Origin of the sequence: Bradyrhizobium sp. (assembly GCF_035935975.1) — a bacterium.
Lineage (GTDB): Bacteria > Pseudomonadota > Alphaproteobacteria > Rhizobiales > Xanthobacteraceae > Bradyrhizobium.
The window spans coordinates 55,182-112,574 of the sequence record NZ_DASYWN010000015.1 but is presented as its reverse complement, the minus strand read 5'-3'; the positions used below and the strand labels follow the sequence as shown (position 1 = coordinate 112,574).

The window sequence follows — 57,393 nt, the reverse complement described above, 5'->3', positions numbered from 1 at the left end:
TTTGGCATGGGCGTCTCCTTTTGTGGTCGCGTCCGGTGTGTCGATCACCTTTTCTGTTGCATCGAGGCAATCGCATGGATCGTCCTCGACGAAATCCCGCGGCACCAGTCGTATCGCCGCCAGTAGAGCCAACCTAGACGTCCTGCGCGGATATATCTTTCAACAACGCGTCCGGTATTGCCCATAAGCACGACCTGCGGCCCACGGAGGGCGCGTGCGTTTGCGCGATCACCCGATCCACAGCAGGGTCGACGCCACAGCGGCACACTCGCGCACCGTTCATCACGGCACATCGAGACCATAGCGGACGGTCGCGGTGATCGTCGTTCGGAGACTGCCGGAGGTTGTGGGACGAGCGAGCAAGCCGTGCGGTTTTCGCCTCACCCCTCAAACGCGAACAGCTCGATCGGGTCGCTGAAGCCGCGCACCTCGTATTTGCCGACGCGCGCCAGCTCGAATTTCGGCTGCACCAGCTCGGCGAAGTCGCGCGACAGCAGCACGGGCCGCCCCACCTGCTTGGTCAACGCTTCGAGGCGGGAGGCCATGTTGACGGCGGGGCCGATCACGGTGAAGTCGAGCCGGCTCGACGATCCGATATTGCCGTACATGACGTCGCCGACATGGACGCCGATGCCGTAGTTCAGCGGCGCGCGGCCGGTGCCGCTGTTGCGCGCGTTCAACGCGGCCATGGCCTCGCGCGCCTCGGTCACGGCATGCAGCAGGCTCTCGCAGGCATCGGGCCGGCTCAGCGGGAAGATCGCGAGCAGGCCGTCGCCGATGAATTTCAGGATCTCGCCGCCATGGCGCGCGATCGGCTCCGACATCGCGTCGAAATAATCGTTGAGCAGGTCGATGACGTCGTCGCGCGGCCAGTTGTCGGAGATCTTCGTGAAATCGCGCAGATCGCAAATCATGATCGCCGCGCGCACCGTGGTGCCGGTGCCGCGCCGCGTGGCGCCGGCCAGGATCAGCTCGCCGGCATGGGCGCCGACATAGGTCTCGAGCAGCGTTCGTGCCAGGCGGTTCTTGATGCGGATCTCGCTGACCAGCGCCAGCACCGGCAAGACCTTCTTGAGGGCGATGACATGGGCGTCGTCGAAGCCGCCGGGCCGGTCGGTCGCGAAGGTGACGAGATGGCGCTTGCCGAGCGTGTGGTAGAGCGGCCAGGCGACATAGTCGGTGAGGCCCATCTGGCGCATCTCGTCGTAGAGCGCGTGCTTGCGGCCGAGCGCGGGATCGCGCTCGAGGTTCTCGCGCACCTCGGTGGCGCCGTCCTGCATTTCGTTGGCGGGACTACCGATATATTCGGAGCGGCCCTGCACATCGAAGTCGATCCGCGAGATCTCGGCCTCGCGCATGCCGTCGGACCACATGAAGCGCGCGCCCAGCCATTGCGGGTGCTGGATCCGGACGTGAAGCGTCGACCGCTTCAGCGGAATGCCGGCCTCCTGGAGACGGACGCACATCTGCGCAAAGATATTGTCAATGAAGCGCTCGTCACGCGTGCCGTTGGTCAGCCAGTCGACGACGCCGTCGGACAGCGTGGCGGAGGGGATCTTCTCTGGCGCGTTCATATCTGGCCTTCGGCGGCAGTCTGCATCAGGCCAGATATCGTGCGCCGGCCCGGCCGCGTCAACCTAGCCAGTTGCACTGATTATAGGATCGCCCGATCAGGACGATTGCCTAGCCGATGAGCTGGATCGACGCCAGCACGGCCACCCCGGAGCCGAACGCCAGCCTTGAGGGCTCGGTCAGCTCGACCTGCAGCGTGCAGCCGCCGGGAACGACAAATTCCTCGCTATTGAGTCGAATGCCGCAATCATCGGACACCGCGTAGACGAGATGCGTGCCGGCGGACAGCGGACGCTCGCCGGGTTCCTTCAGCGCCGACAGATCGATCTCCGCTGCGTCGCGCCGGGCCATCAAATTCACGACCTCGACCGGACCCGCCTCAAGCGCAGTGACGATCTCCATCTCGCCGGTGAAGCGCACGGTCGTGAACGGCTCGCGCTCGTCGAATTCCTGCCCCGGCGCCTTCAGCACCAGCCCGCGTCCCTTGATGACCGTCTGGAGGCGGTCGATGCCGGGCATGTAGGAGAACGGACCCGGCGCGACGATCGGGGTCGAGGCAAAGCGCCAGAGCAGGCTCTCCCAATCCTTTGACGTTGCGCCGGTACGGTAGGCGCCCGCGATATCGGTAAAAATGCCGCCGCCGTTCTTCCAGGGCGAGCGGGTATAGTCTTCGGATGTCAGCAGCGTGGTTTTCATGTGTCGCGAGCGTCCCGTGGATCACCCGCACATCCTTAATCGTCTCACGCCTTCGCGTCGAGGTTCAGCCGGGTGCTCAGCTCGTTGACGAGCGCATCCACGAACTGGTTCTGATAGGCCGAGATGCCGTTGAAATAGACGGGGCCGCCGGCCTGCACCAGCAGGCCGCCGCCGGAAATGGTTGCGTCGGTGCTGCCGCCGGCCGATTTGGTGTCGAGCTGGCCCATGGCGTCGTCGAGCTGCGCGGCGGTCTTGTCGTCCATCTCGCCATTGGCCTGGAGCGTGGCTAGCAGGGACTGATAGGCACTGCTGAGGTCGGCGCCCGTTCCGGTCTCCGCCGTCGCGGAGAACGTGCCGTTGGTCTTGCCGTCGTAGCTCTTGTAGGTCAGCGTCTCCGTGGTGCTGCCGTCGCTGTTGGCGTGGCTGTCGAGCATCAACTCGAAGGCGCTGCCATAGGCGCCCGTCGTCAGCATGTTCGGATCGTTCGGATTCTTGTTCCTGCTCGCGCCGGATTTGTCGGAGCCTGCGGTCCAGTTCGGCGAGACGGTGTAGCTGACGCTGGTCACGGATTCATTCCTGGGGTCATTGCGAGGAAATATTCAGCAATTCCTGTGCCAGCGATGGTCCGTCGATTGTCATCGGCTTTCTCGCGCGATGTCGTCCCAACGTCGTGCCACGCTGCAAAAATTGCCCGGCAGTTTGATCCCATCGCAGGATGGAGCGGGGCTTGCGCGCGTTCGTAGCCCGGATGGAGCACAGCGTAATCCGGGGAGGTCTATCCGCGAGGTGAGAACCCCGGATTGCGCTGTGCTCCATCCGGGCTACACACCTCTCACTCGCCCTTCCCACCCTTCAGCTTCGGCAGCGTCTCGACGATCTTCTGCTTGCCGTCGATGATCTCGGCGAGGAAGCTGGCGCGGTCGATGTCGCCGTTCTGGTCCCAGCTCGCTTCCATCAACATGCCGGGCGCCTTGTCGGGTGTCAGGGTCCGGCCCTTCATCGCCGCGCCGAAGGCCTTGCTGTCGAACTTGCCGATCTGCTCCGTGACGTATTTGACGAGATAGACCGCGGTGTAGCCCTTGATGCCGTTGTGGTCGGGCCGGTATTTGAACCGCTCGCTGAATTTCTTGGTGAACGCCTCGATCGCCGGCACCGGCGCGTCGGCGGAAAGCCCGACATGACCGCGCACGCCGTTGGCCGCGGGGCCGGCGAGCTCGACCACCTTCTGGCTGAGCAGCGTGGTCTCGCCGAACAGCGGCGTCGACAGGCCCTGCCGCTTCGCCTCGATCAGGAAGCGGGCGCTCTCCTCCTCGTTGGTGTAGACGAACACCGCGTCGGCCTTGGCGCCCTTGAGCTTGATGACGTCGGAGCCGAAATCGACCTGGCCCTGCTCGGTGGAGATGTCAGCCGCGATCTCGATATTGCGCGTCTTCATCTCCTTCACGAAGTTGTCGTGGCCACCCTTGCCGAAATCATTGTTGACCCAGAGGACCGCGACGTTCTTCACCTTCAACTTGTCGTGCAGGTAGTTGGCGATCTTCGGCATCGAGAATTGCTGGCCGAAGGCGGTGCGGAACACCCAGGGGTTGCCCTGCGTGGTGATGTCGGCAGCCTCGGCGCCGACGATCTGCGGGATCTCGGCTTGTTGCGTCAGTGCCATGTTGACCTTGACCGAGCCGGAATAGATCGGGCCGAGGACGACATAGGGATCTTTGTCCAGGACCTTCTGCACCTGTGCGCGCGAGATGCCGGGATTGCTCTGGGTGTCGAGATGCTCGGTCCGGATCTTGCGGCCCAGAATGCCGCCGGCGGCGTTGATCTCGTCGACGGCGAGCGCGACGCCGTCGCGCCAGTTGGTGCCCGAGACTGCACCGGGTCCGGACAGCTCGATGACGTCGGGGATGTAGACGGTGCTCTGCGCCTGCGCGGCGCTCGCGCCCAAGAGCGTCGTGATCGCGATCGCGACCGTCCCCGCAAGATGCCTCATGATGTCCTCCCCTGTGCTTTGTTTTTATGATGCGTCGAGGCCGAGCAGTTTCGCCGGCGTTCGCCAGAGCAGGCGATGCCGATCGCCCGGATCCGGAAACAGTTTTGGCAGCAGCGCCAGCAGCGGCCCGTAATCCAGCCGTTCGGGGGCGCGCAGGAACGGATAGTCCGAGCCCCAGACGCAGCGGTCGAGCGTGAAGGCGTCGACCAGCGCGGCGATGAACGGCCAAGTGTCCTCGTAAGGATACACCTGCTGCGAGAACTTGTAATAGCCGGACAGCTTGACGTGCGCGTCGCGCTCCCGGCCGACCGCCAGCAGCGCCTGAAAGGCCTTGCCCCGCAAGCCCTGCGCGACCGACGGCCGGCCGCAATGATCGAACACCAGACGCACATCTGATTTTTCAATCAGCGGCAGCAGGTCGAGCAAATGGTCCTGCTCGACCTGGATCTGGAGGAACAGGCCGAGGCTGGTCAGCTTCTCCAGCAGCGGCGCCGCCTTGAGATAGTAGCCGGCGCCGTGGAACGGCACATTGAAGGCGACCCCGATCACACCCGCCGCCTTGAGGCGTTCGAGCGCGGCGATGTCGACGTCATTCTCGACGACGGCGACACCCCTGAAGCGGCCGCCGCCCTGCCTCAGCGTGTCGAGCAGGATGCGGCTGTCGCTGCCATAACCGGTGTTGGTGGCAATGACGAGCGCGTGACTGACATCGAAGGCGTCGAACACGCGGATGAGCTGCGCCGCGGGCGCGATCTCCTGGCCGCTCGGCCGATACGGCGTGTCGGGACCATAGGGAAAACGCACGGGATCGATGGCGTGGATGTGGCAATCGACCTTGGGGCCCGCCGGCAATGTCATGGCGAAAAACTCCCAGGCTCGCGCGTCAGAACGTCGCTTCGATGGCCTTGATCAACTCAGGCGTCACGTCGGGCATCACGCCGAACCAGGCCTTGAAGGCAAGCCGGGCCTGGTTGAGCAAGAGGCCGAGCCCGTTCACGGTGACGCAGCCGCGCGCGCGGGCTTCGGCCAGGAACGGCGTCTCCAGCGGCGTATAGATCAGGTCGGCGGTGAGCGTTTCCGGCCTCAATCGCGACAGGTCGATCTCCAGCGCGCCTTTGCCGACCATGCCGCGATCGGTGCAATTGACGAGCAGCGCGACATCGCCGAGCGCGGCGCCGCGGTCGCCCCAGGCCACGGTGCTGACGGCGGAGCCGAAATCCCGCGCGAGCGCCTGCGCCTTCTCCGCCGTGCGGTTGGCGATGCGGATCTCGCGCGCGCCGTTTTCGAGCAGTGCCACCACGACCGCGCGCGAGGCGCCGCCCGCGCCCAGCAGCAGGATTGGCCCGGCATCGCCGCGCCAGTCGGCCCTGGCGTCGCGCAGGCTCTGCACAAAGCCATTGCCGTCATTGTTGAAGCCGGACAGCGTGCCGTCCGCCTCGACGACGATGGTGTTGACGGCGCCGATGCGCTTTGCGGTCTCGCTGACGCGGTCGAGCATCGGCATCGCCGTCTGCTTGTGCGGCATGGTGACGTTGCAACCCCGGAACCCGAGCGCGATCAGCCCGTCCAGCGCATCCTCCAGCCGCTCCGGCTTCACCGCGAGCGGCACATAAGTACCGCGGATTCCGTGGGCCTTCAGCCAGCAATTGTGAATGACAGGCGAGCGCGAATGCGCAACCGGCATGCCGATGACACCCGCCAAGCCAAAACCATCTTGCGACATGCTGCGTTTCCCGTCCCGACCAGCGCCATTCGACGCGCGACCATGTTATTTGGTCATTTGTCCAAGACAATTAGAGGGAATGGCTAACGGGTGCAATCTGAATCTTGGGGGCATGCGAGACAGCGGGAGTCGACGTCGTTATTTCGAGGTCAATGCCGCCACGGGCCGCCAGGCAGCATCAGGCGCGGACGCGGCCAGCTGCCGGCAGCGTTCACGCATCAGCGCGGCCGGGCGATCGTGGCCGCGTTGCTTCAACACGGCGTCGAAATCGGCAAGCGCCGCGGCAAACCGGCGCGCGCGATAATTGGCGAGGCCGCGCTCGTAATCGACGATCCAGCTCGCCGCGACCGTTCCTTCATCCATGACTCCGATCAGCTCATGGACCGACAGCCCCTCCTCCCGTCCATATACCGCGATGCTGTCGACCTCGCGTGTGACGACGGCGCCGCGCGCCAGACGTTCGGTCGTGTCGCCGATCAGGATCTGCGTGCCATAGGACTTGTTGGCGCCTTCGAGCCGGCTTGCGACATTCACGGCATCGCCGATCACGGTGTAGTTCAACCGCAGTTCCGAACCGATATTGCCGACCAGCATGCGGCCGGAATTGATGCCGATCCGGATCTGGAGCGGCTCGCCCAGATCGTCGGTCAGACCCGACTCCGCGATCGCCCTGCGGCAGGCGAGTGCCGCGCGACAGCATCGGGCAGCGTGATCCTCTTGCGGCTGCGGCGCGCCCCAGAACGCCATCACGGCGTCGCCGATGAACTTGTCGATGGTCCCGCCATTGGCGACGATGATTTCCGAAGTCACGTCGAGATAGCGCGACAGCAGCGGCACGACACGGTCGCCGAGCCGCTCGGACAGTCCGGTGAAACCGGCGATGTCGATGAACATCACGCTGAGCTCCTGGACGCTGCCGCCGGGCCTTGCCTCCACGCCCTGGCGCAGCAGGGCGCGGACGAGATCGGCCGGGATGAACTTGCGGAAGGCGGAGAGGCCAGCCGCCATCTCGGCGATCGCGCCTGACAGGCTCGCGATCTCCTTGAGGCGCGAAGGATGGCGGCGCACCCGCTCGAGCGCAAAGGCTTCGACATGGCGGAGCTCTCCGACGACGCGCGAAAGCGGCGCGGCGATGACCGAGCGCGCCAGCATCGCCGACGCCAATGCCGCGAGCACGGCGCCGACGGCAAGTCCGAAAATCAGGTGCCGCAGCGTCGTCTCGACCGGACCGAGAAACTCGGCCTCCGGAATCACCGTTGCCAGCGACCAGCCGGGAAACGGCAATGGCGCGAGCGCGACTTCATAAGCCGCGCCTTGCGAGGTGAGCCGGCTTCGCCAGGCCTCCTTGCGGCCGGCCCCACCGGCTTTCGCGAGCGCCGTCTGCGCGAGCGGCAACAACGCGGTGTCGCCCTTCGCAGGATGCAGCTCGTCGGCATCCATGTCAGGTGCGGCGACGAGCTCACCACCGTCATCGATGATGAAGGCCGTTCCGGTGCGCCCGACCTCGAGCTGCGAGAGGAAGCGCGCAAGCCTCGTATATTCGATGATGACGGCGAGAACGCCTTGCCGCTCCTGATAGACGTCAATCGGACCCGCCAGGGCAATCGACGGCCGCTCGCCGGTTGGATGCTCCATGACCCTGAACCATCGCGGATCGTCCGCGGTCAGACCGGCCTTGAACCAGGCCTGGTCGGCGACGTGGAATCCGGTCGGCTCGAAGCGGCGATTAGCGAATTCGATATCGCCGGGCACCACGTCATACTCATCGACACGGCGCTGGCCCGGATGATCGGTCAGCGAAATCTCCATCATCTCCAGCCGGCGATCACCGAGCTTGTGCGCGGCGAAGAACGAGCCGTCGGGCCAGCCGAAGGCGACCCAGGAGATCGTCGCCTGTGACTGCAATTGCGACAGGAACACGAATTCACGCTTGTCGGCTTCGCGGGTGTCGAGCACGTTCTGGAGGAACAGGGTGCGGATCGCGGTGTGCGCCGCACGCGCCTCGTCAACGATGGCAGCGACCTCCTTGCGGACCGCCGCCACGATCTGCTCGTTGATCGTGGAGGCGAGCTGTCGGCTGGTCGCCTCCGCCGTCCGCCACCACAACAGGCTGGAGAAGGCTGCGGTCAGCAGGATCGCGGCCAGGACCAGCGCGGAAATGGCGAGGCGGATGCTGACCGTCAGCCTCGCGATCGCCTGAAGCCGCTGCCCGTGATCGACGTTCATCGTGTTCCCGCCTTCGGACCATGCACGGTTCCTGACAATGCTCTACGCGGCCCGCCATCGTTCGTTACGTCTGGCAGGCCCGGTGCGCGACCGCCAATGCCCTGCCGCTAACGTCTTCATAGCGCCAAGGCATTGGATTTGGCGGGCGGCTTGCCCGCTAATCCCGCCCGTGCGCACAACCAACGGTCTCACGGACTCGTGAGCAGCCCGACGGTAACGCGGGTTGCGGTCGAGCCGAACGAGACAATGCGCGTTTCGCTTGCCAAGCGATGCCATCTCAAAAGGAGAACTCGATGTCTGCCAAACTTGCCGTCACCACACTCGCTCTCGCCGGCGCCATGTCGACCGCCCTCGCGACACTGGCCATGGCGGCGCCGCTCACCAAGGCTGAGGCCGACGCGGCCGTCGCCGCCAAGAAGGAGAAATGCTTCGGCGTCGCGCTGAAGGGCCAGAACGACTGCGCGGCGGGACCCGGCACGACCTGCCAGGGCACCTCGACCACCGACTTCCAGGGCAACGCCTGGAAATTCGTGCAAGGCGGAACCTGCACCAGCATCGATCTGCCGGGTGGCAAGAAGGGCTCGCTCAAGCCGGTCTGAGGATCCGAACCAGCACATCGCCAACAGGGAAAGCGGAGGAGCAACATGAACGCAGCGATCGGGCCTGCCCCATCCACACGCTTGCCCCTCCGCTTTCCGGTACCGGTCGGCGGCGTCGCCGGCACCAGCTTCAAGCACGAGCACCTCGCGGCCATCCTCGCCGACGGCCCGGGGCGCGGCTTCTTCGAGGTTCATGCCGAAAATTACATGGGCGCGGGCGGACAGCCACATCGCGCGCTGGAAGCGATCCGCCGCGACCACGCACTCTCACTACACGGCGTCTGCATGTCGATCGGCGGACCGCAGCCGCTCGACAAGGCTCACCTTGCGCGCTTCCGCGGCCTGGTGGCCCGCTACCAGCCGGCAATGGTGTCCGAGCACCTTGCCTGGTCGACGCACGAGACGAGCTTCTTCAACGACCTGCTGCCGCTGCCTTACACCGAGGTGACGCTGCGGCACGTCTGCGATCACGTCGACCAGATGCAGGAAGCGATCCGGCGCCCGATCCTGCTGGAAAACCCGTCGACCTATCTCGCCTTCACCGAGACGACGATGAGCGAGACCGCCTTCATCCGCAGCGTCGCTGCGCGCACCGGATGCGGCCTGCTGCTCGACATCAACAACGTGTTCGTGTCCGCGGCCAATCACGGATTTTCGGCACTCGACTATCTCGCCGATTTTCCGTTGTCTCACATCGGCGAGATTCATCTGGCCGGGCACGACGAGCAGGCCGACGACGACGGCGAGCCGCTTCTGATCGACAGCCATGACCGCCCGGTCGCGGACGCCGTGTGGAAGCTCTACGAAATCGTCATCGAACGCCGCGGCCCCGTGCCAACGCTGATCGAGTGGGACTCCAGGATCCCGGATTGGCCGGTCCTGCAAGCGGAAGCCGCCGCTGCACAGGCGATTCTCGATCGCCGGACCATCGCCGCACGGACGGGAGACCGTCATGCCGCCTGAGCCGGTCTGCTTTGCCGCGGCCTTCGCGCCGGCCCTGCTTGATCCGAAGCGCACCACGCCGCCGGTCGTGACCGGGCCGAACGGCAAGGCGGCCGGCAGGCGCTACGATGTCTATCGCAACAATGTCACGGTGAGCCTGATCGACGCGCTCGCCGCAATCTATCCGACGGTGCAGCGCCTTACCGGCACCGACTTCTTTCGCGCGATGGCACGATTCCATGTTCGCGAGAGCCCGCCGACATCGCCGCTGTTGTTCGACTATGGCCGCGGCTTCCCGGGCTTCATCGCATGCTACGAGCACGCACGGAGCATTCCCTGGCTCGCAGACATCGCCCGGATCGAGCGAACCTGGCTCGACGCCTACCACGCGCGAGATGCCGCGCCGCTGGCCCCCGCGCAGCTCGCCGCGGTCGCGCCGGAACGATTGGCCGGTCTCGTTTTCACCCCACACCCGGCAACGCAAATCGTGCGCTCGGAATTTTCGGCCGTGACGATCTATGCCGCCAACCGCGATGGCGCTGCCGTGGGCCGGATCGATGCCTCGACGCCTGAAGACGCCCTGATCACGCGTCCGGAGTTCGATATCGTCGTGCGGCATCTGCCTCCCGGCGGCGCGGTCTTCGCCACCTGCCTGAGGGACGGGCGACCGCTCGGCGCAGCGGCCGCGGCGGCGCTGGACGCAGCTCCCGATTTCGACATCGCCACCAACATCGCCGGCCTGATCGAGGCCGGCGCATTCACCTCGATTGCCTTTGGAGATGCATGATGATCACGGACCAACGCATGTCGGCGGATGGAAGCCTTCCGCCACTCGGGCTCCTCGTCGACAAGGCCAATCATCTGGTGCAGACGATTGCCGCCCCTTCGCTGGTCCAGCTCGTGCTGCGCGTGGCCCTGGCCGTGCCGTTCTGGCGGTCCGGCATCCTGAAATGGGGCGGCTTCCTCAAGCTGAACGACACCGCGGTGACGCTGTTCACCGACGAATTCATGCTGCACCTGCCGGGGGGCCCCTATCACTATCCCGCGCCGGTGGTGATGGCCTTCCTGTCGGGGTGCGGCGAGATCATGTTCCCGATCCTGCTGATCCTGGGGCTCGGGACGCGGTTCGCTGCGCTTGGGCTGCTGTTCATGACGGTGATCGTCGAGCTCACCGTGCCCGATGGCTGGCCGGTGCATGTCACCTGGGCAGCGATGGCCCTCGGCATCATGGCCTACGGGCCGGGGCGCGTCTCGCTCGATTATTTCGTCGGCCGCATGCTGTCGCACGAACGATAGACGCGCGCGATTTCGTGCATCCACAGGCACGACCGTCATCCCGAGGTGCGCGCTCTTGCGCGCCTCGAAGGATGACGTCAGTGGAAGGGGTCAGCGCCTTTGTGCGCCTCACATCCCGCTCAAACCGCTATCGACCGCAAGCGTCTGCGCGGTGACGTAGACGCTTTCGTCCGACAGGAAGAACAGCACGGCGTAGGCGATCTCCCAGGCTGTCGCCTGGCGGCCGAAGGGGACGTGGCCCTTGCCGCGGTTGGGGCGGCCGGCGCCGGCTTCGCGGCCGTTGGGGGTGTCGACGAGGCCGGGATAGACGAGATTGGCGCGGATGCCGCGGCGCGAGCCGAGATGGGCGATGTTGCGCATCAGGCCGCCGAGCGCGGCTTTCGAGGAGTCATACACCGCCATCTGCGATCCTGCTTTCAGCGCGGCGATGGACGAGATGAAGACGATGGCGCCGCCATTGTCGAATTTCGGCATCGCGGCGCGGCAGCACAGCATCGGGCCGCGGACGTTGACGTCGTAGATCCTGTTCCACTCCTCGGGGCTGACATTGTCGAGCCCGGTCTTTCCAAAAGTGCCGATGTTCAGCACCATGCCGTCGAGACCGCCCATGGCGCGGTGCGCCTCGTCGATCATGCGGACGACGTCGGCTTCGCGCGTGACGTCGGCGGCAATGGCAAAGGCCTCGCCGCCTTCATCGGTGATGCGGTTGACGGTCTGCTGCGCGGAAGTGTGGTTGAGATCGGCCACAGCAACCTTCGCGCCCTCGCGGGCACAGAGGATGCTCATGGCGCGGCCGTTGCCGATCGGATCGGTGGCGGCGTCGAACACGCGCTGGCCGCCGCCGACGATCAGGATGCGTCGGCCCTTCAGGCGTCCCCTGCCCGGCGCTTCGCCCAAGGACTCTGCGCTGGGTGGACGGACGTAGCGTTCGGGCTTGCTGTCGGTATCCGTCATCTCGCCCGCCTACTTCTTGCCGCCGTCATAGACCTTCATGCCGGCGGCGGGATCGAGATCGGTCTCGGTCGCCTCGGTCAGGCGCGCCATCATCATGTAGAAGCCGAGCGCGACGATGGATTCTACGATCTCCTGGTCGCTGAAATGCTTTCGTACGGCGGAGAAGATGGCCTCGGGGACGCGGACATTCTCGACCACCTCGCGGCCGAACTTCAGCAGCGCGCGCTCGGCCTCGTTCAGCGCGGCGGCATCGTAGTCGCGGCCTTCCACCGCATCGACCTGTCCTTGCGTGCAGCCGACGCCGAGCGCGATCGGCACGTGCTGGCGCCATTCATAGGCGCCGCCTTCGAGCTGGGCGGCCTGCAGGATCAAAAGCTCGCGGTTGACGGCCGAGAGCTTCTGCTTGTGCAGGATCGAATTGCCGAGCCGCATCGCCGGGATCATGTTGGCCTCGGCATGGGCCATCATGCGGAAGATGTTGAGCTTGACCGGCATGCGGTCGAACGAGGCGCGGATGTCGCCGCTCGTCGTCTCCGGATCAATCAGGGGCAGCCTTGCCACGATTCTCTCCCTTGGTTTTTCGTTTCTTGTTGTCGTCGTCATTGCCCGCCGCGATCAGCGACAGGAAGAAGGACAGATAGCGGTCGATCGCCTCGATCACCTTCGGCCGCGGCGAGGGCACGGCGCCCATCACGTAATGCTCGAGGCGGATATAGATGAGGCCGGCGGCGAACAGCCGCGCGGTCTCGCGCGGATCCGGCGTGGAGACGAGACCGGCGAGCGCAAAGCCGCGAAAATAGTCCGTCATCAGGCTTTGCTCGCGCGCGTAAAAATGGTCGGCGAACTTGGCGCGGATGCCGGGCACGCGGTTGCGCTCGGCGGTGATGACCTTCTGGAACTGGTGCTCGCGCGGGTCGGACCATTGCTCGACGAGGTCAAGCGCAAACTGGCGGCAGAACGCCGCGGGCTGGCGCGCGAGCTGCTTGTAGCGCGGCTCCTCCAGCCGGCTCGCCGAACTTGCGGGACCGTGCTCGGCCACGATCGCTTCCAGGATCGCGGCCTTGCCGGAGAAATGATTGTAGAGGCTGCTCTCGCGGATGCCGACGCGGCGCGCGAGCTCGCGCATCGAGGCGCCGCCATAGCCGCTCTGCGCGAACAGATCGAGCGCCTCGGTGAGGATGCGCTCGCGGGTGGTGGGCGCGGCCACTTCTGCCGCGCTTGTGATGTGGACAGCCATGTGGCTTGACTAACGAACGATCGTTCGCTAGTCAACCGTACGAACGATCGTTCGTTTCGCCAGTGTGGCGGCAACGGTCGCCGGCCGCAAGCTCGCTTGCGCCCTGTTCTCGCGTTCAACTCCGCTCCTTCGAGAAGCGGAGAGCAAATCTGGGGAGACGACCTCATGGCGCGCTTTGCCCGCCTTCGCTTTGCCGCGGCCTGTGTTCTGCCGCTGCTCGCAGCTCACGCCGTTCAGGCCCAAAGCGCAAAATACGATTCCGGCGCCGACGACAAGATCATCAAGATCGGCACCACCGCGCCGCTGAGCGGCCCGGTCTCGGCCTTCGCGCAGATCGCGAAATCGGCGGAGGCTTACTTTCGCAAGGTGAACGACGACGGCGGCGTCAACGGCCGGCGTATCCAGATGATCATTGCGGACGATGCCTACAGCCCGCCGAAGACGGTGGAGCAGACGCGCAAGCTGGTCGAGAGCGACGAGGTGCTGCTGATCTTCGGCGGTGTCGGCACGCCCACCAACAGCGCCGTGCACAAATATCTCAACGACCGCAAGGTGCCGCAGCTCTTTCTCGGCTCGGGCGCCGCGAAGTGGGACGATCCGAAGAACTTTCCATGGACCGTCGGCTGGCAGCCGACCTATCGCGACGAGGCGATCGCCTACGCCAGGTTCATCAAGGCGAGCCACGCCAATGCGAAGATCGGCGTGCTCTACCAGAACGACGACCTCGGCAAGGACTATCTGAAGGCGCTGGAGGAAGGGCTCGGCGGCACTGAGGCGATCGTCGCGCGCGCCGCTTATGAAACTTCTGCGCCGACCGTCGACACCCAGATCCTGCAATTGAAGACCGCCGGTGCCGACGTGGTGCTGGTGGCGGCGACGCCGAAATTTGCCGCGCAAGCGATCCGCAAGATCGGCGAGATCGGCTGGAAGCCGACGACCATCATCTCCAACGTCTCGGCCTCGATCAGCGGCGTGCTGGAACCCGCAGGCAGGGACAATTCCACCGGCGTCATCTCCAGCCAGTATCTGAAGGACGCCACCGATCCCGCGAACAAGGATGACCCCGGCTACAAGGAATGGGTCGCCTTCATGGACAAGTATCTCCCCGACGCCAACAAGAGCGACTGGCTCAACGTCTATGGCTACACCATCGCGCAGACGCTGGTGACGGTGCTGAAGGCCGCCGGCAACGACCTCACCCGCGCCAATGTGATGAAGCGGGCGACGACGCTGAGGGACGTGCATCTGCCGATGCTGATCAACGGCACCACGGTGAACAATTCGCCGGAGCGCTACACGCCGATGACGAGCCTCCAGTTGATCCGCTTCGACGGCACGCGCTGGGTGCCGTTCGGCGACCTCCTGAAGAACTAAAGCATGCGGCAGGTGAGGATCGGCAGCATGCGGGTGGATCTCGTCAGCGAGATCCCTTCGCTTGCCTTCGACAAGAAGTGGCTGTTCGCCAACGTTACCGACGAGGTGATCGCGGAGAACCGGAGCTGGCTCGATCATCGCTACATCGAGCCGGAGACCGGCCGATTCATCCTCAGCCACCACTCCTATCTCGTCCGCACGCCACGATGGACCGCCATCGTCGACACCTGCTGCGGCAATCACAAGCACCGGCCGCGCGTGCCGGTGTGGAACGGCCTCGACCAGCCCTATCTCGAAAACATGCGGGCGCTGGGCGTTGCGCCGGAAGAAGTCGACTTCGTGATGTGCACGCATCTGCATGTCGATCACGTCGGCTGGAACACGCGCCTCCTCGACGGCCGCTGGGTGCCGACCTTCCCCAATGCGCGCTATCTGATGGGGCGCGAGGAGTACCGGCACTTCGAAGCCGCGCACAATGCGGCGCCGAAGAGCCCGGTGAACCACGGCTCGTTCGAGGATTCCGTGCTGCCTGTCGTCGCGGCCGGGCTCGCCGAACTGGTCGAGACCGACCATCGCCTGTTCGACGACCGCGATGCGGCCTTGCGCTTCGCGCCGGCGCCGGGCCACACCGCCGGCAACATGCAGATCCATCTCAATGGCGGCCATGATCACGCTGTCATGTCGGGCGACGTGATCCATCATCCGATCCAGTGCGCGGCGCCGTGGCTGTCGAATGCCGCCGATGTCGATCCGGCAGCGGCAATCGCGACGCGAATGGCGCTGCTGGAAGAGCTCGCGGATACGCCGAGCTATCTGCTCACCGGCCATTTTCCGGCACCGACCGCGGGCCGCGTGATCCGCCACGGCGACGCCTACAGATTTCGTTTCGAAGATTAAGGGAATGCCATCATGATGCTGCGTACCGTCACGCTTTCATTGCTTGCATTGTTCTCAGCCGCGCTGCCGAGCCGGGCCGAAGATCCCGCCGCCTACCCCACGCACAAGATCCGGATGCTACTGCCTTATGCAGCCGGCGGCGGCGGCGACGTGGTCGGGCGGCTGCTCGCCGACAGGATGGGCAAGACGCTCGGGCAAAGCATCTACATCGAGAACCACACCGGCGCGGCCGGCACGCTCGGCACGCAGATGGTCGCGACGTCGCCGAATGACGGCTACACCATCACCGTCGGCGGCATGACCACGCATGTGCTGGCGCCGGCGATCTATCCGAAGCTGCCTTACGATTCGATCAAGGATTTCACGACGATCGGCCGCGTCGGAGTCTCCGCGATCATCCTGGTGGCGACCAAGGATTTTGCCGCCAACGACATCAAGGGCCTCATCGCGCTCGCCAGGAAGGGCGAGCCGATCCAGTATGGAAGCTGGGGCATCGGCTCGACCGGGCAGTTCTGCGCCGAGATCCTGATGCAGCAGACCGGCATCAAGATCGAGCACGTCCCGTTCAACGGCATTGCGAAACTGGCCGGCGACCTGCTCGGGGGCCACATCTCGCTGGCGACGCTCGACGTCGCGACCGCGACGCCGCTGGTGAAGGACGGCTCGATCAAGGCGCTGGCCGCCTGCGGCGAGCGCTCGCCGAGCCTGCCCGATGTCGCAAGCTACAAGGAGCAAGGCGTGCCGTTCGACCGCAGCCTGTCCTGGGCGATGTATGCGCCCGCGGGCCTCGCGCCGCCGATCGCAGAGAAATTGTCCGCGGCGCTGAAGGACGCGCTTGGCGATGCCGTGGTGAAGGAGAAGCTGCTGGGCCTCGGAATCACGCCGCAATTCGTGCCCGGCGACGAGCAGCGCGACATCAACGCCCGCGACATCGCGGCCTGGAAACAGGTTGCCAAGGACGCAGGCATCGAAGTGAAGTGATCAGGATGACAACGGGAGCGCGGGCATGAGCCGCATCTTCGGCGCGGTGCGCCAGAACGGATATGTGGTGCGGGACATCCAGGCCGCGATGACGCACTGGATCGAGGTGATGGGCGTCGGTCCCTGGTACTACATGGACCGCGTCAAGACCGACTGGTTCCGCCATCGCGGCCAGGACTCCGCGGTCGAGATGAGCATTGCGCTGGCCAATACCGGCGATCTCCAGATCGAGCTGATCCAGCAGCGCAACGACGCGCCGTCGCTGTACAAGGAATTTCTCGACGCCGGCCACGAAGGCCTGCAGCACATGTCCTACTGGAGCCACGACTACCAGGCGCTCTACGACAAGGCGATCGGGCTCGGCTACAGGATCGGCCATGAGGGCCAGATCGGCGGCGACAAGGGACGCTTTGCCTATTTCGACACGCAGGCCCATCCCGGAACCATCATCGAGATCTCCGACATCAGCGGCACCAAGGGACCTTTCTTCGAAAAAGTCCGACAGGCGGCGTTGAGCTGGGACGGATCGCGACCGATCCGTGAGGTCGTCACAAAACCGTAGGCGCTGTCGCCCGCGGGGTTCACCTCGCTGCTGGCGCGGTAACCGACAATCCGTGTAACATTCGCCTCGCGTCCGAACCTGCAGCGAGGCAAGCATGTCCAGCACTGACAAGGTTTTCGCCGGCTCGATCCCAAAACTCTACGACGAATATCTGGTCCCGATGATCTTCTCCGTTTATGCGGAGGACATCGCAAGACGGGTCGCGGCGCGCTCGCCCTCCACGCTGCTCGAGATCGCGGCCGGCACCGGCGCAGTGACGCGCGCCGTGGCGGCGGCGCTGCCGCGTGGCGTCCGTTATGTCGCGACCGACCTCAACGAGCCGATGCTGGCGGTCGCGGCGCAGCGCCAGAAGGACGATGATCGCATCACTTGGCGCCAGGCGGACGGCATGGCCCTGCCGTTCGGCGACGCCGAGTTCGACGTGGTCTGCTGCCAGTTCGGCGTGATGTTCTTCCCGGACCGCGTGAAAGCGTATAGCGAGGTGCAGCGCGTCCTGAAGCCGGACGGCACGTTCGTCTTCAACGTCTGGGACCGCATCGAGAACAATGTGGTCGCGCATGAAGCGACGATTGCGCTCGGCAAGATGTTTCCAGACGATCCACCCCGCTTCATGATCCGCACGCCGCACGGCTATCACGACAAGGCGCTGATCCGGTCAGACCTCGAACGCGCAGGCTTCCGCGACATTGCGATTGAAACGCGCGCCGAGATCAGCCACGCGCCGTCGGCCGACCATGCCGCGACCGCGCTCTGCCAGGGCACGCCGCTGCGCAACGAGATCGAGGCCAGGGATGCGAGCAAGCTGCAGGCTGCAACGGATCTCGTTGCCGAGGCACTGCGGGCGAGCCATGGCTCCGGCGCGTGCGACGGCAAGATCCAGGCGATCGTGATCGAGGCGCGCCGGTAGTCAGCCCGGCGCGCGGGCCGCATGCCTTACCAGAAGCTCCGCTGCATCGGCTGCGCCGGCTGGTAATACTGATACTGGCCGCGGCGGCGCGGATTGGCGGGCTGCACGTACGGATCGCGCTGCTGCTGGAAGAAGCCGAAGCCGTTGCCACCCCAGCCGTTTCCGCCCCAACCCTCGTCGCTCGCCATTTCCATCGGCGGCGGCGCGGTCGGCTTGCGCGTGATGAAGCCGCCCTGCGGATGGTTGCTCAGCACGGCGACGAACTCGGTGCGGTAGTTGGTTTCGGCGCTCAGCGGCTCGTCCGAGATGATGATCGACGAGCGCGGCAATGCGGTCGGCCCGATGCGATCCCACACCTCCTGCGGGATGGTGATGCGGTCGAGCGCGTCCTTGGCCTCGTCGCCGTTCTCGATCGTGACCACGCTCCAGCGCAGGCCGGTGTCGGTCTTCGCCATCGCCGTGAAGATATGGGTGCCGAGCGGCTGGTCGGGATTGCGGATGGTGACGGGCACCTCGATGCTGGTGTCGAACACCTCGCCGCCGCCATCCGGCGCCGGCTTGTGCGTGTTCCGCCGCACATAGAGCTTCTGCGTCGCGCGGCTGATGTAGACCGAGACCGGCTCGAGCGCGAGCTTCGCATCGGTCGCAGCCGTCACCGCTTCGGCCTTCTTGGCCGCGGCCACCTTGGCGGCTTCCTTCGTCGCAGCGACGGCGTCGCGCTTCGGCTGCGCGGCGGCCTTGGCGGCATCGAGCTGGGTGGCCGCATCGGCGGCCTTGGTGGCGGCCTTCTGCTTCTGGTCTTCGGCCTGAGCGCGCGCCTGATCGGTCTTGGCATTCGCGAGCTTCTTGTCGGCGAAGGCGAGCTCGGCATCGGCCTTGGCCTTCTGCTGTTCCAGCTTGCGCAGCGATGCCGGCAGCGACGCGGCGTCCTTCGCCGCCGCGGCCGCAGCTTTCTTGGCCTCGGCGGCGGCCTGGGTCGCTTCCTCGGCCTCGGCGGAGAGCTTGTCGGCCCGGCTTGGCACGGCCGCGATGGCTTCGCGCTTCGGGACGAACAGCGACGGATGGGAGAAATCGATTGGCGCAGCGTCGTTCGGCGAGATGATCACCCGCATTCCGATCTGGGTCTTGTCGAACAGGCCCTCGGCGAAATTGAACGGCATGCGCACGCAGCCATGCGAGGCGGCATAGCCGGGCAGCGGTCCGCCATGCAGCGCGATGCCGTTCCAGGTGATGCGCTGCATGTTCGGCATCCAGGCATCGTCATACATGGTCGAGTGGTGGTCCTTGTCCTTCTCGACGACGGCGAAGACGCCGGCTGGCGTCTCGCGCCCGGTGGTGCCGGTCGAAACCGGCGCGCGCAGGATCCAGCCGTCGGCATCGTAGAACGTGACCTGCTGGCTCTTGATCGACACGATTGCCATGATCGGCTCGCCGGCCTCGCGCGGCGCCACCGCCTCGACTGGCTGGCGCGCCTGCTTGGCGGCGTCGGCACTGCCGGTCAGCGCCGTCAGGACAACGACGGTCGCAAGCGCAACAAGTCCGGTAGGCCGCCAACGCCGCATCGCCGTGGTGGATTGCGCCGTCGTCATCAGGTCTTTCATGCCATACCCCGGTCCAGTACCAGTCCTCGGTCAGATTGCGATCTTTGGATTAAGAAATCACAGCCACCTTGCGTTCCCTATCCGGCAATATTCGGGACGATCCGGCAGCAAACCTCTCATATACGAGGGCACGCGCAGGCGGAAGGTGGCCCTGGGCCGGGGCTGGCCTGGGGCTGGCGGCAGATCGCTGCGGCACAATGTCCGGCTAACGGGCGTGGCGCCCAAACAACAGCGTCATTGCAGCGCCGAACAGGCCGAAGATCGCGAAAAACATCAGCGGCAGGGCGCGCAAGGCCGCCTGCCCGACCGGCTCATGCTCCACGACCAGCAGGACGCAGAATACCGCAAGGCTCAGGAGCACGCATATGACGGCGGCGGCAAGACCCAGCTTGCGCGTGACGAAAGCAAAGTCGGTGGTGGTCATGACGGGATCCGGGGCGAAGATGAACAGACCTACGCTAGGCCCGCCGGGGAATAAGGCGATGTGACTGACATCACAGAGAGTTGTGTCACGCGCCCGTAATGTCAGGCCTACCCTGGCGCGGCATATCGGAGCGCGAGCGGATGTCCCACACACTCTCCCAGATTGCTTCGGTCGTGGCCGGACTCGCGCTGCTCGTGAACGGCTTCATCCTCTTCCCCGGGAGCTGGACGAAGGGCCTGGCCAAGGGCATCGCCGTGTCGATCTCACTGGCCGTGTTCTCGACCGTCCTGATCGCCCTGGTCCGCAATTACGGTTCCTGAACGGTTCAGGACGCGACTCCGACCGCCTTGCTGTCGACGGCCGCCTGGATTTCCGCCTCGCTCAAGCCGGCCTCGCGCAGCACCTCGCGCGAATGCTCGCCGAGGCGCGGCGCCATGCGATGGATGCCGGCCGGGCTCTCGGAGAACTTCGTCGCCGGGCGCGCCTGCCTGATACGTCCCTCCGAGGGATGATCGATATCGGCAAAGAGTTCGACGGCGGCGAGATGCGGCTGCTCGCCGATCTCGGTGAGGCGGGCGAAGGCGGTGTGCGGTACGTCCAGGCGCAGCAGCAGTTCCTCCCACTCCGCCGTGGTGCGGGTCGGTCCGATCTCGCTCATGCGGTCGTAGATCCTGTCGATGTTCTGCGAGCGCAGCACCGGATCGCGCACGCCGAGCTCGTCACTCAATTCGGGGCGGCCGACCGCCTCGAAGAAGGCGCACCAATTGTCCCCTGAGTAAGGCAGCATGGTCAGCCAGCCGTCCTTGGTCTGGACCGGGCGCCGGTTCTTCATTCGCTTGTAGCCGGTCGGGCCGATCGGCGGATCGAAGGCGTGGCCGCCGAGCATCTCGATGCTGTTGAAGCCCGCGATCGTCTCCAGCATCGGCACCTCGACCATCTGGCCCTGTCCGGTGCGCTCGCGCCGGAACAGCGCCGCCGACACCGCGCCGACCATCGCCATGGCGCAGATCTTGTCGCCGATCAGGCTCGGCACGAACTCCGGTTTCTCGTCCGATCCGATCGATGATGCGAGGCCCGAGGCGGCCTGGATGATCTCGTCGAAGGCGGGACGCTTCGCCCACGGACCGTCCTGGCCGAAGCCGGTGGCCGCAGCATAGATCAGGCGCGGATTGAGTTTCGCGCAGGCCTCGTAGCCGAAGCCGAGCCGCGCCATCGCGGCGGGGCGCACATTGGTGACGAGCGCATCGACCGTCGGGATCAGCCTTGCCAGCGCCGCCTTGCCGTCCGGATGTTTCAGGTCGAGCGCGAGGCTGCGCTTGTTGCGATTGACCGCCATGAACTGGCCGCTCATGCCGCGGTTGCGGAACACGCCGGTGTAGCGCCAGGTGTCGCCTGCGGGCGGCTCGACCTTGATGACGTCGGCGCCCCAGTCGCCGAGCATCTGCGCGGCATAGGGGCCGAACAGCACGCTCGTCAGATCGAGCACGCGGATACCGCTGAGGGGGCCGGTGGGTGTCATCGTCGTTTCACTTGCGGCTGGAGGAAGTGATCATTGCGGGACGCGAGAGGCGGGCAAGGCTCGCGCCCTGCCCGCCCGCATGGAGCGATCCTATTCGCTGATCACGTCGCCGAACAGCTCCCAGGATTTGCCGTTGAAGCGCGCCATCTGCAACTGGCGGATCGGCGTCACCTGCTCGGCCGAGGTGTTGAGCTTGATGCCCGGCAGCAGCATCGGCAGCTCGACATCCTTGAACGACTGCGTCTGCTTCATCAGGTTCGCGCGCGTCAGATCGTTGCCGGCGCGCTGCAGCACCAGCTCCATGATCTGCGCCATGGTGTAGCCGGTGACGTTGAAGATGTCGGCGGGATCGGCGCCGGCATTGTAGGTCTTCATCCATTCGCGCCAGGCCTTCATGCCGGCGTCGTTCTCCCAGCGCGGATCGCCGGGGTCCTTCTGGAAGGCGCCGGTGACGATGCCGACGGAATTGTCGAGCCCGGCCGGCACCAGCACGGAACCGACGGAATTGGACACGGCGGGAAGGATGATCTGCGGCCTCCAGCCGAGCTCGGCGATCTTCTTGATCGCTTGCGCCGCGAATTTCGGCGTGCACTCGTTGAAAACGACGTCGGCGCCGGCGGCCTTGAACTTCACGATCTGGGAGTCGACGGTCGGGTCCGTCGTCTCGTAGACAGCTTCGGACACGATCTGGTTGACGTGCTCCCCCAGCCCTTCCTTGAAGCCTGCGAGATAATCGCGGCCGGGATCCTCGTTCGGCGTGATGACGGCGATCTTCGCGTTCGGCTTGTTCGCGAGAATCCACTTGGCGTAGATGCGCCCTTCGGTCCGGTAGGTCGGCTGCGAGCCGGTGGTCCAGGGGAAATGCTGCGGATCGTTCCAGCGGCTGGCACCGCTCGACGGGAACAGTTGCGGGATCTTCTTGGCGTTGAGATATCTTTGCGCCGCGATGTTCGGCCCGGTGCCGAGCATCGAGAACATCGCCAGCACCTCGTCGCTCTCGGCGAGACGCCTGACCTGCTCGACCGTCTTCGACGGCGAATAGCCGTCATCCATGCTGAGCAACTCGACTTTGCGGCCGTTGATGCCGCCCTTGTCGTTCAGCATCTTGAAATAGGCGATCTCTGCACGGCCGATCGCGGAATAGGCGGAGGCCGGTCCCGAATAGGGCATGGTCTGCCCTAGCTTGATCGACGTGTCGGTCGCGCCGGTGTCGTAGTTTCCGGCGAATGCGGCCGAAGCAGCCCCGACGATTGCCAATAGAGCAACAGCTCCACGGACCAGTTGAATTCCCGGCATGCTCGGCATCTCCTTCCCTGGCAGAGTGCATCGACGCGCGGACTCGCAAGGCCGCGGTCAACGTCCTCCACTTCTGTTCTTGGTTGTCATCGGCCGCATCGCTCGTGATGTCAGCGGCCGAACGATACCCCGATTATGGAGCGTGAGATGTAGCTTAGAATTCAGACGCGTATGCACGGCTTGCAGCCGTTCGATTGACGCGCACGCCACACGGCAATGTGAGCGTCAGACTTCGAGCCATTCCTGCCGCACGGCGGCATTGGCCTTGAGCTCGTCCGGCGTGCCTTCGAATACGACGCGGCCGTGACCCATGATGTAGACGCGTTTGGAGATGCGCATCGCGATCGAGAGCTTTTGTTCGACGAGGAGAATTGCGACGCCGGCTTGCGCGATGCGCGCGATGAGATCGCCTACCTGCTGCACGATCAACGGCGCGAGACCTTCGGTCGGCTCGTCGATCATGATCAGATCCGGATCACCCATCAGCGTGCGGCAGGTCGTGAGCATCTGCTTCTCGCCGCCGGACAGGACGCCTGCGGCCGTCTCGGCACGCGCGGCGAGATTGGGGAACATGTCGAGCATGTCCTGGAGCCGCCACTTGCCGGGACGACGCGTGTCCTTGACGCCGAGCAGGAGATTTTGCCGGACCGTCAGGCTCGGGAAGATGTCGCGATGCTCGGGCACATAACCGAGGCCGAGGCGCGCGATCTTGTAGCTGGGCAGCCCGGCAATGTTCTTGCCCTTGAAGCGGATCGTGCCTTGCGGCGCAACCTCGCCCATGATCGCCTTCACCGTGGTGGAGCGGCCGACGCCGTTGCGGCCGAGCAGGCTGACGACCTCGCCGGCGGCAACGTCGAGATCGACGCCCTGAAGGATGTGGCTCTTGCCGTAATAGGCGTGGAGATCCCTGACCTCGAGCATCAGTGCGCTTCCTCGCCGAGATAGGCTTCCTTGACCTTCGGATCGCGCCGGATCTCTTCCGGCGTGCCCGAGGCGATGATGTGGCCATAGACCAGCACCGAGATGCGGTCGGCGAGGCCGAACACGACGCTCATGTCGTGCTCGACGATGACGAGTGTCTTGCCTTCGGTCAGCCGGCGGATCAGCGCCACCGCGCGGTCGGTTTCGGCATGGCTCATGCCCGCGGTCGGCTCGTCCAGCATCACGACGGTGGCGCCGCTCGCGATGGTGATGCCGATCTCGAGCTCGCGCTGCTCGGCATAAGTGAGCAGGCCGGCCGGAACGTCGCGCCGGTGTGTCAGATGGATGTCATCCAGGATCTGCGCGGTGCGCTCGCGCACCTCGGGCAGACTGTCGACGTTCTTCCAGAAGGCGTAGCGATGTCCCGTGGCCCACAGCACGGCGCAGCGGACGTTCTCCCACACCGACATGCGCGCGAACACGTTGGTGACCTGGAACGAGCGTGACAGGCCGCGGCGGTTGATCTCGAATGGCCGCAGGCCCGAGATCAAATCGCCGTTCAGCTTGACCTCGCCGGACGTCGGCTTGATGTGGCCGCTGATCAGGTTGAACGTCGTGGACTTGCCGGCACCGTTCGGGCCGATGATGGCGTGACGCTCACCTTGCGCGACGCTCAGATTGAGGTCGCGGATGATGCCGACATTGCCGAAGCGCTTTTCGACGGCGCGGACCTCGATGGCTGCGCGCTTTTCTGCCCCGCTGGTGCGAGATACCGCTCCGCTCATGCCAGATACCCCCGGTCACGGGCGACCGTCGCAGCCCTGTCCCACGCATCCGCGATCCGCCGCCAGGTCAGCCGCGCGACGAACGCGCCGCCGATCACGAGGACTGCAGCCGCGATCCATGTCACCGGCGACGTCGGCTTGAAGCCGACGCCGAGCAGGTTGATGACTTCCCCGCCCGAGTAGCGGGCGACCGTCTCGATGGTCAGAATGACGCCGCAGGCGAGCGCCAGGGTCGGGACGATGGCGACGAGATAGGACGGGATCACGGTCCACAACGTGCCCGCGCGAACCAGCGGCCGGTGCATCATCAGGAGACCGGCGATGCCGCCGGGCGAGAACATCACGATGCCGATGAAGATGATGCCGAAATAGAGCTGCCAGACGCTGGTGACGCTGGTCAGCCCGAGTTGCAGGTAGGTCACCAGGATGGCGCCGAGGATCGGGCCGAAGAAATAGGCGGTGCCGCCGATGAAGGTCGAGAACAGCACGAGGCCCGACTGGATCGCGCCGAGATAGGCGGAGTTGGCGATCTCGAAATTGATCGCGGCAAGTCCGCCCGCGACACCGGCAAAGAACCCGGCAAAGCAGAAGGCGAGATAGCGGACGACGTGCGGATCGTAGCCGATGAACTGGACGCGTTCCGGATTGTCGCGGACGGCATTGCTGATCCGCCCCAACGGCGTGCGGGTCAGCGCGTACATCGCGATGGCCGACAGCACCAGCCAGAACGCGATGAGGTAATAGACCTGAAGCTGCGGACCGAACGACCAGCCGAACATTTTGGGCAGCGCGGTGCGGTCCGTGGTGATGCCGGCCTCGCCGCCGAACACCGAGCGCAGGATCAGCGAGGACGACGCCACCAGTTCGCCGATGCCGAGCGAGATCATCGCGAACACGGTGCCGGCCCGCTTGGTCATCACCCAGCCGATGATCATCGCGAAGACGAGACCACCGAGGCCGCCGAACAGCGGGATGAACGGCAGCGGGATCGGCCAGCCATGCGAGACCACCGCATTCATCATGTGGCAGGCCGCAAAGCCGCCGAGGCCGTAGTGAACGGCGTGGCCGAACGACAGAAGGCCGGTCTGGCCGAGCAGGATGTTGTAGGACAGCGCGAAGACGATCGCGATGCCGATCAGGCTGAACGAGGTCACCGAGCCGCCGGAGGAGAAGACCAACGGCAGGACGACCAGCGCGGCAATGCCGATCAGCCAGACGCCGTAGAAGCGCAGGCCATCGCCGGCGGGCTTGTCAGCCATCTTCGAGGTCGAAGTCGTGGTGGCGTTCATGACTCGCGCGTCCCCATCAGGCCCATGGGGCGTACGATCAGAATGATCACCAGCAGAAGATAAGGCACGATCGGCGCGACCTGGGCGATCGTGACGTTCCAGATGTCGGTGAGCACGGACGGGCCCGACGACGGATCAAGCGGGCCGAACGCGCTCGCCAGCGAGCCGTCGAGCGCCACCGCAAAGGTCTGGACAAGGCCGATAACCAGCGACGCGATGAAGGCACCCGGCAGGGAGCCGAGGCCGCCGAACACGATGACCACGAACAGGATCGGCCCGAGCGCCGCCGCCATGTCGGACTGGGTCACCAGCGCGGGACCTGCAATGACGCCGGCGAGACCGGCCAGCGCGCTGCCGACCCCGAACACGGCCATGAACACGCGCCCGACATTGTGGCCGAGATGGCCGACCATGTGCGGATGCGTCAGTGCCGCCTGCACGATGAGGCCGACACGGGTGCGCTTGAGCACGATCAGCAGCGCGACGAAGATCACGACCGACACGGCCAGCATGAAGATCTTGTAGGCGGGATAATTGGTGGAGAAGATGGTGAAGGCCGGGAAGTCGAGCAGCGTCGGCACGCGATAGTCGACCGGGCTCTTGCCCCAGATCATCGACACGATCTCCTCGATCGCGAACGCCAGACCGAACGTCAGCAGCAATTCCGCAACGTGGCCGTGCTTGTGGGTGTTGCGCAGGCCGTAGCGCTCCACCGCCATGCCGATGGCGCCGACCAGCAGCGGCGCGAGCACCAGCGCCGGCCAGAAGCCGATCCATCTGGTGAGCTGGAAACCGAAGAAAGCGCCGAGCATGTAGAAGCTGGCATGGGCGAAGTTGAGCACGCCCATCATGCTGAAAATGACGGTGAGCCCGCTCGACAGCAGGAAGAGCAGCATGCCGAACAGCACACCGTTCAGAGTCGAAATGACAATGAGTTCAAGCACAGCGCACTCGTCTCTTGCCGGGGCCTGATGGCCCCGGTGAACATCGCCCGATCAAACATCGTCCGGCCGCCGCGATCCCGCGGCCAATGACGGCCGCGGGACAACGACAGGCTCAGTGATTACGGCCGCGCCATCTTGCAGGTCGTGGAGACCATTGCCTGCGGCGTATCGACCTTGGAAACCAGATGCCAGCCCCAGCCGGTGTTCTCCTCGTCGAACGGCTCGTTGGCGGCGAGCTTGCCGAAGGAGGAGATGTAGATCGGCTGGAAGAACTGATGGTCGTCCTTGCGCATTAGGCCCTGGCCGCCGTCGAGAACCTCGAACTTCAGGTCCTCGAGCGCCGCCGCGACCTTCACCGGGTCAACCGAATTGGCCTTCTCGGCCGCCGCCTTGAACATGCGCATCTCGTTGACCGCGCGCGGATACCACAGCGAGAGGCCGACCTTGGCGCGGAAGGCCTTCTCGAAGTCCATCGCGGCCTGGTTGCCCGAATTGGCGAAGCCTTCGGTGATCTGGTACACTTGGTGGTCGAGACCGGTCTGCTTGATCGCGGTCGGACCGCCGGCGCCGCCGGCATAATAGGTGTACCAGTTGACCTTCAGACCGGCGTCCGCAGCAGCCTTGAGCAGCAGCGCGATGTCCTGGCCCCAATTACCGGTGACGACGCTGTCGGCACCGGACGCCTTGATCTTGGCGATGTAGGGCGAGAAATCCGTGACCTTGAGCAGCGGATGCAGCTCGTCGCCGACGATCTGGATGTCAGGACGCTTGGCGCCCAGCATCTTGCGCGCATCTGATCGCACCGACTGGCCGAACGAATAGTCCTGGTTGATCAGGTACACCTTTTTGATCGACGGGGTGTCCTTCATGTAGTTGGTGAGCGCTTCCATCTTGATGTCGGAGCTCGCGTCCCAGCGGAAATGCCAGTAGCTGCACTTCTCGTTGGTCAGGCTCGGATCGACGGCGGCATAGTTGAAGTAGAGGACTTCCTTACCGGGGTTGCGCGTGTTGTTCTTGGTGACGAAGTCGGAGAGAGCCGCGCCGACGGACGAACCGTTACCCTGCGTGATGTAGTGGACCCCGGCGTCGATCGCCTTCTGGGCCTGCACCAGGCTCTCCTGCGGATTGGTCTTGTTGTCGAGACCGATGATCTCGATCTTCTTGCCGAGGATACCGCCCTTGGCGTTCATTTCATCGGCAAGATACTGGAAGGTCTTCAAGCCACCCTCGCCGACGCTGGCACCGCCGCCGGAGAGAGGATCGATGTAGCCGATCTTGATGGTATCCTCGGCCGACGCGGCCTGACCGAGCATCGGGGCGATCACGGCAATGGCCAAAGTGAGCTTGCGCATTATTTCGTTTCCTCGCTGGCTATCGACTTTAGTCGATGGGCTTTTTTTGCGCATGTTGCAGCGCAATTTCAGTCCTCTAACAAGCAGAACGAACTACGCTTTTCAAGCGCAACAGAACATGGCTCCAGCGCGCGCTATGAAATGTGATGCGGCTGTCCATCTCTTCCTGAGCATTCCGCGACAAGGAATAGAACGCAAGCGGGAACTCGCACGACGCGCCTCGTCTCACAGCCCCTCTACAGGCTCCGATAGTCCGCGATCCCCGACAGATCGGGCGTGAAGCCAAGCCCCGGCGCATCGCCGAGGATGATCGTACCGTCCACCACATCAGCGACGGCACCGCAGAACAAGTCGCGTAGCGGATTGTCGTTGGCATCGACCTCGAGCCAGCCATCACCGCCGATGCCGGCGAGCAGATGCGCTGAAGCAAGCAGCCCGATCCCGCCGCCGAGATAATGCGGGCAGAACGTCTTGCCCGACTTCAGAATGTCGCGCGCGACGCCGGCACAGGCGCTGAGCCCGCCCCATTTCGCGATATCGGGCTGGACCACGCCGAGCACGCCTTCAGCCAGCACGTCCTTGAAATCTTCGACGCTGGAGATGTTCTCCCCCGCGGCAATCGGCATTGTCGCGGCTGCCCGCAGCCTGCGCCATTCCTCGCGCGGCCGGTCCGCGCGGATCGGCTCCTCCAGCCAGCGCAGATCGAACGCGGCAAGCCGCGGCAGCATCTCGAGCGCCTGATCCACCGACCAACCCTGGTTGGCGTCGGCGGCGAGCATGCCGGCGCCGACGACGGCTCGCAGCGCCGAGAGGTTTGCGAGGTCGGTCTCGGCACCGAAGCCAACCTTCAGCTTCAACGCGCGATGGCCACGCTTGAGCGTGGCTTCGGCGGTCTGCGCGGCGCCGCCGGGATTGATGCCGCTGGCATAGACCTTGATCTTGCTCGACTGGCCGCCGAGCAATCGCCACAGCGGCTGCTTCCGACGTCGCGCAAGGAGATCCCACAGCGCGAGATCGATACCTGAAATCGCCTGTGCGAACGGACCGGGCTCGCCGCATTGGAGCGCGAGCACCTCGGTGCCTTTGCTCATGGTCTCGAAAACCTGAGCGGGATTGTCGAGCTTGCGCCCGACAAGGCCGGGCGCAAGCACTTCATTGACAAGCCGGGTGCGATGCTCCGCGCCCGGTGCGGGGAAGTTGGACCAGGCTTCACCCCATCCCTCGACGCCGTCTTCGTCGACCACGCGAACGAAGACGGCGGGACGGTTGAGCATCCTGCCGAACGACGTCACCACCGGCGTTGCCAGCGGATAGCGATAGCAGAACGCCTCGATCGAACGGAGAGTGAAGCTGTCAGTCACGTTGCAGATCCTGCGAGATGACGCGGAGCCACCAATATCTCAGTAGGCGCGCGCGAAGTCACCTTCCTGCTTGATGTCGGTGAACACCGGGAAGCGCGCCTTCCAGGGCGTGCCCTTGGCCGTGGTCAGCTTGTTGAGCCGCTCGAGCACGTTGAGGCCATCCTTGCGCAGGCTGGCCGACACCGCGGCGCGGTCCGGGAAGTTCTTCAGCACCGCATCGAGCCAGATGGTGCGGCCCGCCAGGAAGCCGCTTGCGCCCGCGGCATAGGAGTACTCGAGCACCCGCTCGAACTTTTCCGGCGCAGCACCGCCCGACAGCAGCACCCAGGGGATGCTCCGCTCGCGGCAGATGTCGCCGATCGCATCGAACTCCTTCTGCGCGGCTTTCGCCTCAGCGCTGCCGTCGCGGGCCGGCAGGCCGTTGGCGGCGAGCGGGCTCTCCAGCTTGAGGAGATCGACGCCGTATTCCGGCTTGGCAAATTCGCGCACGCTGTCGATCACGAGGGCGGGCAGCTTGCCGGGCGATTCCACGTAGTCGGCAGTATGATTGGCGCTGCCGAGGAACGGATAGACCAGCAGTTCGAGCACATAGGGAATATCGTGGCGGCCGCAGTCCTCGCCGATCTCGCGCACGAATTTCTTCTGGTGCTCGTTCACCGCGGCATCGGCGTCCGGCCGGTACCAGGCCAGCACCTTGACGGCGTCGCCGCCCATGGCGCGGATCTTGTCGACGCTCCAATTGGTGATCGCACGCGACTTGCGTCCGCCCGCGGTTTCCTCGACGCGATGCTCTTCCAGCGTCATGATCAGGCCGCAGCGCGGCGGCAGCAGATCAATCGCGGCGGGCACGGCGAAATTCGGGTCGAACAGCATCGAGCTGCAATGCGGCGCGAGGTTCTCGACCAGAAGGCGCTTCGCCGCCGTGACGTCGGAATATTCGACCTGGTCCCGCGTGATGCCCTTTGCCTTCGCGATGGCATCGAACAATGGCGGCCGCTGGTCCAGCGCGACCATGCGAAAGTGGCCATCCGCGTCAGCAAGCCGTGCCAGGCCGCGGTTCTTTCCAATCGTTCTCATGGCTTCGTCCTCATGAATACAAGACACTCGTTGATGGTAGGGATTCCATTGCGGCCGCCGGCATGGCGGCATTTCATGGCGGCCGTGCCCGCCGAAAACGCCATGGCGGCGCGCACGTCGAGGCCTGCGCCGATCGCCAGCGCATAGGCACCGTGGAAGACGTCGCCCGCGCCGGTGGTATCGACGACGTCGACGGGGTAAGCGGCCTGCCGGTGCAACGCGCCGTTCTCGTACCAGCTGACACCGCCCTCGCCGCGCGTCACCGCGATGACGCGGCAGCCGAAGCGCGCGAGCGCTGCGAGGGATTCATCCCTGGCCGAACCGGCAAAGGCCGTGAGCGCAGGCTCGGAGAAGATGGCGTGGTCGGTCAGCGGCAGCAGCCGCTCGAACACCTCGGCGTCGGCCATGTCGCCATCGAGCACCGTCGCAATGCCCTGCGCCCGGGCTTCACGGAACAGCGTCGCCGCACCCTCGACCCAGCGCGGATCCGCCAGCACGGAGGACGCACGCGCGATGGTTTTGAGCGGAAGCCAGTCTGCGGCCTCGGGATAGAGGCCGCGGAAGTTCACGATCTGTCGTTCGCCCGAACTGTCGACGATGATTCCTGAAACGGACGAGCGGCCGTCGGCAAACAGCCGGAAGTTCTCGACATCAACGCCTTCAATGGTGAAGGCCGACTTCATCTCATGGCCGGCGGCGTCGTTCCCGGCCCGCCCCCAGAACGCGACGGACGCACCGAGTTTTGCGACCGCGACCGAGGCATTGGCGGCCATGCCGCCGCCGAGCGTGCCGTACTCGACGGCCTTGATCTTCTCGCTTCCACCCGCGAACGGCCGATCGACCCGCCAGACCTGGTCGAGCGCGGACAGTCCGAGGCAAATCACGTGCACGGGCTTCGCCCTGGATGCGACATCCACCAGCGCCGAGAGATCGGCAATGTTGACCGACGCGCTCACCGCAAGACCTGTCCGTTGGCGGCATCGAACAGATGCGTCTTGCCGGACTGCGGACGCAGATTGATGCGATCGCCGACCTTCGGCCGCAGCGACGGATCGACCCGCGCGATGGCCGAGACGCCGGCAAGATCGAAATGGATCAACGTGTCCGAACCGAGCGGCTCGACCAGCCTGACGTTGATGGCAATGCCATCGACGGCATCGGTCGCGACGGCAAAATGCTCGGGACGAATGCCCAGCACGGCATTGCCGGCCTTGCTCAGGCGGGCTGCGGGCTCGCCATCCAGCGGCACCACCGTTCCACCTTGCGAGAGGACCGCACGCTCCTGCCGCCATTCGACCGGAAAGAAGTTCATGGCGGGAGAACCGATGAAGCCGGCGACGAACTGGTTAGCCGGCCGCTCGTAGACCGCCTCCGGCGTGTCGTATTGCTGGATCGTGCCGCTCTGGAGCACGACGATCCGGTCGGCCATGGTCATGGCCTCGATCTGGTCGTGGGTGACGAAGACCATGGTGGTCTTCAATTCCTGCGACAGCGCCTTGATCTCGGCGCGGACCTGCCCACGCAGCTTGGCGTCGAGATTGGACAGCGGCTCGTCGAACAGGAACGCCTTGGGATTGCGCACGATGGCGCGGCCCATGGCGACGCGCTGGCGCTGACCGCCGGACAGCTCTTTCGGTTTGCGATTGAGATAAGGCTCGATGTGCAACAGGCCTGCGGCGCGCTTCACCCGCCCGTCGATTTCCGCCTTCGGCGTGCCCCGCAGCTCCAGCGCAAACGACATGTTGTCATAGACGCTCATATGCGGATAGAGCGCGTAATCCTGGAATACCATGGCGATGTCGCGCTGCGCGGCCTGCACGCCGTTGACGCGCTTGTCGCCGATATAGAGGTCGCCCGACGAGATCGGCTCGAGGCCCGCGATGATCCGCAGCAGGGTCGACTTGCCGCAGCCGGACGGGCCGACGAACACGACGAACTCATGGTCCGCGATCTCCAGATTGAGATCGGGGATCACGGTGAAATTGCCGTAGCGTTTGGTGAGGTTGCGGATCGAGATCGAGGCCATGATCGCTCAGTCCAGCGCCAGCACGGGCTTGATCAGCTCGCCCTTGGCGAAGCGGGCGAAATTCTCCGGGAGAGCCTGTAGGCCGAACTCGCCATCGACAAGGACGCGGTACTCGTCCTTGTACTTGCGCAGCAGCTCGACATTCGGCTCGAAATCCGAGACCGGGAAGTAGAAGGTCCGAATCATGTAAAAGTCCTTGCGGCGGAAGACCTTGCCTTCCTCGATGGTCCAGGGCGCGGCGTTCTCGCCGACCAGCACCAGCGCGCCGCGCGGCAGGACGAGCTCGATGCCGAGGTTACGCGCTGCGTGCGCGCCCGAGCATTCCATGATGAGGGCGAAGCGCCTGGAGGTATCGCCTACGGGGTGCGCCTTCGCGCCGAAGGATTGCGCGATCTTCAGACGCGCCGCATTGGGATCGGCGACGTAGATATCGTCGTAGCCGAGCGCGCGGAGCGCCAGCACGACACCGAGGCCGACGGGCCCCGCGCCCATCACGAGAACAGGTCCAGCCTCGCTCGCCGGCACCACCCGGCTGACGAAGCGCACCGCATGGCCTGACGTACCGATCGTGTCGAGCAGCAGCGGCGCGAGGCTGTCCTCGATGTCATCGGGCACCGGCAGCAGGCAGTTCTCCGGCACCGGCACATATTCGGCATAACCGCCCGGCCTGTTCCAGCCGATCAGGCTGGAGACTTCCAGGCACATCTGGGTATCACCGCGCTTGCAGGCGGCGCAGTGACCGCAATGCAGCGGGATATAAACGGCGCAGCGGCGGCCATGCAGGCGATGGCCCGGCTGCTCGACGACGCCGAAGATCTCGTGGCCGGCGGTGAACTCGGCGCCCTTGTGCCAGAGCTTGAAGTCGGAGCCGCATAACGCCGTGCGCGAGACACGGACCAGGACTTCGCCGGCACCGACATCGGGCATCGCCACGCGCTCGATGGTGATGCGCTCGGCGCCGTGGAAGACCGCGGCCTGCATGATCGCATTCGGACGGGATGATATGTTCATCAGATACCTAGCCTTTCACCGCGCCGAGCGTCAGTCCGGACACCAGCCAGCGCTGAACCAGGGCGGCCAGCACCAGCGGCGGCAACGCGATCAGCGTCGCCGCCGCCATGAGTGCGCCCCATTGCGTCGAGCCTTCGCCGATGAAGTTGAAGGCCGCCGCGATCAGCGTCTTGGTGTCGCCATTGGAGAGCACCAGCGCAAACAGGAAGTAGTTCCACGAAAACACGAAGGCGAGGATCGCTGAGACCGCGACGCCGGACGCCACCAGCGGCAGCGCGATGCGCCAGAGGATGCGCGTGACGCTGCAGCCGTCGACCTGGGCGGCCTCGAACACGCTGCGCGGGATGGCATCGAACGATGGCAGCAGAACCCAGATCACAATCGGCAGCGTGATCACGGCATGACTGAGAATCAGCGCGGTGTAGGAGCCGATCATGCCGATCTGCCGGAACATGACGTACCAGGGCAGCAGGAACAGCGTGCCGGGCGCCATGCGTGCCGCAAGTGTCAGGATCGCCGGCCACGAAATCCGCGTCCAGGAGACGGCGAACGCGGCGGGGACTCCAAACAGCAGACCGAGCGCGGTCGAGCCGACGGTGACGATGAGGCTGTTGAGCGCGTAGCTCAGGAACGGCGTGGTCCTGGTCAGCTCGACATAATTGTCCATCGTCGGCGAGAAGATCAGCGTGGGCGGATAGGCGGTGACCTCGAAGGACGGCTTGAACGAGGACAGCACCATCCAGACCGTCGGCGCCATGATGAGCACGCCGGCGAGCACGAGCTGCACGGTGTTGAGCCAGCGGATCCAGCGGTCGGTATTGGCCGCATCGTTCATGACATCACCACGCCACTGCGCCGCGCAGGCGGTTGAAGGCGAGCACCGCCCCGAACACGATCGCCGTCAGCGTCAGCATCAGCGCGCTGGCATAGCCGATGTTGAAGAATTCGAAGCCGACCCGGAAGCCGTAGATGTTGAGCGTGTTCGAGGCGTTGCCCGGGCCGCCCTGGGTGGTGATGTAGATGATGTCGAAGAAGCGCAGGAGATCGACGCTGCGCAGGATCGCCGCGGTGACGATGGTCGGCAGCAGCAGCGGCAGCGTAATGCGCTGAAAGGTCTTGAACGGGGACGCGCCGTCGATCTGCGCAGCCTCGTAGACGCTCGGCGGCAGCGATTGCAATCCGCCCAGCACGATCAGGGCGACGTAGGGCGTCCACTGCCAGCTGTCGATCAGCGCCACCGTCGGAATGACCCATGTCGGCGAGGCCAGCCAGTCCGACGGCGGCAGGCCGAGCGACTGGAGGATGAAATTGGCGGCCCCCAGCGAGGGATCGAGGATCACCAGCCACATCATGCCGGCCACCACCGGCGGCATCATGAAGGGCGAGATGAACAGCGAGCGCACGATGCCCGGCAAGCGCTTGGCGTGAAACAGCACCAGCGCGAGCCAGATGCCGAAGACGAGCTGCAGCGCCAGCGACAGCACGAACAGCGCGATGGTGACCCACAGTCCGTGCCAGAACTCGACGTCGGAGATCAGCTTCGAATAGTTGGCAAGGCCTGCAAAGGACTGCTTGCCCGTCGAGGAGAAGGTCTGGAAACTGAGCCAGATCGTATAGACGACCGGAAACGCGATCATCGCGACCGTGAAGACCACGGCCGGCGCCGAGAGCGCCGCCATTTCCAGCTTCTGCCGGTCCTGCGTGAGTGTCGCAGCCGTATCCGACATGTGTTCCTGTCCTCGATCGGGTTAGGTGCCGGCAGGCAGCAAGCCAGCCGGCATCGGGCGGTCAGTTCAGCGCGATCAGCGCGTCCAGCGCCTTGTCGGCATCGGCGCAGGCCTGGTCGATCGGCTTCTGCTTCAGGATCAGATCCTGAACCGCCTGGCCGATGAACTCGCGCGATTGCGGATTGGCGACGATGGGATAGCCGACCTCGGACGAGCCCTTGGTGGCGAGCACGTCGAGCGCAGCCTGCCATTCCTTCCGCACCGGCTCCTCGTCGATCCACTTGCGATATTCGGGGTCGTTGGCAACCGACGGGCGCGGCGGGGCGATGCCCTGCAGCGCCATCTTCTTCTGCACCTCGGGGCTGGTCGCCCATTGCACGAAGTACCAGGCCGCATCCGGCTGCTTGCTGTGCGAGGACACCGCCATGCCCCAGCCGATCGTGGTCGGCACCTGACCGGCATCGCCCGCCGGGAACGGCAGCAGGCCGGTGTCCTTGAGCCGCGCGCCGCCTTCCATCACGGTGCGCAGCTCATTCGAGGATTCGAACGCCATCGCGGCGCGACCGCCGCGATACAATGCGGAAATCTGCTGGAAGCTGTAGTTGACGACGCCGGGCGGTCCGTAATCGCGCAGCAGGCGGCTATAGGTGTCGAGCGCCTCCTTGCCCTTGGCCGAGCAGAGATTCGACTTGCCATTGGCGATGTAGCTGCCGCCGATATTGTGCAGCATGTTGCTGAAGGTGTAAGCGATCGCGGGCTTGAGGCCGCGCGAGACGAACGGCGTCACCGTGCTGTCGCATGTCTTGATCTTCTCGGCCGCAGCCTCGACATCCTTGATCGTTTTCGGCGCATCGAGGCCGCACTTCTTGAAGATGTCGGTACGGTAATAGAAGATCGGACCTTCGAGATTCATGGGCATGCTGGTCAGCTTGCCGCCGAAGGTCGCGGCCTTGAGCAGGGCCTGACTCAGCCCGGCAGGATCGTAGTCCTTCGCGACCTCGTTTTTGGCCATCGCGGTGAGATCGCCATACCAGCCGGCAGCGGCGAACTGCTCGCCCTCGCGCGAGGGCAGCGTCATGAACACGTCGACCTCGTCGCTGTTCGCGTTCATGACCGTGACCAGACGCTGGCGCATTTGCTGTTCCTGATAGCCGTCGACCTTCAGGGTCATGCCGGTCAGCTTCTCGAAATCAGCCTTGTAGGTCAGCAGCGCCTGCGAGACTGGATTGTTGTTGGCGAGAAAGGTGACGGTCTTGCCCTTGAACTTCATCCAGTCGAAATCGGCCGCGTGCGCCTGCGCGCTGGCGGCAATCGCGAGAACGGGCAACGCGACATGGGTCGCGAGCATCCTGGCCTTCATCGAACTCTCCTCCCGGCTGGCCGCCTTAAGCTGGCGGACCATTTTGAACACGTTTGAGCACCACTTGAAAACGGTTACAAAATAGACTTCACATCCGCCGTGTCAAGCGATGGACAAGCCGCACAATCTGCGGCAGATTTGCGCCATTCCCGCTATCAGGCCGCTCGCAGCGCAGGATGTAACGTTACATTCATGAGACTGACCAACGCCAAGTCTGTGAAACAGGGCATCCGCGCCGTGGCGGCCCGGGCCGGCGTTTCGACCGCATCGGTCTCGCGTGCTCTCAACAACCCCGATGCGGTGAGCCCATCCTTACGCGCACGCATCGAGCAGGCCATCGACGCGCTCGGTTACATCCCACATGCGCCGGCGCGCATCCTGTCGTCACGACGCTCGCGCACGCTCGGCGCGATCGTGCCGACGATCGACAACACGATGTTCGCGCGCGGCATCGCCTCGCTGCAGCAATATCTCTCCTCGGTCGGATACATGCTGTTCCTCACTACGAGCGGTTATGATCTCGACATCGAATTGCAGCAGGCGCGCAATTTGATCAGCCGCGGCGTCGACGGCCTCGTGCTGCGCGGCGACTGCCATCACGACGGCCTGCGAAAGCTGCTCGCCGACAACGCCGTGCCCTTCATCAATGTCGGCATCTACCAGCCTGACAGACCCTACCCCTGCGTCGGCACCGACAACGAAGCCGCCGCCCATCGCGCCGCCGCGCATGTCATCGAGCTCGGACATCGCCGCATCGGGATCGTCTCGGCGCTCCAGCGCAATAACGACCGCGCCAGCGCCCGCGTCGCCGGTTTTCGCCGTGCGCTCGCCGAGAACGGCATCGAGCTTCCGCCGCAATGGCACGTCGAGGTACCCTATACGCTGGACGATGCACGCGAGGCGGCGCGCTATCTCCTGAACCTGAAAGACCGTCCGACGGCCGTGGTGTGCGGCAACGACGTCATCGCCTATGGCGTGCTGCTCGAGGCGGAGCGCGACGGGTTCTCCGTGCCGCGCGACCTGTCCGTCATTGGCTTCGACGACCTCGACTGGAGCAGGCATTTGCGGCCGAGCCTGACCACGATCCACGTTCCGACCGGAGAAACCTGGCAGCGCGCCGGCGAATATCTGGTGCGCAGCCTCGCCGGCGAGCAGACCATCATGCATCGCGAGATCGACTTCTCGCTGGTGGTTCGCGAATCGACAGCTCCGCCTCCGAAATCCCTGAAGTGAGACCTGCCCATGCGTTCGAATTTTTCTCTCGCACCCGGCTTTCATGCCGTCGTGATCGGCGGCGCCGGCGACATTGGCGCTGCGATCAGCAACCAGTTTTGCGATCTCGGCGCGACGGTCACGGCAACCGGCGCCAATGACGCCGATCTTGCCCGCACGCTGCTCAGGCCGCGCGCAGGCCTCGCGCTCGCGACGCTCGATGTCACCGACGATGCGGCCGTGACGTCCTTCGCCCAGAAGCACAAGCGCGTCGACGCGCTGGTCAATTGCGCCGGGATTCTCGCACGCGACAAGGAATTCGAGATCGAGACCTTCATGAAGGTGATCGACGTCAACCTCACCGGCACGTTCCGGACCTGCATGGCGTTCCACCCGCTGCTCGCGGAGACCAGGGGCTCGATCGTCAACATCGCCTCGATGAATGCGACGCTGGCGCTGCCGCGAATCCCGGCCTATTGCGCCAGCAAGGGCGGCGTCGTGATGCTGACCAAGGCGCTCGCCCTGAAATGGGCAGAAGAAGGCATCCGCGTCAACGCGGTTGCGCCCGGCTATATCGAAACCGCAATCAACGCCGCCGGCCGCACCGACCTTGCGCATTATCAACGCATCGCCGACCGCACCGCGTTCAAGCGCTGGGGACAGCCGGAAGACATTGCCGGCGCAGTCGCCTTCCTTTGCATGCCGGCGTCGCAATACGCGACCGGCACCGTCGTTGCCGTGGATGGCGGGTTTCTGGCGGGTTAGCGCGCAGGCCTAGACGCCCAGCGCCTTGCGATTGAACGTGCGCAGGAAGCGGAGCGACAGCGTCCGGATATTGGCAACGTTGAGCAGCCACGCCGCGGCGACGTAAGCAACACCACCTGCGATGCTGACGACCATCAACGCCACGAAGCCGGTGCCGATGACCTGCGACCGCGCGACAAGGATCGCGCCTGCCATCGCGGCAGCCGACACCGCAACACCCGCGAGCCGGTTGACATCGAACGGCACGGGATGGGCACGGTGCATCAGCACGACGGCGACGACGAAGCCGATCGCCTCGGTCGCGAACGTCGCCAACGCGGCACCATAGAGGCCATAGCCCGCCACCAGCGCGAACATCAAGGCGACGCTCACCACCAGCGTGAGGAAGGACTGTGCCGCCAGCATGAAGGGGCGCTCGGCGAGCTGAAAACTGATCTGGACGTAGAACTGGTTGGCGATGCCGAAGAAACGGGCGAGCACCAGGGTCGGCAGCAGCGCCGACACGCCGGCGCGGAAGTCGACGCCGACGAGCGTGCCCGCGACCTGGTCGGCCGCGAGCGCCAGCCAGATCGCGACCGGCGCGACGACGACGAGCAGCAGCTCGAGGCTCTCGGTCAGCCGCTCGCGCGTGATCTCGTTGTTGTTCTCCGACAGCGACCGGAACACCAGCGGCACGGTCGCGGCGGCAACGCTGGATGCGATCATCACCATGAACTGGCGCGGGAGGTCGGCGGCGACGCCGAAGATGCCGGCGGCGTCCTTGCCGAGCAGATAGGCGACGATGAGGCGGTCGCAGGTCGAGTACAGCGCGACCGAGAGCCCGGCCAGGGTCAGCGGCAGGCCATAGCGCGCGAGCTGCATGAACTGGCTGCGCTGGAACCTCGCGATCCTGGTGCGATCGCCGACGAGATTGAGAATGATGCCGGTGAGTGATCCCAGCCCGAATGCCGCGAGCAGGCCCATGCCGCCCCAGCCGAGCCAGATCCCGAGCAGGCCGAAGCCGACACTCGATACGCTGCGCACGATCGAGATGGCCGCGAAGCGATAGGGCCGCAGCTTGGCGCGCTCGAACTCCTGGCCGACATCGACCGCATTGGCCATGATCGCGACGAACATGCTGGCGAGCAGCAGCTCGACGCTGACGTCGCTGCGGAATAGGAAGACCACAGGGGTCGTGGCGCAGAGCACCGCGACCGTCAGCCCAAAGGCGACCATCGCCGTGCCGCGAAAATCCACCTCCGCCGACATCGCCTGATAGCGCGACACCGACAGCTTGATCCAGGCGAAGAAGATCGCGCCCAGAATGCCGGCCAGGCTGATGCCGACGACATAGACGCCGTATTCCGCGGGCGTGAGCAGCCGCGTGTAGGCGGTGACCGCGAAGAAGCCCACCGCCGCAGGCAGGATGTAGGCGACGAGATAGATCGAGAAATGGCGGTTCAGCATGCGAGCACGGGACCGGCGGCGCGATGGAGGCGGCCGTTCATCAATTGGACCTGGGTGTGGCGGATCGGACTGCGCCGCAGCATCCCCGAAGAGTGTCACATAAGTCTGGAAATCGGCCCGCGAATGGAGCGTCGGGGCGGATTTCGCGCGTTAGCGTTAAATTTGCCCTTTCCTTGAACCGGCTGCCGCGATCACGGAAAAGAAACCATGATTTCAGGTCATCGCCCGAAATCCTGGTAATGCGTGGACCTGACCAAAATGGACGTTGCCGAGCGTTTACGGGCAAACCCGGCCGATCTGCCGCATGGCGGCCTCGATGCTCCCCTGGTGCCAGTGGCCCCTGCCGGCGGCGAGCGGATGACGCTCAACCTGTTCTTCGAGGAACGGGACGACCGCTGGTTTCCGGGCGACCGCCACATCCGGCCGCTGCTGCGGCGCATGCTGCTCGGCAAGTCCTGGATCAGCGGCCAGCGGCGCGTCTTCCTCAATCTCTGCGCCGGGCTCGACCGGCTGGGCATCCCCTACCGCGTCAACGATTACGGCTACATCCGCAAGCATCCGGACGAGCTCGCCTGCATCATCGGGCGGCCGTTCGTGCTGGACTGGTTCGACTGGAAGAACCCGCTGCTGCTCGGCGTTGCCATGTACAACCACCCGGTGGACGCACCGGCGCATCTGCGCGATTTGCACACCAGGACCATCCTGGTGCCTTGCGCCTGGTACGCCGACATGTGCCGCCCCGACTGGCCGCATGTCGAGATCTGGCCGGTCGGCATCGAGACCGATGTGTGGACGCCGGCACCTACCGAGCAGAAGAGCGTCGACGTGCTGCTCTACGACAAGGTGCGCTGGGAGCATCATCGCTTCGAGGCAGAGTTGATCGAGCCGATCCGCCGGCATCTCGCGGCAAGCGGCCGCACCGTCGAACTGGTCCGCTACGGCCATTACAAGGAAGACGATTACAAGGCGGCGCTGGCGCGCAGCCGCAGCATGATCTTCCTGTGCGAGCACGAGAGCCAGGGCATCGCCTGCCAGCAAGCATTATCCAGCGGCGTTCCCGTGTTCGCCTGGGATCGCGGCGGACCTTGGCAGGATCCGGAGTATTTTCCACACCGGGTGCGATATGAGGGCGGCGTGTCCTCCGTGCCCTATTTCGACGCGCGCTGCGGCATGACCTTCACCGATGCCGACGGCTTCATCTCGAATTGGAGCGGCTTCTGGTCGCATGTCAGCGCGGGCGACTTCGCGCCTCGCGATTACGTGATGGACAATCTCACGCTCGAAAAGGGCGCACTTCATTATTACGGGATCGCTGAGACGGTGATGCAGCATCAGGCACGCTGACAAGGCCGTTCGCGAAAGTTAACCCAACAACAGGAAACCGCGGCGTCGCAAGGCGCCGCTTGGTACATTGGCGCGTTGGTTCCGGAAGGACGACCGCCACGTGATCAAGCTCGACAGACGCGAATTTCTCCTCGGCAGCGCCGCCACCCTCGCGGCGAGCGCATCGGCGTCCGCGGCGCCGCCGGTGTCGAAATTTGCGCAGCGCCGTCCGGGCTTCGGCGCCGCCGCCACGCTCTGGGATTTGCAGGCCGACCCGCGCCTCGGCGAAGCCATCAGCACCTATTGCACGCAGGTCGTGCCGGTGCTCGAGCTGAAATGGCCGATGCTGCGGCCGGACGCGCACACCTTCGCCTTCGAGCGCGCCGATGCGATCTATGATTTCGCCGAGAAGAACGACCTGACCATGCGCGGCCACGCGCTGGCCTGGTATCACGACATTCCGGACTGGACCAAGCAGATCAAGGATTCGAAAGGCGTCGAGCGCGCCTATGTCGACCACATCAACACCGTCGTGTCCTACTACAAGGGCAAGCTGACGTCGTGGGATGTCGTCAATGAACCGATCCCGGACAATCCCAAGGGGGTCGGCGACCGGCGCGACACGTTCTGGACCCAGCATCTGGGCAAGAGCTGGATTCCGCTGGCCTTCCGTACCGCGGCCGCGGCTGACCCCTACGTCAAGCTCGCGATCAACGAATATGACATCGAGTCCGCCAAGGACTCGTTCATTGCCAAGCGCGCGGCCTACCGCAACCTGATCATGGAGCTGCTGGACCAGGGCGTTCCGCTGCACGCCGTGGGACTGCAGTCGCATCTGCATGCCGAGCTCGAGATCGACACGCATGGGCTGGCCGAATTCGTCACCGAGCTGCGCTCATGGGGCCTGGAGGTGTACGTCACCGAGCTCGACGTCGACGACCAGAAGCTGACAGGCAATCCGGCCGAGCGCGACGCCATCGTCGCCAAGCGCGTCGACGACCTGCTGACGGCCATTTCGACCAGCGGCCCGGTGCGCTCGATCCTGACCTGGGGTCTCTCGGATCGCTACAGCTGGATCAACGGCACCTTCGCCCGCAAGGACAAGCAGCCGAACCGCCCCCTGCCGCTCGACGGCGAGTTCAAGCCAAAGCCGTTCATGGATGTGATCAGCAAGTTCACGAAGGACGTCTAAGGACGCTCTAGCGCGTCTTCACCTCGAACTCAGCCGCGTCGCTCGTGTCTTCGGGCGACAGGCTCGGACCGCGACGGTCGCGCGAGCTGAGACGGAACACGTCGCGGATGTCCTCGATCGAGGTCGACGAATAGGACTGGATGCAGAGCGCAACCTGCTCCGGCGACGCGGCGCGCATCATCGCCTCGATGGCCGGACGGTCGAGGCGGGTATCGTCCCAATGCGACACCGCAATGCTGTCTTCCGTCACCCGGTGGGCCGCCAGATGCTTCGGCGAATTGGCGACGAAGTTTCCGTACAGCAGATATTCGGAGAACTTCTTCTTCCGGCACAGCGCGAGCGCCCAGCTGAGGCCCGTCGCCGACTTGATGGCGTCGGTCATCGCGCGCGCGGCGTCCTTGTCCCAGACGAGCGCATTGCCGACATAGTCATCGGCCGGGAACGAGCGCTCCCTCACGCCGAGAAGCTGATCGACGGTGTGGAGCCACAGCACATGCAGGGGATGGTCGGCGTCGATCCCCTTGGGCGTGACGAACAGCGGCGTCTTCTCGCCGCCGGCGTACTGGCCGACGTCGAATTCGCGAAAGAACAGATTGTCCGAATCCAGGATGCAGACCCGCTGCTCGGGCGCGTTGAGGACGCCGGCGATCTTGAGGATCTGCTGGATGTGCCAGCCATGCACCGGCGAGGACAGCAATGACAGCCAGACGCGCCGGCTGCTGATGAACTGCAGCGCCGGCGGCAGCGCGAACAGCCATTTCGGCAAATAGCGCGAGGCCGGAACGATGACGCGCTTGTCGGACGCGAACCGTGCGAACAGCGGCACGTCCTCATCGTTAACGAGAACATAATGCCGCGTATAGCCCGTGAGCCAGGTGTCGATGCTCTCGCTGAGCAGCGAGAAGCGCTCGATATCCTTGGCATAGCTGGCGGTCAGCAGGGCAACGGAATGCATGATGCGTGCTCAAATGGCCATCGAACCGCACTCATACAAGCGGCGCGCGAGGTTGGAAACTTCGATTCGCAATCAAGGTAAAATGCAACGAATTGTTAGCCATCCGAGGGCAGCCCCTGCGCGATGCCGCGAAAGCGCAGTGGTGCCAGAGCGGAGGCGCGCTGCCACCAATCGGCGACGCGGTCGTCGAGCGCGGTGATCCCGCGGCCCTGGCCGGGAAAAATCCGGATCTGCTGAACCGCCTCGGCTTCGAAGCCCTTGCCCTTGCGGGTGATCTTGAGGGCGGCGCCTTCGCGGTCCCGCTGGGTCAGCGGCACGAGGAGACGGCCGCGCGGACGGAGCGACTGGAGCCAGAGCGGATGCGGGTGCGAGAAGCCGGCATGCACGAGGATCACGTCGGCGGCCTCACCGATATCCTCGCATCCATCCCCATTGACAACCGTGACGTTGCGATAGGGACGAAGGTAATTCGCAGCGCGCGTCGCAAGCCGCTCGTCGCACTCGATCGCCTGCACCCTGCCCTTTGGTCCCACGATCTCCGACAGCACCGCCGAGAAATAGCCGAGCCCGCAACCGACCTGGACGACGCGATCCTTTTCCTTGACGTCGAGCACGTCGATGAAATGCGCCCACAGGCTCGGCAGTCCGGTGTCGAGCCTGCGACGCGCGTCGATCGCGACCAGCACGTTGTCGTAGAGATGAACGGGATCGGCATCGGGTGTCAGCCGGTAGCTGCGCGCCGCCTCGCTCTTGATGCGCCAGGGCCCCTTCGCCAGAAAATTTTCACGCGGCACGGAGCCGAGGGCTGTGAGCAGGCGCTTTGAGGAAATCCGCTCGCGCTTTGCGATTCTCGCCACATAGCGCGTGCGCGCATCCGTGAGACCGCTCATTTCGCGGCGTCGACCTGTTCGCGGACGGGCACGTTCCCACCGAGCTCGTTGACGAGTTGCATCGCCTGCTTGAGGTCCGGCGTATAAAAACCCTCGCTGAACTTGGCGACGATCGGCACGAGCAAAAGACTGGCATGCTCGCGCTTGCCGGCCTCGTGCGACAGGCGTGCGAGGCTGACCGCGGTGCGCAGCTCCCAGGACAGCGCGCCCTGCTTGCGCGCGGTCTCCAGTGACAGGCCGAACAGGTCCTCGGCCTCCTGCACCGACGCCGGATCGCCGTCCGACAGCGTGATCTCGCCCTGCAGGCGATAGACCTCGGCGAGGTAGGAATGGTCGCCGGTCCGCCGCGCGGTCGCGAGTGCGCCGTCCAGCGCGCGCAAGGCGGCATCGCGCATCCCGACCTTGGCATAGGCTTCCGCGAGCAGGCAGCGGAACCAGCAGCCGGCGAGCCAAGAATCCATCGCCTCGTATTCATCGAGACCGAACCGCATCTGGCTGATGCCCTCGTCGGCCTCGCCGAGCTGCGCCAGCGCCCAGCCGCGCAGGATCGCGGCCTGCTGCTTCCAGTGCAGGAAATTGTGCTCCGTGGCGATGATCATGGCGCGATTGGCGTAGTCGCGCGTGCCCTCGATATCGCGCAGATGCTGACAGAGATAGGCGCCGAACACGAGCGCGAAGGCGAGCGAGAACGGATGACGGATCTTCTCCGCGTGCAGGATGGCCTGCTCGCTGTGCTGGCGCGCGGCGTCGGGCCGGCCCAGGAACCAGAGGAGATAGCCGAGATAGGACAGCGAGACGACGCCGGGATCGGTGCCGTGGCGCTCCATCAGATCGGAGTGCAGATCGGGGCTGTAGAGGTTGATGCAGCGATGCAGATGGTGTTGGGCTGCGGCAAAGCGGCCGCGATAGAGCATGGTCATCGCGATCGAGCGGTGCGCCTCGATCAGATAGCCGGTCTGCTGCGCCGGCTGCGTCCGCTCGTTCAGCCGCTCGCGCTTGGCGAACTTCAGCAGCTCGACGCTGAGATCGTGCGCGCGGGTGAGATCGGCGCGGATGAAATGGCAGACCCAGAGGCCGCGGGTGGCGGCGAAGGCCTTCTCATCGTCGTCGAGCTGCTGGCCGAGCTCGAGCGCGCGGATGTAGTTCTCCTCGACCTCCTGCACGGCGTAGCCCTTGGCGGCGATCAGCGCATTGCCGAGCGCGATGCGCAGCTCGAGCTCCATCTCGTCGGCGCCCTGCATGCGCGCATTGGCCTGCACCACGCTGAGGCCGCGCCTGAGGTGACCGATCGCCTCGAGGTTGGCGCCGCTCTTGGCGGCCTGCTTGCCGGCCTTGAGCCAGAAGCTGGCGGCGCCCTCGCTTTGGGCCGACTCGGTCAAATGATGGGCCAGCAACTCCGGCTCGCGGTCGGTCTTCTCCGGATACATCTCGGCGAGGACCTGCGCGATCCGGGCATGAAGCTTGCGCCGCTCGCTATGCAGCAGGCTCGCATGCGCGGCGTTCTGGATCATCACATGCTTGAAGGAGTAGAGCGCATCGGGCGGATGGCCGCGGCGCATGATCAAGCCGGCCTCCTCCAGATGATTGAGGGCGGCCTCGATCTGCTCCGCCGGCGTGTTGGCGACGGCCTGAAGCGTCTCGTAGGAGAACTCGCGGCCGATGGTGGCGCCGATCTGCGCGATCCGCTTGAACGGCCCCATGCGATCGAGCCGCGCCATCAGCGAGTCCGTCAGCGTTGCCGGGATCGCGAGCTGCCGCCACGGGCCCGACAGCACATAGCGCCCGTGCCGCTCGGTCAGCAGGTTGGATTCGAGGACGGTCTTGGTCAGCTCCTCGAGGAACAGCGGCACGCCATCGGTCTTGACGATGATCTCCTCGACGACCTCCTTGGGCAGCTCGCGGCCGGCGACGCGCTCGACCAGCGTCGTGCGCAATTGCCGGCTCAGGCGGTTCAGCACCAGCGTGGTGATGTGCGAATGTGCGTTCCAGCTCGGCTGGAATTCGGAGCGCGCGGTGATGACGACCAGGATCGGCCGGTTCTGCACCCGGTCGACCAGGAGATCGAGGACCTCGCGGGAGGTCGGATCGATCCAGTGCAGATCCTCGAAGGCGATCACCAGCGGCATCTCGCGCGCGAGGCCGAGGAAGTGACTGACCAGCGCGGCGACGGTGGCGTCCTTCTGCTGCTGCGGCGACAGATCGAGCGGCGGATAGCGCTCGCCGGTCGGGATCGACAACAGCGCGGCAAACAGCGGCACGACCTGTTCGATGTCGCCATGCGCGGCGGCGATCGCGGTCTCCAGGCTCGCCAGCGACAGCGCGGACGAATCCTCGCGGTCGAGGCCGAGGGAGAATTTGAGCTGCTCGGAGAACGGATAGAACGCGGTGGACGTGTAATAGGGCGAGCACTGGAACGAGACCTGGCCGTGGCGGTCGCCCGAAATCCGCTCGAAGATTTCCTGGATGATGCGCGACTTGCCGATGCCCGGCTCGCCGAACTTGACCACGACCTGGCCGTCGCCGTCCTTGGCCTGCTGCCAGCGTCCCATCAGCAGCGCGATCTCTTCCTCGCGGTTGACGAGCGGCGTCAACCGCCCGCCCATCGCGGCGGCGAAGCGGGTCTCGACGCGCGTGGCGCGCACCACGTGCCAGGCCTGCGCCTTCTCCGAGATGCCTTTCAGCGCGTGGACGCCGAGATTGCGATAGTCGAACTTGCCCTTCAGCAGCGACTGCGTCGACGCCGAGATCACCACGCCATTGGGTGGCGCCAGGGCCTGCAGGCGCGCGGCGAGATTGACGGTTTCTCCAACCGCTGAGTCGCGCTCCTCGGTGCCCTGCCCGACGAGATCGCCGACCACGACGAGACCGGTCGCGATGCCGATGCGGACGGCGGGCGAGTGGCTGAGGGCGCCGCGCGGCTCGACCGCGCGCGCGGTCGACAGCACCCGCACGATCTCCAGCCCCGCGCGCACCGCGCGCTCGGCGTCGTCCTCATGGGCGGTCGGATAGCCGAAATAGACCAAAATACCGTCGCCGACGAAACGCGCCGCAAAGCCTTCGTAATGCTTCACCACCCGGACGCAGGTCTCGCGAAAGCTCGCGATCATGTCGCGCACGTCTTCCGGATCGAACTGCGCCGAGAGCGCGGTGGAATCGACCATGTCACAGAACATGGTGGTGAGCTGACGCCGTTCGGCGCCGGCCTCAGTCCGGCTCTGCGGACGCGCCGGCGACGACGGCGGCTCCGCGGTTTCCGCCTGGAACAGCGCCGCCATGGCCCGCCGCAGCCGCTTGCGGTCGCCGAGCGGCAGGCCGAGCTCGACCAGGTCAGCCTCGGTCAAGTCTCCCATGACATCGAGATCGAGGCGGTGCTGGGTGAAGAGATCGGTATACTGGCCAAGACCGATGCCTTCGAGCCAACTCTTCAGCCCGCCTTCCGTCCCCGTGCCCGGCTCGTTCTCCAGCATGGTGATTCTGCCCGACCATTACTCCGTCGAAGGGCTTTAGAGCCCCTCAACCACAGATTTTGGGGCTCAAACTTCACCTCAGACTGGACGCGTTCCCTAAGTTCTAGGAAGAATAGCTCAATCAGATCAAAAGGGAATGGCGTTGTCGGACATTGCATCCGGAGCGGGAGAGGGATCGGACGGCGGAAGCGCTGAAACCAAGATATTCGCGCATATCGGCGGCCTTCTCGACTTCTACGCCCGCAAGACACCAGCGGCGCCTGCCCTGCTCGCGCCGGGCCGGCCGCCGCTCACCTATGCCGCGCTTGGCGAGCAGGTGCAGGCTCTGGTCCGCACGCTGCGCGGGCTTGGCATTGCGCCGGCTGACCGGATTGCCGTTGCACTGCCGCGCGGTGCGGACAGCGCATTGGCGATGATCGCGGTCGCATCGGCCGGCGCCTGCATCCCCGTCAATCCGGATCTGACCGCAGACGAGCTGCAGCGCTATTTCAGCGAGTTGAAGCTGACCGCGCTCGTCACCCGGGCCGATATGAACTCACCAAGCCGTGATGTCGCCAGGGCGCTGGACATCGCGGTGATCGATTTCATGCCGGGGCCGAAAGACGATCTCGGCGGCTGCGCGTTCAAGGGCCCGGTGATCGGCCCGGCCAGCGCCAGGGGCGCCTCGCGCGGCGACGACGATGCGTTCATCCTCCTGACCTCGGGCACCGCGGCGCGGCCGAAGATGGTGCCGCTCACACATCGCAATGTGTGCCTGTCCGCCTACAATGCCGGCCATGTGCTGTCGCTCGACTCCCACGACCGGCTGCTCAACGCCCTGCCGCTGTTTCATGCCCATGGCCTGATCTCCGGTCTGCTGACGGCGCTGGCCGCGGGCTCGAGCGTGATCTGCACCGAAGGCTTCGACGCAGCGTCGTTCTTCGGCTGGATGCGGGAGCTCCATCCGACCTGGTACACGGCGGTGCCGACCATTCATCGCGCCCTGCTGACGGCGGCGGAAGCAAACCCGGACCTCGCCCGGGCCTCCTCGCTGCGCGTGATCCGCTCCGCCTCGTCCTCGCTCGCGCCCACGATCCTGAACGGGCTGGAGACGACGTTCGGCGTTCCCGTGCTCGAAACCTACGGCATGACGGAAGCGGCCTCGCAGATCGCCGCCAATCCGTTCGAGCTGCGCAAGATCGGATCGGTCGGCCGCGCTGCCGGCCCCGAGATCGCGATCATGGACGAGGCGGGCCGCACGCTTGCGAGCGGCGAGCATGGCGAAATCATGCTGCGCGGCCCCAACATGACGCGCGGCTATTATAATGACGAGGCAGCGACGGCGGCCGCTTTCCGCGGCGGCTGGTTTCGGACCGGCGATCTCGGCTATCTCGATGTCGACGGCTATCTCTTCATCGTCGGCCGCATCAAGGACGTCATCAATCGCGGCGGCCAGAAGATCTCGCCGCTCGAGGTGGAGGAGGTCCTGCTCAGCCATCCGGCGGTGCTGGAGGCCGGCGTGTTCGCCGTCCCGCATCCAAAGCTCGGCGAGAACGTCGCCGCGGTCGTGGTGCTGCGGGCGAATTCCGAGGCGAATTCCGACCAGCTGCGGCAATTCGCGCGCAAGCGTCTTGCAGCCTACAAAGTGCCGAGCCTGATCCGCAGCGTCGCAGCGCTGCCCAAGGGCGCCAGCGGCAAGGTCAAGCGCAACGCGCTGGCCGACATGATCGCAGCGCCGGGAGACAGCCATGAGGCGCAGCTTCCGCGCAATGCGCTGGAAATCCAGCTCGCGGAAATCTGGGCCAGTCTCCTGGAGCTGCCGCAGGTCGGCGTCGATCAGGACGTTTTCGCACTCGGCGCGGATTCGCTCGCGGCGACGCAGATGCGCTCGCGCCTGCGCGAACGCTTCAATGTCGACTTCTCCTTCGAGGATATCTTCGATTGCGCCACGGTGTCGGCGCTGGCGGCCCGAATCGAGACCGCCGCAAGCCGCCGCGATGCGGCATTGCCGGCCTGGCGGCAGGCCGCGGTAGCCGACGCACCGCTCTCGTTCCAGCAACAGCGGATGTATCTGCTCTCGCGGCTCGACCCGACCCGCTACAACTATAATGTCGTCGAAGTCGCACTGCTCAAAGGCCCGGTCGACGTCGCCGCACTGTCCGCGGGCCTCACCGCGATCTGCGCGCGCCACGAGGCGCTACGCTCGGTCTTCATCGAACCGCAGGGCGAGCCGGTGCAACGGGTGCTGCCATCGCCGCCGCGGTTCGAGCGGATCAAGCTCAAGCCCAGCCCCGCGGACAGACAGGCCGCGGCGATCAGGCGCGAGGCGCTCAAGCTCGCGCAATATGAGTTCGATCTGGCGCGCGAGGCGCCGCTCAAGGTCACGCTGCTGTCGTTCGACACATCCAGCCACGCGCTGGTCGTGAACGTACATCATCTCGTCACCGATGGCTGGTCGCAGCGGCTGTTCTGGGAGGAGCTGGCCGCGCATTATTCCGCCGCGCGCAAGAAGAGCGTGGCGGCGCTGCCATCGCCCGCCTTCCAGTATCGCGACTTTGCGCTGTGGCAGCAGAGCTGGGCGCAGACGCCGGCGGCGAAGGAGCAGCTCGGCTACTGGAAGACCCAGCTCGACGGCGTCACCACGCTGCCGCTGCGGACCGACCGACCACGGCCGGAGGTCTGGAGCGGTCACGGCGCCCGTCATTATTTCGAGTTCTCCAAGGCGCTTTCGGGCGATATCCGCGCGCTGAGCCAGGACCAGGGCGTCACGCCCTTCATGACGTTGCTCGCGGTGTTCCAGTGCCTGCTGTTCCGCCACACCTCGCATGAGGACGTCGCGACCGGCTCGCTGATCGCCAACCGCAACCAGATCGAGAGCGAGCGTCTCATCGGGCTGTTCGCCAACACGCTGATCCTGCGCAACGATTTTGGCGGCGATCCGAGTTTTGGCGACATGTTGCGGCGGGTGCGGCAGGTCACGCTCGATGCCTATCGCAACCAGGACCTTCCGATCGAGGAGGTGCTGCGCGCGTTGCAGGTCGCGCGACGGACGGACGGCAATCCGCTGTTCCGGATCATGTTCATCCTGCAGAACGCCTCGATCGAGGCCGCGCATTTTCCCGGCCTGTCGACGCGGCGGCTGGAGGTCGACCCAAAGGTCGCACGCTTCGACATCACGCTCGAACTGGTCGAGGCCGACGGCCGTTTCACCGGCTTCTTCGAATACGCCACCGATCTGTTCGACGCGGCGACGATCGAAGACATGGCCGCCCAGTTCAAGACCCTGCTCAAGGCCGCGATCGCCGATCCCGAGCAGCGCATCTCGCGCCTGCCGCTGCTCACCGAAGCCGAACGCCGGCAATTGCTGGCGAACGGCCAGGGCCTGGCTGCCAATTTCACCGCGCGCGGCAATGTGAGCGATCGGTTCGACCGCCAGGCGAAGAGCACGCCGAGCGCGATCGCCGTGTCGGATGGTCGCAGCTCGCTGACCTATCGCGAGCTGGCGCGCCGCAGCCAGGCGATCGCGCGCTGGCTGCTCCGCGAAGGCGTCGGCCCCGAGGCGGTGGTCGCGTTGCTTGCGGAGCGCGGGCCCGACCTGCTGGCCGCGATGATCGCGGTGCAGCGCGTCGGTGCGGCCTTCCTGAATCTGGATCCCGACCAGCCGCCGGCGCGGCTTGCGACCATTCTGGGATCGAGCTGCGCGCGCATGCTGCTGACCGGGCGCGTCCAGTCAGCCATGGTCGAGGCCCTGCTCGAACCGCTGGTCGAGCGCATCCACGTGGCCGAGCTCGAGGACACCATCGCGCCCGGCGCAACCAAGCCGGCCCGGGCGGCGCGGCGCGCAGGCTCGAGCCTTGCCTACCTCATCTATACGTCCGGCTCCTCCGGCGCGCCGAAGGGCGTCATGATCGAGCAGCGCGGCCTGTCGAACCATCTGGCGTCGCTGATCTCCGAGCTCGGGCTGTCGGCCAGGGACGTGATCGCGCAGACCGCCCCGCAGAGCTTTGTGATCTCGGTCTGGCAGTTCCTCGCAGGGCCCTTGGTCGGCGCGCGCGTGCACATCTGCGGCAATGTGGTCGTGCAGGATCCGATCCGGCTGGCGCAGGAAATCGAGCGCGAGGGCATCACCGTGCTCGAGATCGTGCCGTCGCTGTTGCGCGTGATCCTCGAACGCATGGACGAAGCGCAGGTCCGACGCGCCTTTGCGAAGCTGCGCGTCCTGATCTCGACCGGCGAGCCGCTGCCGGTCGATCTCTGCCGCGCCTGGTTCGCCCACTGCCCGAAGGTGCCGCTGATCAACGCCTATGGCGCGTCGGAATGTTCCGACGACGTCTCGCTGCATCGCCTGACCAAGGCGCCTGCGACCATGACGAGCAACGTTCCGGTCGGCGCACCGCTGCCGAACACCCAGCTCCACGTGCTCGATCAAAACCTGCAGCCGCTCCCGGCCGGCGTGACCGGCGAGCTCTGCATCGGCGGCGCCGGTATCGGGCGCGGCTATATCAACGATCCCGCGCTAAGCCGGCAGCGTTTCATCGCCGATCCGTTCTCGCGCCAGGAAGGCGCCCGGCTGTATCGGACCGGCGACCTCGCGCGCCGCCGCACTGACGGCACGATCGAATGCCTCGGCCGCGCCGACCATCAGGTCAAGGTCCGCGGCTACCGGATCGAGCTCAAGGAGATCGAGACCGCGCTGGCCGATCATGCCGACGTGCGCGCCGGCATCGTCGAGCCGCGCCGCGAGGCCGGCGGCGATGTCAGGCTGATCGCCCATATCCTCGCAAGATCAGGCAGCCGCGTCAGTGCCAGCGAGCTGCGCGAATTCCTGAAGAGTCGCCTGCCGGGCCACGCGATCCCGTCCGCATTCCTGTTCCTGGACCAGGTGCCGCTCAACGCCCATGGCAAGATCGACCGGTCGGCGCTGCTCGCCCCCGTTCAGCAGGACACGTCGGGGCCGGATGCGGCGGTGCCGGCGCGGCGCTTCACCGAAAAGGTGCTCTCCGACATCTGGATCGACCTGCTGAAGGTCGAGAGCATCGGCGTCACCGACAATTTCTTCGACCTCGGCGGCCATTCGCTGCTGGCGGGCCAGGCGATGGCGCGCGTAGCCCGTGCACTCGGCGTGTCGCTGCCGATCAAGACCATCTTCGAGGCACCGACGATCGAGGAGCTCGCGCGCCGGGTCGACGACGCCGTGGCTGCGAAGCCCCACCAGCCTGCCGCAAGCTTTCCAAATCTCGCTCAAACAAGACTGGCCGAAAGCGGCCTGCCGACGCTCTCGATCGCGCAGGATCAAATGATTCGCATCGAGCAGAACCTGCCGGGGCTGCCGCTGTTCAACCTGCCCTTCGCCTTCCGTCTCGCGGGCCCGCTCGATCCGGCCGCCCTCGCGAAGGCGTTCGGCGACATCGTGCGCCGCCACGAATCGCTGCGGACCGGGTTCGGCTGGAGCGGCGGGGAGCCCGTCAGCCGGATCGCCACAGCCAGCGAGCTTGGACCCGTCCTCATCGTCGAGACCATCGGCGACGGGCAGGTGCACAACAACAAACGGCGCAAGGCGCTCGAGCTCAGGAAGATCGATCTCCTGATCGAGCAGGAAACCTACACCCCGTTCGACACCGCCCGGCCGCCGCTGCTGCGGGCGCGGCTGCTGCGGCTCCATGCCGACGACCACGTGCTGCTGCTGACGCTGCATCATGCCGTCGCCGACGGCTGGTCGATCGGCGTGCTGTTCGAGGAACTGTCGAGTCGCTATGCGGCGCTGGCCGGACGTCCCTCGGCGCCATTGCCGAAACCACCGCCGGCCTTTTCGGACGTCGCGCGCTGGCAGCGCTGGTGGTGCGGCACCGATGCCGCCCGCCGCCAGGCCGCCGACTGGACCGAGAATCTGCGCGGCGCGACGGCGATCTTCGACGGCGAAGCGAGCCCCGGCGCATCCACCGGGCATCATCCGGTCAGCCTGGAGCGCGAGCTGATCGGCGGGCTGACGGCATTCGCCGGCCAGCATAATGCCACGCTGTTCATGTGCCTCCTCACCGCCTTGAAGGCGCTGCTGCTGGCGCGGACCGGACGCAGCGACATCGCGATTGCCACCGCCATGGCGAATCGCGCCCAGCCCGACACCGACCGGATCGTCGGCCCGTTCGAGAACACCGTGATCGTTCGCACACGAATCACCCCGGAGCTGTCGTTCACGCAAGCCCTGGGCAAGGTGCGCCAGAGCGTGCTCGACGCGCATGCGCGGCAGGAGTTGCCGTTCAACATGCTGGCCGATCATCTCGAGCAGGAGGGGATCGACCCGGCCGCGCTGCTCCAGGTCTATTTCACTCTGCAAAATCCGCTGCGCCAGCCGCTCGACCTGCCGGAGATCACCGCGCAATCGATCGGCAATGTCGCGCGCGAAGGGCAGCCGGTGCTGCCGATCGACCAGACCTGGCTGTCGCTGATGCTCAAGGAGCGCCCGACCGGAATCACCGGTTCATGCAATTACAAGGGCGAATTGCTCGATGGCCTCATGGTCGGCGAGTGGATGGGGGAGCTCGTCACGCTGCTGGAAGCCGCCCTCGCCCAACCCGGCACGCCGCTCGGCCGATTGCTCGCGCGCAGGGCGGCGTGACCGACTGTACAGGACGGGCGAATAAGGGTTCACTCGTCAAAGCTGTGAATGATCAAGTTGCATCTTGATTATTTGGCGCCATACGCGCAACATTATTCCCGCGTTTTGATTTGGACTATTATTTTCAACCGGGGGAGTTTGTTATGGGTTTCATCAAATTTACCAAGGGCACCTCGCTGAGCGACAAGGACCGCAAGGCCCTTCAGAAGCTGCTGAACGCCGAGAAGAAGAAGCTCCAAGCCGCCCTGAAGGACGTCGACGCCAGCCTCTCGGTGCTGGGCGGCGCAAAGAAGGCCAAGAAGAAAAAGTAAGACTAGTCGGCGGAGACGCCGTACGAAATCTTCGGAAAATGGCCACACGCCTGCCGAGCTGTGGGGGCTCGCACAAGCTTGCGTCCGTAAACCGTCCAGCAATCGACAAGAAATCGCCCGGGTGGACCGTTACAAGCGGTCCGCTTAGTTGATTCTTGCTCAGTTGTTTCTTCCGTCAGGGCCGGGGATTTGGCCTCTGCCTGACGCCAAAGGCCCAATTGATGGCAGACGACAGGATTGAACTGTTTGTCGGACTGATCGAGACCTTTGACGCGCCGGGCGCGGCAGATGCGTGCCGCCGGCTCCTCTCGGTCGACGAACGGGTCCGCGCCGACCGCTTCATGTTCGAGCGGCATCGGCGGCAATATATTTTCGCGCACGCCATGCTCCGTCTGGCGCTGTCGCAGGTCGCGCCCAACGTCGCGCCGACCGACTGGTCGTTTGCGGCCGGACGCTACGGGCGGCCGTTTGTCGCGGCGCCCAGGACCTCGACCGCACTGCATTTCAGCCTGTCGCACGCCGACGGCTGCGTCGCCTGCGTCGTATCGGGGCATGAGACGGTCGGTGTCGACGTCGAGGCCGTGTCACGGCGGGTCGCGCCGCTCTCCACCGCGCTTCGCTTCTTTGCGCCGGAGGAGGTCGAGACCCTGCGCAGCCTGCCGGAGCCAGCCGCGATCGAGCGCTTCTTCGACTATTGGACGCTGAAGGAAGCCTACCTCAAGGCCAGAGGCTTTGGGCTCAATCTGCCGCTCGACGCCTTCGCGATGCAGGTGTCGCGCGAGGCGATCGAAATCAGCTTCAAGCCCGATATCGCCGACGATCCCGAGGGCTGGCGCTTCTCGCTCTGCTCGCCCTCCCCCTCGCATCGCCTCGCCATCGCCGACGGCTCCCGCGCGACCGGCGGCCTTCCCATCACCCGCAACGCCTGGCCTTTCCAGGAAGCGGCTGAATGACGACCTCGCGGCTGCGCGTCTTTCCCGCAATCTCGCGCAACCGCGACCCCAACAAATATGTCGGCGAGCTGATGCGGGTGGCAGAGTTCGCCGACCGCAATGGCTTCGAAGGCATCCTGCTGTTCGAGGGCAACGACGTGTTCGTCGAGCCCTGGGCCATGGCCCAGCACATCATGGCGGCGACGACGCGGTCCTCGCCGCTGATCGCGGTCAATCCGGTCTACATGCACCCGTTCACGGCGGCCAAGTTCGTCTCGTCGCTGGCGCAGCTCTACGGCCGCAAGGTCTATCTCAACATGATCACGGGGACCGCGGTCAGCGATCTGCAGGGGCTCGGCGACGAGCAGTCGCATGCCGACCGCTATGTCAGGCTCGGCGAGTTCGTGGCGCTGATGCGCCAGTTGATGGCGAGCCCGCGGCCGGTGACTGTCGAGGGCCGGTTCTATCGCGCGCAGCATCTGCAACTGCGCCCGCGCCTGCCGGCGGAGTTGATGCCGGAATTTCTCATCGCCGGCCAGTCGGAAGCAGCGCAACGCGTTGCGAAGGAGACCGGCTGCGTCAAGATGCAGATGCTGCCGCCCGATCTCGATCGTGGGCTCGATGTATCAGGCATGAATTTCGGCATCTTCGCGCGCGAGGGACGCGAAGAGGCGCGGCAGGCGGCGAAGGCGCGCTTCCGCGACAGTGCCGATGATCGCGAACTGCTCGCGCTCACCGTGGAGAACAGCGACTCCGTATGGAAGCGGCGGCTGTATGAAGGACAGAGCGGTGAACTCCAGGACAATGGCTACTGGCTGCTGCCATTCCTGACCTTCCAGGCCGACTGCCCCTACCTCGTCGGCAGCTATGACGAGATCGGCGCGAAGCTGAAGGAGTTCGCGGCGAAGGGCCTCACCACGATCATGCTCGACATGGTCGCTGACGAGGCCGAGATGCAGCACGTCTGCAAGGCGCTCAAGGCGAGCGGGATGTTCTAGGTTCTTCTCTATCTCCCCGCTTGCGGGGAGATGGCCACCCCGCGGTTCTCCTCGATCATCGAACTGTCCTCGGCAGGCCGGACTCATGCCGGCGGCGATGCGAGGCGGCACTATCGAAGGCGCCGCGAACAGCTTGAAGCAATTACTTGCATCGTCATTGCGGGCCGCTCGCGTCGTGAATCCGTCACGCAGCGACGCAAAGGATTTTCTCAGGAGCAAGCCATCGGCAGGGAAATCATTCCGCCGGCGATCGTCGTACATATCAAGCTTTGCTAAGTGATTTGGAACGATCGCAAAGAGATGGACATCGCCCCGCCCCGGCTCTTACCTATTCGCAAGACCTCGAAGAGCTGACGGATTGCGATGACCATACTCAAGGAAGCTGCTGCGACCGAGCCTGCCGCTTTCGCTGACCCAGCCCACGCGGGCGTTGCGTTCGATTGGCCGGCCAACACGCGGCGGCCAGTAGCGCGCGCGAAGACCGCAAGCTCGGCGCTGTTCATGAGCGAGACGATCGACGGGTTGAACGCAGGCGCGCATTTCCTCGATCGGCTCTCCGCTTCGGAACAGACGCGCGTGCACGCGGCCGGCCGCACCATCACCGTGCCGCAGGGCGAGATGGTGTTCAGCCAGGGCGACGGCCACGACGGCATCTTCATCA

Annotated in this window: 51 protein-coding genes (1 of these 51 cut by a window edge); 20 read left to right on the top strand and 31 right to left on the bottom strand. The window is 65.3% G+C overall.

The genetic code is table 11. From position 1 onward, the window contains the following. Positions 1–380: 380 nt before the first annotated feature. The 7 genes from VGR99_RS08295 to VGR99_RS08265 all read right to left on the bottom strand — a co-directional run bounded on the left by VGR99_RS08295 (position 381) and on the right by VGR99_RS08265 (position 8,204). On the bottom strand, positions 381–1,574 hold the full coding sequence (locus tag VGR99_RS08295; protein ID WP_326897853.1) for an adenylate/guanylate cyclase domain-containing protein: 1,194 nt from the start codon (positions 1,572–1,574) through the stop codon (positions 381–383). A 109-nt stretch (positions 1,575–1,683) separates the two neighbouring features. Continuing rightward, a complete protein-coding gene (locus VGR99_RS08290) occupies positions 1,684–2,268 on the bottom strand; it encodes a HutD family protein (RefSeq protein ID WP_326897852.1) in 585 nt (194 codons plus the stop codon). Positions 2,269–2,312: 44 nt separating this feature from the next. Further along, positions 2,313–2,834, bottom strand: coding sequence for a hypothetical protein (locus VGR99_RS08285; RefSeq protein ID WP_326897851.1), 522 nt, complete (start codon positions 2,832–2,834; stop codon positions 2,313–2,315). A 266-nt stretch (positions 2,835–3,100) separates the two neighbouring features. Beyond that, positions 3,101–4,255, bottom strand: coding sequence for an ABC transporter substrate-binding protein (locus VGR99_RS08280; protein WP_326897850.1), 1,155 nt, complete (start codon positions 4,253–4,255; stop codon positions 3,101–3,103). Between the two features lie 24 nt (positions 4,256–4,279). Continuing rightward, positions 4,280–5,113 (bottom strand): amidohydrolase family protein, encoded by an 834-nt coding sequence (locus tag VGR99_RS08275; protein ID WP_326897849.1) that lies wholly within the window; start codon positions 5,111–5,113, stop codon positions 4,280–4,282. A gap of 25 nt (positions 5,114–5,138) precedes the next feature. Then, positions 5,139–5,978: a shikimate dehydrogenase gene (locus VGR99_RS08270; RefSeq protein WP_326897848.1), complete on the bottom strand. Its 840-nt coding sequence runs from the start codon at positions 5,976–5,978 to the stop codon at positions 5,139–5,141. 138 nt (positions 5,979–6,116) lie between these two features. Continuing rightward, a complete protein-coding gene (locus tag VGR99_RS08265; RefSeq protein WP_326897847.1) occupies positions 6,117–8,204 on the bottom strand; it encodes an adenylate/guanylate cyclase domain-containing protein in 2,088 nt (695 codons plus the stop codon). Between the two features lie 293 nt (positions 8,205–8,497). Here VGR99_RS08265 and VGR99_RS08260 point away from each other — a divergent pair, with 293 nt between their 5' ends. The 4 genes from VGR99_RS08260 to VGR99_RS08245 are packed head-to-tail and all read left to right on the top strand — an operon-like array spanning position 8,498 to position 11,041. Continuing rightward, complete coding sequence (locus tag VGR99_RS08260; RefSeq protein WP_326897846.1) at positions 8,498–8,803, top strand: DUF2282 domain-containing protein; 306 nt, start codon at positions 8,498–8,500, stop codon at positions 8,801–8,803. A 45-nt stretch (positions 8,804–8,848) separates the two neighbouring features. Beyond that, positions 8,849–9,766 (top strand): DUF692 domain-containing protein, encoded by a 918-nt coding sequence (locus VGR99_RS08255; protein WP_326897845.1) that lies wholly within the window; start codon positions 8,849–8,851, stop codon positions 9,764–9,766. Then, positions 9,756–10,532, top strand: coding sequence for a DNA-binding domain-containing protein (locus VGR99_RS08250; RefSeq protein WP_326897844.1), 777 nt, complete (start codon positions 9,756–9,758; stop codon positions 10,530–10,532). The genes VGR99_RS08255 and VGR99_RS08250 overlap by 11 nt, the downstream gene beginning before the upstream one ends. Continuing rightward, a complete protein-coding gene (locus VGR99_RS08245) occupies positions 10,532–11,041 on the top strand; it encodes a DoxX family protein (RefSeq protein WP_326897972.1) in 510 nt (169 codons plus the stop codon). The genes VGR99_RS08250 and VGR99_RS08245 overlap by 1 nt, the downstream gene beginning before the upstream one ends. A 108-nt stretch (positions 11,042–11,149) precedes the next feature. On the opposite strand, the gene VGR99_RS08240 is transcribed toward VGR99_RS08245, so the two are convergent. From VGR99_RS08240 to VGR99_RS08230, 3 genes are read right to left on the bottom strand one after another with little or no spacing between them, the layout of a single operon-like run. Continuing rightward, positions 11,150–11,995, bottom strand: coding sequence for an SDR family oxidoreductase (locus tag VGR99_RS08240; RefSeq protein WP_326897843.1), 846 nt, complete (start codon positions 11,993–11,995; stop codon positions 11,150–11,152). A gap of 9 nt (positions 11,996–12,004) precedes the next feature. Beyond that, complete coding sequence (locus VGR99_RS08235; RefSeq protein WP_326897842.1) at positions 12,005–12,556, bottom strand: carboxymuconolactone decarboxylase family protein; 552 nt, start codon at positions 12,554–12,556, stop codon at positions 12,005–12,007. Next, the gene (locus VGR99_RS08230) at positions 12,534–13,232 is read right to left on the bottom strand and encodes a TetR/AcrR family transcriptional regulator (RefSeq protein ID WP_326897841.1); all 699 of its coding nucleotides are present in this window, start codon (positions 13,230–13,232) and stop codon (positions 12,534–12,536) included. The genes VGR99_RS08235 and VGR99_RS08230 overlap by 23 nt, the downstream gene beginning before the upstream one ends. A gap of 165 nt (positions 13,233–13,397) precedes the next feature. On the opposite strand from VGR99_RS08230, the gene VGR99_RS08225 reads away from it, so the two are divergent. The 5 genes from VGR99_RS08225 to VGR99_RS08205 all read left to right on the top strand — a co-directional run bounded on the left by VGR99_RS08225 (position 13,398) and on the right by VGR99_RS08205 (position 17,953). Further along, positions 13,398–14,606, top strand: coding sequence for an ABC transporter substrate-binding protein (locus tag VGR99_RS08225; RefSeq protein ID WP_326897840.1), 1,209 nt, complete (start codon positions 13,398–13,400; stop codon positions 14,604–14,606). A 3-nt stretch (positions 14,607–14,609) separates the two neighbouring features. After that, positions 14,610–15,503, top strand: coding sequence for an MBL fold metallo-hydrolase (locus tag VGR99_RS08220; protein ID WP_326897839.1), 894 nt, complete (start codon positions 14,610–14,612; stop codon positions 15,501–15,503). Positions 15,504–15,515: 12 nt separating this feature from the next. Next, positions 15,516–16,484, top strand: a complete 969-nt coding sequence (locus VGR99_RS08215; RefSeq protein ID WP_326897838.1) for a tripartite tricarboxylate transporter substrate binding protein — start codon at positions 15,516–15,518, stop codon at positions 16,482–16,484. 25 nt (positions 16,485–16,509) lie between these two features. Then, positions 16,510–17,046 (top strand): VOC family protein, encoded by a 537-nt coding sequence (locus tag VGR99_RS08210; protein WP_326897837.1) that lies wholly within the window; start codon positions 16,510–16,512, stop codon positions 17,044–17,046. Between the two features lie 94 nt (positions 17,047–17,140). Further along, positions 17,141–17,953: a class I SAM-dependent methyltransferase gene (locus tag VGR99_RS08205; protein WP_326897836.1), complete on the top strand. Its 813-nt coding sequence runs from the start codon at positions 17,141–17,143 to the stop codon at positions 17,951–17,953. Between the two features lie 26 nt (positions 17,954–17,979). Here the strand turns inward: VGR99_RS08205 and VGR99_RS08200 are convergent, their stop codons facing one another. Both VGR99_RS08200 and VGR99_RS08195 read right to left on the bottom strand, forming a co-directional pair. Then, positions 17,980–19,554 (bottom strand): L,D-transpeptidase, encoded by a 1,575-nt coding sequence (locus VGR99_RS08200; protein ID WP_326897835.1) that lies wholly within the window; start codon positions 19,552–19,554, stop codon positions 17,980–17,982. A gap of 205 nt (positions 19,555–19,759) precedes the next feature. Continuing rightward, the gene (locus tag VGR99_RS08195) at positions 19,760–19,978 is read right to left on the bottom strand and encodes a hypothetical protein (RefSeq protein WP_326897834.1); all 219 of its coding nucleotides are present in this window, start codon (positions 19,976–19,978) and stop codon (positions 19,760–19,762) included. Positions 19,979–20,118: 140 nt separating this feature from the next. On the opposite strand from VGR99_RS08195, the gene VGR99_RS08190 reads away from it, so the two are divergent. After that, a complete protein-coding gene (locus VGR99_RS08190; protein ID WP_326897833.1) occupies positions 20,119–20,298 on the top strand; it encodes a hypothetical protein in 180 nt (59 codons plus the stop codon). 5 nt (positions 20,299–20,303) lie between these two features. On the opposite strand, the gene VGR99_RS08185 is transcribed toward VGR99_RS08190, so the two are convergent. From VGR99_RS08185 to VGR99_RS08115, 15 genes are all read right to left on the bottom strand, one after another. After that, positions 20,304–21,497, bottom strand: a complete 1,194-nt coding sequence (locus VGR99_RS08185) for a CoA transferase (protein ID WP_326897832.1) — start codon at positions 21,495–21,497, stop codon at positions 20,304–20,306. A gap of 90 nt (positions 21,498–21,587) precedes the next feature. Further along, a complete protein-coding gene (locus tag VGR99_RS08180; protein WP_326897831.1) occupies positions 21,588–22,793 on the bottom strand; it encodes an ABC transporter substrate-binding protein in 1,206 nt (401 codons plus the stop codon). 225 nt (positions 22,794–23,018) lie between these two features. Then, positions 23,019–23,714: an ABC transporter ATP-binding protein gene (locus VGR99_RS08175; protein ID WP_326897830.1), complete on the bottom strand. Its 696-nt coding sequence runs from the start codon at positions 23,712–23,714 to the stop codon at positions 23,019–23,021. Continuing rightward, positions 23,714–24,499, bottom strand: a complete 786-nt coding sequence (locus VGR99_RS08170; protein ID WP_326897829.1) for an ABC transporter ATP-binding protein — start codon at positions 24,497–24,499, stop codon at positions 23,714–23,716. Before VGR99_RS08170 ends, VGR99_RS08175 begins: the two co-directional genes overlap by 1 nt. After that, positions 24,496–25,788: a branched-chain amino acid ABC transporter permease gene (locus VGR99_RS08165; protein WP_326897828.1), complete on the bottom strand. Its 1,293-nt coding sequence runs from the start codon at positions 25,786–25,788 to the stop codon at positions 24,496–24,498. The genes VGR99_RS08170 and VGR99_RS08165 overlap by 4 nt, the downstream gene beginning before the upstream one ends. Beyond that, the gene (locus VGR99_RS08160) at positions 25,785–26,732 is read right to left on the bottom strand and encodes a branched-chain amino acid ABC transporter permease (RefSeq protein WP_326897827.1); all 948 of its coding nucleotides are present in this window, start codon (positions 26,730–26,732) and stop codon (positions 25,785–25,787) included. Before VGR99_RS08160 ends, VGR99_RS08165 begins: the two co-directional genes overlap by 4 nt. A 119-nt stretch (positions 26,733–26,851) precedes the next feature. After that, positions 26,852–28,084: a branched-chain amino acid ABC transporter substrate-binding protein gene (locus VGR99_RS08155; protein WP_326897826.1), complete on the bottom strand. Its 1,233-nt coding sequence runs from the start codon at positions 28,082–28,084 to the stop codon at positions 26,852–26,854. A 236-nt stretch (positions 28,085–28,320) separates the two neighbouring features. Continuing rightward, the gene (locus tag VGR99_RS08150) at positions 28,321–29,445 is read right to left on the bottom strand and encodes a mandelate racemase/muconate lactonizing enzyme family protein (RefSeq protein ID WP_326897825.1); all 1,125 of its coding nucleotides are present in this window, start codon (positions 29,443–29,445) and stop codon (positions 28,321–28,323) included. A gap of 39 nt (positions 29,446–29,484) precedes the next feature. Continuing rightward, the gene (locus VGR99_RS08145; RefSeq protein ID WP_326897824.1) at positions 29,485–30,522 is read right to left on the bottom strand and encodes a tagatose 1,6-diphosphate aldolase; all 1,038 of its coding nucleotides are present in this window, start codon (positions 30,520–30,522) and stop codon (positions 29,485–29,487) included. Further along, complete coding sequence (locus VGR99_RS08140) at positions 30,519–31,478, bottom strand: sugar kinase (protein ID WP_326897823.1); 960 nt, start codon at positions 31,476–31,478, stop codon at positions 30,519–30,521. Before VGR99_RS08140 ends, VGR99_RS08145 begins: the two co-directional genes overlap by 4 nt. Then, complete coding sequence (locus VGR99_RS08135) at positions 31,475–32,548, bottom strand: sn-glycerol-3-phosphate ABC transporter ATP-binding protein UgpC (RefSeq protein WP_326897822.1); 1,074 nt, start codon at positions 32,546–32,548, stop codon at positions 31,475–31,477. Before VGR99_RS08135 ends, VGR99_RS08140 begins: the two co-directional genes overlap by 4 nt. Positions 32,549–32,554: 6 nt before the next feature. Continuing rightward, a complete protein-coding gene (locus VGR99_RS08130; protein ID WP_326897821.1) occupies positions 32,555–33,559 on the bottom strand; it encodes a zinc-binding dehydrogenase in 1,005 nt (334 codons plus the stop codon). Positions 33,560–33,566: 7 nt separating this feature from the next. Then, complete coding sequence (locus VGR99_RS08125) at positions 33,567–34,394, bottom strand: carbohydrate ABC transporter permease (RefSeq protein WP_326897820.1); 828 nt, start codon at positions 34,392–34,394, stop codon at positions 33,567–33,569. Positions 34,395–34,398: 4 nt separating this feature from the next. Continuing rightward, on the bottom strand, positions 34,399–35,286 hold the full coding sequence (locus VGR99_RS08120; protein WP_326897819.1) for a sugar ABC transporter permease: 888 nt from the start codon (positions 35,284–35,286) through the stop codon (positions 34,399–34,401). Positions 35,287–35,347: 61 nt separating this feature from the next. Further along, positions 35,348–36,646 carry a sugar ABC transporter substrate-binding protein gene (locus tag VGR99_RS08115; protein ID WP_326897818.1) on the bottom strand — a complete coding sequence of 433 codons (1,299 nt, stop codon included), beginning with the start codon at positions 36,644–36,646 and terminating at the stop codon, positions 35,348–35,350. A gap of 192 nt (positions 36,647–36,838) precedes the next feature. On the opposite strand from VGR99_RS08115, the gene VGR99_RS08110 reads away from it, so the two are divergent. Together VGR99_RS08110 and VGR99_RS08105 are read left to right on the top strand one after the other, a co-directional pair. Next, positions 36,839–37,879 carry a LacI family DNA-binding transcriptional regulator gene (locus VGR99_RS08110; protein WP_326897817.1) on the top strand — a complete coding sequence of 347 codons (1,041 nt, stop codon included), beginning with the start codon at positions 36,839–36,841 and terminating at the stop codon, positions 37,877–37,879. A 9-nt stretch (positions 37,880–37,888) separates the two neighbouring features. Beyond that, complete coding sequence (locus VGR99_RS08105) at positions 37,889–38,623, top strand: SDR family NAD(P)-dependent oxidoreductase (RefSeq protein WP_326897816.1); 735 nt, start codon at positions 37,889–37,891, stop codon at positions 38,621–38,623. 9 nt (positions 38,624–38,632) lie between these two features. Here VGR99_RS08105 and VGR99_RS08100 read toward each other — a convergent pair whose 3' ends face one another. Then, complete coding sequence (locus VGR99_RS08100; protein WP_326897815.1) at positions 38,633–40,069, bottom strand: lipopolysaccharide biosynthesis protein; 1,437 nt, start codon at positions 40,067–40,069, stop codon at positions 38,633–38,635. 258 nt (positions 40,070–40,327) lie between these two features. Here VGR99_RS08100 and VGR99_RS08095 point away from each other — a divergent pair, with 258 nt between their 5' ends. Both VGR99_RS08095 and VGR99_RS08090 read left to right on the top strand, forming a co-directional pair. Beyond that, positions 40,328–41,413 (top strand): glycosyltransferase family 1 protein, encoded by a 1,086-nt coding sequence (locus VGR99_RS08095; protein WP_326897971.1) that lies wholly within the window; start codon positions 40,328–40,330, stop codon positions 41,411–41,413. A 100-nt stretch (positions 41,414–41,513) separates the two neighbouring features. After that, positions 41,514–42,584 carry an endo-1,4-beta-xylanase gene (locus VGR99_RS08090; RefSeq protein ID WP_326897814.1) on the top strand — a complete coding sequence of 357 codons (1,071 nt, stop codon included), beginning with the start codon at positions 41,514–41,516 and terminating at the stop codon, positions 42,582–42,584. Positions 42,585–42,591: 7 nt separating this feature from the next. Here the strand turns inward: VGR99_RS08090 and VGR99_RS08085 are convergent, their stop codons facing one another. From VGR99_RS08085 to VGR99_RS08075, 3 genes are all read right to left on the bottom strand, one after another. Beyond that, positions 42,592–43,539, bottom strand: a complete 948-nt coding sequence (locus VGR99_RS08085; protein WP_326897813.1) for a DUF6492 family protein — start codon at positions 43,537–43,539, stop codon at positions 42,592–42,594. Between the two features lie 95 nt (positions 43,540–43,634). After that, complete coding sequence (locus tag VGR99_RS08080; protein ID WP_326897812.1) at positions 43,635–44,429, bottom strand: protein-L-isoaspartate O-methyltransferase family protein; 795 nt, start codon at positions 44,427–44,429, stop codon at positions 43,635–43,637. After that, a complete protein-coding gene (locus tag VGR99_RS08075; protein WP_326897811.1) occupies positions 44,426–47,896 on the bottom strand; it encodes an AAA family ATPase in 3,471 nt (1,156 codons plus the stop codon). The genes VGR99_RS08080 and VGR99_RS08075 overlap by 4 nt, the downstream gene beginning before the upstream one ends. 136 nt (positions 47,897–48,032) lie before the next feature. Here VGR99_RS08075 and VGR99_RS08070 point away from each other — a divergent pair, with 136 nt between their 5' ends. The 6 genes from VGR99_RS08070 to VGR99_RS08045 all read left to right on the top strand — a co-directional run. Beyond that, on the top strand, positions 48,033–54,491 hold the full coding sequence (locus VGR99_RS08070) for a non-ribosomal peptide synthetase (protein WP_326897810.1): 6,459 nt from the start codon (positions 48,033–48,035) through the stop codon (positions 54,489–54,491). A gap of 143 nt (positions 54,492–54,634) precedes the next feature. Next, entirely contained in the window at positions 54,635–54,802 is a 168-nt protein-coding gene (locus tag VGR99_RS08065; RefSeq protein ID WP_326897809.1) for a hypothetical protein, read from the top strand. 221 nt (positions 54,803–55,023) lie between these two features. Beyond that, a complete protein-coding gene (locus VGR99_RS08060; RefSeq protein WP_326897808.1) occupies positions 55,024–55,755 on the top strand; it encodes a 4'-phosphopantetheinyl transferase family protein in 732 nt (243 codons plus the stop codon). Next, the gene (locus tag VGR99_RS08055) at positions 55,752–56,732 is read left to right on the top strand and encodes an LLM class flavin-dependent oxidoreductase (protein WP_326897807.1); all 981 of its coding nucleotides are present in this window, start codon (positions 55,752–55,754) and stop codon (positions 56,730–56,732) included. Before VGR99_RS08060 ends, VGR99_RS08055 begins: the two co-directional genes overlap by 4 nt. A 30-nt stretch (positions 56,733–56,762) precedes the next feature. After that, complete coding sequence (locus VGR99_RS08050; RefSeq protein WP_326897806.1) at positions 56,763–57,008, top strand: hypothetical protein; 246 nt, start codon at positions 56,763–56,765, stop codon at positions 57,006–57,008. Positions 57,009–57,095: 87 nt separating this feature from the next. After that, positions 57,096–57,393, top strand: the 5' end (the start) of a protein-coding gene (locus VGR99_RS08045) for a Crp/Fnr family transcriptional regulator (protein ID WP_414645099.1). Its footprint extends 533 nt past the window's final position; 298 of the gene's 831 nt are visible here — the first part of the coding sequence; the start codon lies at positions 57,096–57,098; the stop codon falls past the right edge of the window.

Coding starts and splice junctions, on each gene's coding strand:
- VGR99_RS08085 (WP_326897813.1), bottom strand. CDS start 43,539: ATGCATTCCGTTGCCCTGCTGACCGCCAGCTATGCCAAGGATATCGAG.
- VGR99_RS08270 (WP_326897848.1), bottom strand. CDS start 5,978: ATGTCGCAAGATGGTTTTGGCTTGGCGGGTGTCATCGGCATGCCGGTT.
- VGR99_RS08200 (WP_326897835.1), bottom strand. CDS start 19,554: ATGAAAGACCTGATGACGACGGCGCAATCCACCACGGCGATGCGGCGT.
- VGR99_RS08060 (WP_326897808.1), top strand. CDS start 55,024: ATGGCAGACGACAGGATTGAACTGTTTGTCGGACTGATCGAGACCTTT.
- VGR99_RS08180 (WP_326897831.1), bottom strand. CDS start 22,793: ATGCCGGGAATTCAACTGGTCCGTGGAGCTGTTGCTCTATTGGCAATC.
- VGR99_RS08115 (WP_326897818.1), bottom strand. CDS start 36,646: ATGAAGGCCAGGATGCTCGCGACCCATGTCGCGTTGCCCGTTCTCGCG.
- VGR99_RS08145 (WP_326897824.1), bottom strand. CDS start 30,522: ATGAGAACGATTGGAAAGAACCGCGGCCTGGCACGGCTTGCTGACGCG.
- VGR99_RS08260 (WP_326897846.1), top strand. CDS start 8,498: ATGTCTGCCAAACTTGCCGTCACCACACTCGCTCTCGCCGGCGCCATG.
- VGR99_RS08080 (WP_326897812.1), bottom strand. CDS start 44,429: ATGAGCGGTCTCACGGATGCGCGCACGCGCTATGTGGCGAGAATCGCA.
- VGR99_RS08245 (WP_326897972.1), top strand. CDS start 10,532: ATGATCACGGACCAACGCATGTCGGCGGATGGAAGCCTTCCGCCACTC.
- VGR99_RS08125 (WP_326897820.1), bottom strand. CDS start 34,394: ATGAACGATGCGGCCAATACCGACCGCTGGATCCGCTGGCTCAACACC.
- VGR99_RS08110 (WP_326897817.1), top strand. CDS start 36,839: ATGAGACTGACCAACGCCAAGTCTGTGAAACAGGGCATCCGCGCCGTG.
- VGR99_RS08065 (WP_326897809.1), top strand. CDS start 54,635: ATGGGTTTCATCAAATTTACCAAGGGCACCTCGCTGAGCGACAAGGAC.
- VGR99_RS08135 (WP_326897822.1), bottom strand. CDS start 32,548: ATGGCCTCGATCTCGATCCGCAACCTCACCAAACGCTACGGCAATTTC.
- VGR99_RS08050 (WP_326897806.1), top strand. CDS start 56,763: ATGGCCACCCCGCGGTTCTCCTCGATCATCGAACTGTCCTCGGCAGGC.
- VGR99_RS08105 (WP_326897816.1), top strand. CDS start 37,889: ATGCGTTCGAATTTTTCTCTCGCACCCGGCTTTCATGCCGTCGTGATC.
- VGR99_RS08250 (WP_326897844.1), top strand. CDS start 9,756: ATGCCGCCTGAGCCGGTCTGCTTTGCCGCGGCCTTCGCGCCGGCCCTG.
- VGR99_RS08165 (WP_326897828.1), bottom strand. CDS start 25,788: ATGAACGCCACCACGACTTCGACCTCGAAGATGGCTGACAAGCCCGCC.
- VGR99_RS08185 (WP_326897832.1), bottom strand. CDS start 21,497: ATGACACCCACCGGCCCCCTCAGCGGTATCCGCGTGCTCGATCTGACG.
- VGR99_RS08275 (WP_326897849.1), bottom strand. CDS start 5,113: ATGACATTGCCGGCGGGCCCCAAGGTCGATTGCCACATCCACGCCATC.
- VGR99_RS08240 (WP_326897843.1), bottom strand. CDS start 11,995: ATGACGGATACCGACAGCAAGCCCGAACGCTACGTCCGTCCACCCAGC.
- VGR99_RS08220 (WP_326897839.1), top strand. CDS start 14,610: ATGCGGCAGGTGAGGATCGGCAGCATGCGGGTGGATCTCGTCAGCGAG.
- VGR99_RS08295 (WP_326897853.1), bottom strand. CDS start 1,574: ATGAACGCGCCAGAGAAGATCCCCTCCGCCACGCTGTCCGACGGCGTC.
- VGR99_RS08280 (WP_326897850.1), bottom strand. CDS start 4,255: ATGAGGCATCTTGCGGGGACGGTCGCGATCGCGATCACGACGCTCTTG.
- VGR99_RS08075 (WP_326897811.1), bottom strand. CDS start 47,896: ATGCTGGAGAACGAGCCGGGCACGGGGACGGAAGGCGGGCTGAAGAGT.
- VGR99_RS08255 (WP_326897845.1), top strand. CDS start 8,849: ATGAACGCAGCGATCGGGCCTGCCCCATCCACACGCTTGCCCCTCCGC.
- VGR99_RS08290 (WP_326897852.1), bottom strand. CDS start 2,268: ATGAAAACCACGCTGCTGACATCCGAAGACTATACCCGCTCGCCCTGG.
- VGR99_RS08225 (WP_326897840.1), top strand. CDS start 13,398: ATGGCGCGCTTTGCCCGCCTTCGCTTTGCCGCGGCCTGTGTTCTGCCG.
- VGR99_RS08190 (WP_326897833.1), top strand. CDS start 20,119: ATGTCCCACACACTCTCCCAGATTGCTTCGGTCGTGGCCGGACTCGCG.
- VGR99_RS08095 (WP_326897971.1), top strand. CDS start 40,328: ATGGACGTTGCCGAGCGTTTACGGGCAAACCCGGCCGATCTGCCGCAT.
- VGR99_RS08175 (WP_326897830.1), bottom strand. CDS start 23,714: ATGCTCGAGGTCAGGGATCTCCACGCCTATTACGGCAAGAGCCACATC.
- VGR99_RS08195 (WP_326897834.1), bottom strand. CDS start 19,978: ATGACCACCACCGACTTTGCTTTCGTCACGCGCAAGCTGGGTCTTGCC.
- VGR99_RS08155 (WP_326897826.1), bottom strand. CDS start 28,084: ATGCGCAAGCTCACTTTGGCCATTGCCGTGATCGCCCCGATGCTCGGT.
- VGR99_RS08120 (WP_326897819.1), bottom strand. CDS start 35,286: ATGTCGGATACGGCTGCGACACTCACGCAGGACCGGCAGAAGCTGGAA.
- VGR99_RS08055 (WP_326897807.1), top strand. CDS start 55,752: ATGACGACCTCGCGGCTGCGCGTCTTTCCCGCAATCTCGCGCAACCGC.
- VGR99_RS08070 (WP_326897810.1), top strand. CDS start 48,033: ATGGCGTTGTCGGACATTGCATCCGGAGCGGGAGAGGGATCGGACGGC.
- VGR99_RS08215 (WP_326897838.1), top strand. CDS start 15,516: ATGATGCTGCGTACCGTCACGCTTTCATTGCTTGCATTGTTCTCAGCC.
- VGR99_RS08100 (WP_326897815.1), bottom strand. CDS start 40,069: ATGCTGAACCGCCATTTCTCGATCTATCTCGTCGCCTACATCCTGCCT.
- VGR99_RS08230 (WP_326897841.1), bottom strand. CDS start 13,232: ATGGCTGTCCACATCACAAGCGCGGCAGAAGTGGCCGCGCCCACCACC.
- VGR99_RS08205 (WP_326897836.1), top strand. CDS start 17,141: ATGTCCAGCACTGACAAGGTTTTCGCCGGCTCGATCCCAAAACTCTAC.
- VGR99_RS08265 (WP_326897847.1), bottom strand. CDS start 8,204: ATGAACGTCGATCACGGGCAGCGGCTTCAGGCGATCGCGAGGCTGACG.
- VGR99_RS08210 (WP_326897837.1), top strand. CDS start 16,510: ATGAGCCGCATCTTCGGCGCGGTGCGCCAGAACGGATATGTGGTGCGG.
- VGR99_RS08130 (WP_326897821.1), bottom strand. CDS start 33,559: ATGAACATATCATCCCGTCCGAATGCGATCATGCAGGCCGCGGTCTTC.
- VGR99_RS08170 (WP_326897829.1), bottom strand. CDS start 24,499: ATGAGCGGAGCGGTATCTCGCACCAGCGGGGCAGAAAAGCGCGCAGCC.